This window comes from Devosia sp. UYZn731 (assembly GCF_040546795.1).
Classification (GTDB): domain Bacteria; phylum Pseudomonadota; class Alphaproteobacteria; order Rhizobiales; family Devosiaceae; genus Devosia.
In genome coordinates, this window is record NZ_JBEPOL010000021.1 from 1 (window position 1) to 42,181 (window position 42,181).

Sequence of the window (42,181 nt, forward strand, 5' to 3'; positions counted from 1 at the left end):
TTGTTGCCGGTCGAAAGGCGGTCCTGGGTCTTGGCCATCAGGGTCGCGGTGCCCTGGAGAGCCGACAGGTTTGAACGGACGGCTGCCGTCAAATTGATATTTGCCATTCTTCTTTCCTTCTGGAGCGTTTTATTCGCGACGCCCCTACTGGGACATCCAACGCTTACCTATGAGGTTTTAAGGATTGGTAAAACATTGGCTTGGCATCCGGTGCCAATTTTTGGATTGGAGCCACTTAGGATTTTCTTAGATGATCCTTCTAGTTGGGACCACGGTCGCAGTTGCTCACAGCGAAAAGCCCAACCTGTTCGACACCAGAGGTGACGATGTCGAAGATGGTTTCTCATGGGTATTGGCAGACGTTTCTCACCCTGAATTCGCCCTGTCGCTGGTCTGGTCGAGCTCGTTGCGCTTGCAATAGGCGTCGAATGCGCCGGCGGCGCGGCCAGTCCACTGGAACGACCCCCGGGCCACCCTTGAAGTCCTGGACGGTCGGATTTTTTGCAAGGTCGTGAGGCCTTTGCTTTCATGGCCCGCATAGCCGACCACCTCGAACCCATCACTGGGATCCAAGGGGAAATCGGCTAGCAGCATTGTGACAATAGCAGGCGCTTTGGCGCGGAAGGTCTGTGTAGGGGCATCGCAGTCTCCGTCGATGTGAATGAAAAGGCCCCGCGTGAGCGAGGCCATTGGAACGAAGGCAGCGGCGAGGATTTAAAGCAGTTGCCGTGGACTACCCTCTAGCGGCGGACGAGGCTGCCGACCGCTCTCGGGAGGGGAGTTGGCGGCCTCGCCTATATTTCCAATCTGGGGTTCGAATGACAAAACGATTTCAAGTTGTGGACTGTCGAACCGAACTCAACGCGTTCGCCGAGATCGGTGTGATGGCAGACACTCCGGAACACGCTGCGCGTTTAGTTTTGGGCGAACACCTCGTGCGCGGCAGCCCAAATCCAGCCGAATTACGAGCCAGGGTCTACTTCCAAGGCGGCGGGGGCCTGACCATGGTGCGGCTCTATTGTCGGATTGAGCAACAAGAATCGCGCATTTAATACCAAGTGACGCAGACATGAAGTGTGTTGGAACGAAGGAAGGCGGTGACGATGGGTGGCTAGCCGCTGCGTCACCTTCAGCGGCGGAGGCGCCGCCGAGCCCCCACGGAATGGCGGCCCCAACTTTCAGGAGGTTGGCCATGCGAGTTGCGGTATCCATTACACGCCCGAATGGCGCGCTCCAGACCTCGGTTCTGGTCCTGCCGGAGAGGCAAGAGGCGGCGTTACCGCCTAGTCTGCGGAAAGGCTGGCAGTATTTCACGACCATCGACACCGCAGATGCCATGTTCAGGTCGGTTAAGGTCGATGAGGAACTCGCAACGCAGGGGTTTTGCGTTTTCACCCGTGAGGAAGGGCATGATGGATTGGTTAGGCCGGGATTGGCCCGCGACCGTCACCACGATGAGCCGGCGCCTCGCGCAACGGCGGCGCCTATTCGGAGAGGCAGTCGCCTATGCTATCGCTCATGGACAAGCGACATCGGCTCATCCTCAGATAGGATTACCTTAGTTTCCAGCGGCACGACAAGCTGAAGCGGGAACCCAACTCACGAACGGGCGATAAGTTATTGCAGGTTTGCCCCTGCGCGACATCTCCGAAGCCCTTCAGCCCCGCCTATGCACATGCCGGCGTTTTTCTTTGCAAAAATCAATCACCAATAGAAGGTATTTATTTGTCCGCAGGCGAGCAAGAGGTCGAGGTTGGGCGATATATTCGCTAGGCGCGCCGAGCCAAAGAAGTCTCCGCCTTTGCGCATAACGATCGCGGGTGCTGCGGTCATCCGGCGGACCCGGCCAGGTCGGATCGCGGCCGCGTGACAGGGGCGACCTATTTTCTCCCTCTGAAGGGGAAAGACCGCCCGGCGCGCTCTCCCCTGCTAGGGCTGCGACGGGGTTTCCCTATCTTCACATCCGGCCTCCGGCCAGCGCTGCAGGATCGGTGCAGATCCGCACATGCGGATTTGCACAGGCCCCTCGCTTGGATAATCCCCATCCTCGCCCCCCTCTCGTCGATCCGGTCGCGGACACCTCGGAGGCAGAGGCATGGCCTCTGCTCCCTTTGGGCCAGATTAGGAGAGCGAAAAATGACCACACGGACCAAAACCAAGCGCATCGCCAGCACCAAGACCGCGCGAGCGGGCGACGAAACCGCCCTGCCCCGCGCCGATGTTTACGAGCGCGTGACCACCAAAATCATCGAGCAACTGGAAGCAGGCACCCGCCCATGGTCAAAACCATGGACCGATGGCACCCCGGGTTCAGACCCAGCCCTTATGCGCCAATAGCGTTGCCTATCGCGGCATCAATCCTGTTGTTGTCGATGCAGGCGCAGGCCTGCCGTTATGGATCGAACTACTGCATGACCTATCGGCAGGCCAAAGACCTCGGCGGGCAGGTCCGCAAGGGCGAGAAGGCCGCAGCCGTTGTTTATCTCGGAGCCATCGAGCGCACCGAGACCAACGACAATGGAGAGGACGAGGAAAGCCCCATCCCGTTCCTAAAAAAGGCCCTATGCGTCTTCAATGCCGATCAGGTGGACGGTCTGCCCGACCGCTTCCGCATCGTGGCCATGTCCGCCGATGCGCCGATAACTAAACAGCGCATGGACCATGCCGACGCCTTTTTCGCCAACACGGGGGCGGCGATCCTAAACGGCGGCAACAGGGCGTCCTATCAGCTCGCCAATAACTGCATTGCCATGCCATTGTTTGAGGCGTTCGTCAGCGCCGAAGCGCACGCGGCGCCCCCCTGCTCATTAGATGATCCACTGGACCGCGCATAAAACCCGCCTGTCCCCTGAAATCAAGAATCCCTTTGGCACCAAGGACTATGCCCGGGAGGAACTGATTGCCGAACTCCGAGCCTGTTTCATCGGCGCCGAATTTCGATCCGCGCGACGATCATGCCGCCTATTTCGCGTCGTGGCTAGAAGTGCTGAAAGAGGACAAACGGGCCATATTCCGAGTCGCTGCCCATGCGGAACGCGCCGCCACCTTCCTGCACAAACTGCAACCCCGTGGCCCACAGGCCGACGAGCCAGCAGCCGAGGCTGGCCCCGCCTGATCGGCCAACCACCGATCTGCGGCAACGTGCTGGCACTTCGTTTTTGTGATTTTCTGTGTTTTCTGTACATTACAGAATATGGAGACTAAGCCAAGATTAACAGCAAAACCATTACGTCTGCTGAGTTTGTCCGTCACTTCGGGCGTCATCATGACGAAGCCATGCGCGCCCCCATCACGCTCACAAAACATGGTCGCGCGTCGGTTGTCGTCGTCCCCGCCGATGTGTTCGAGCGCATGATGAACAACGACGATCTGCGCCGAGCTTACGGCGCCGGCGAGATGCCGGCCGATTTTGCTAAAATGTTCAGCGCGCAGCTCGAACAGGATTCCGCCGACTATCAGGCCTCCAAGGATAACTGATCGCTTCAGCCGAGGCGATATTATCAGATCTATCTGTGGCGTTGGCAGGAGGGCAAAGGCCGCGAGCATGGCGAAAAAGATCGCCCGGTCTGCCTGATCCTCAGCATCAGCGATCGCCTGAATGATTAGCAGGTTCTGTCACTTCGATTTCCGAATGTAACTGATCTCGCCGACGCATACGGCGAAGGGCTTTTTATGTTTAGTGTGCCGGCAGCACTTGAACGCGATATCTAGCCCAAGAGCGCCATGTGGAACAAAGGCGGCGGGAAAGGCTTCATCAGTTTCCACCGGTAGTGACCTCTAACGGCGGAAGAGCTGCCGATCCTTGCCCCCAACAAGGATCGGCAGTCTCGCCCATTTGCTAGCGAGAGTGGTCATGACGACAGAATTTCGAGTTATAGACTGCCGTACGGTGGTCGCCGATCCGGCAGAATTTCGACTACTGGCCGACACTGCGGAACACGCAGCTCGACTGGCTCTCGGCGAAGACCTCGTGCGTGGCAATGGTAACCTTGGTCCGAGGCCATTGAGGGCAAGGGTCTACTCCATGGGGGTCAATGGTGCCTTGACGATGGTTCGACTCTATTCCAAACCAGACCCACAGGAGGACGCTAAGCGTGACGGACAACGAACTCGCCCATGGGGCCAATAACAGTTCAAGGCCTTGGCCTGGAAGGCCCGGCCGCAACGCCCGATGCTTCGGAACTCCAATATCTTGGAATTAAAAGCTGGTCGTGGAAAGTCGCGTTGGGACGCACATCCAAGCGCTTGGGTGCGTTCGTCTTTCGCCTTCTAGATGCCGTGAAGACCTCCGCGAGGCCCGGTGGATCGTCCTTCGCTTGAGTGAACCCCATTTCGCATTAGTCTGGATCGTGATGTCTGCTCGGCTAATCCCGCCCGGGGCGGCACGCGGACTCTTCGGCGTTACCAGCACCCGGCAGAGCCCCCAAGACGGAAAGCAGCGAGTACCGGATAGCCCAAGCGACATAGTGTGAATACCAGCACCACTCCATTCGAGGTTAGCAGACTAGACTCGCCTACTAGCCGCCAGGAACGCGCCAAAAACGGGCGCCGCGTAGCACTTCCATTCCCAAGCCGGCCCAAACGCCCGCAGCGCGCGGAGCCCGTTTCCACCGAGGCTGGCCCTGCCCTGAGCTGCTTGCTGACATGCCAGCCCTTTCGGTGGCCACAATGGGAACGCATTTGATGCCCGCACGTTCGACCGTAATCGTGGCGAGCGCATGCTTTCTACATTACGACGCTGGCGGTCGTTGTACGCAGTTTGTTCGCACCCCTCAATGTGGGCTACCCGTGAGGCCTAAATGACCAACTATAACTCCCCTACAGGGGCAGCCGACATGAGGCGGTCGGCAACGTTAAACAGGCTTCCGGTAGGACAAAGGATGCCGTCAAAAAGGCTGCAGACCACGTCAAGCGCTAAACTAACAAAGACGGGCTTTCCAAGCCCGTCTTTTTCGTTTGGTTGGAACGCCGCAGAGTTGGGATCGCGCGGCACCGTGGATCATCTGCGTCATCGCACCTTGCGCGCATGCGGTTGCGGATAGCTGCAACTTTGTGGTTGTGCGTATTTTCTCCTGCGGCCGGTTCCGGTCGGTAAATGGGATGGCATGGACGGCTGCATCGGTCCGGCCGGGTGGATCTGATTTCACCTTGGAGACAGACATATGTCCAACGCTATCTTGAAAGGGCCTTATGCTCCCGATGTCGTTGTCTTGGCTCCTGGGGCAACGCCGCCCCGATATCTGGAGCGACCCTGCACCTGTTCGTGAGGAGTTGTTCGGCGTCGAGCGATTGGAGCAGCACGCCGAGAGCCTCGCCGCGGCCCAGGGGGTGACCAAAAGCCCACTCCGTGTGCCCTCGCTGCGGCGGCGCTTGGAGGATAATGCCAAAACCCTCCTCAGAGCCTATCGCGACAGTGCACAGCAACTGGAAACTGGCGATGCCGTCGAGCCGGCCGCTGAATGGCTACTGGACAACTATCATCTCGTCGAGGAGCAAGTTCGCGAAATCCGCACCGACTTACCGCCGGGCTTTTATCGACAATTGCCCAAATTGGCCGAAGGTCCTTTCGCCGGTTATCCGCGCGTCTTCGGTTTGGCGTGGGCTTTTGTCGCTCACACCGACAGCCATTTCGATCCAGAGACGCTGCGTCGGTACATCACTGCCTATCAGCGGGTGCAGCCTCTTAGCATCGGCGAACTCTGGGCCTTGGCGATCACACTGCGAATCGTGCTGGTCGAAAATCTACGACGGCTGGCAGACCAGATAACCATCGGGCGCCTGGCGCGTGCCGATGCCGACGTCTTGGCCGACCGGCTCCTTTTGCCCGAGCAAAGCCGCATCGCCCTCGAAGCCGACATGGCGTCGCGGCCGGCGGACGCATTGTCGGAACGCTTTGCGGCACAATTGGCCAAACGGATGCGGGATCAGGACCCCAGAACCACCCCGGCCCTGCAATGGTTGGAAGAGCGTCTCGAGCGTCAGGACACCTCGATCGACGAGGTTGTCGCTCACGCACAGCAGCGGCAGGGTGCCTCCAACGTGACGGTGCGTAATGTCATCACCAGTATGCGGCAAATCTCAGACATCGATTGGGCGGAGCTGTTCGAGAGCGTGAGCCTCGTCGACGACCGACTGCGCAGCGGAAGTGCTTTCGCCAAAATGGACTTCTCGACCCGCGACCTTTATCGCAGTGCGATCGAGCAATTGGCGCGCGGCTCGTCGCACAGCGAGATCGAGATCGCCGAACAGGCGCTGAAGGCGTCATGGGACGCCGCGGCTCAGGCGCCGGTTGCGATCGAGGCAGAGCGCCGCGGCGACCCCGGTTACCATCTGGTGGGAGAGGGACGGCAGAAGCTGGAACGCGCCGTCGATTTTCGGCCACCCGCGCGGCTGTGGACGGCACGCTTTGGTATCCGGCTGGGCGTTCGTGGCTATCTCGGCGCAATTCTGGTCCTTGCGGGGCTCATTCTGGGTGTGGCGCTCTGGACGTTGGGCTTGGTGGGGGCAGAGGTAGGCTGGCTCGTAGCGTTCGTCTTTTTTGGTTTCCTGCCGGCCACAGACGCCGCAACGGCCGTTGTCGACCGCGTCGTGACCCGCAGCTTCAGCGCAAGGAGCCTGCCGGGCCTCGAGTTGGCCGATGGGGTTCCCAGTGATTTGAGAACGCTTGTCGCAGTACCGACGCTCCTCGGCCAGGAAGCCGAATTGCTCGATGAGGTGGCGCGGTTGGAAGTGCATTATCTCTCCGGAACAGGTGGTGATCTGACATTCGCGCTCTTGCTCGATGGTGCCGATGCCGATCGGGAGATGCTGGAGACCGATGCGCCCCTGCTCGATGCCGCCGCCAAGGCCATCGACGCCCTCAACCGGCGCCATGGGCCCGGACCTGCCGGTGATCGTTTCCTCGTGCTGCACCGCCGCCGGCTGTTCAACGCTAGCCAGGGCGTCTGGATGGGCTGGGAGCGCAAGCGGGGCAAGCTGGCCGAGTTGAACCGCCTGTTGCGCGGCGCCAACGACACCTCGTACGCGCCCATCGCCGGCCGTGCTCCCGCGGTGCCGCCAGACGTGCGGTACGTCATCACCCTTGACGCCGATACGCGGTTGCCGCGCGATGCGGCACAGCGCCTGATCGGCAAGATGGCGCATCCGCTGAACCGGCCCGGCTTCGACATGGCCACCCAGCGGGTCGTTGGCGGCTACGCCATCCTGCAGCCGCGGGTTACCCCTTCACTTCCGATCGGCAGTCAAGGCTCGTTCTACCAGCGCGTGTTTTCCAGTCCCGGCGGCATCGACCCCTATGCGGCGGCCATCTCGGATGTCTACCAGGATCTGTTCGGCGAGGGCTCGTTTACAGGCAAGGGCATCTACGACGTCGACGCCTTCGAGGCGGCGCTGGCCGGCCGGGTGCCGGACAACACGATGCTGAGCCATGACCTGTTCGAAGGCACCTTCGCGCGGGCCGGACTTGCTTCGGACGTCGAACTGGTCGAGGAATTTCCAGCGCGATACGACGTCGCCACCTTACGCCGACATCGTTGGACGCGGGGCGACTGGCAGCTTTTGCCCTGGCTGCTCGGTGCGCGGACTGGACCCATGGCGCTGTCGCCGATCGGTCGCGCCAAGATGCTGGACAATCTGCGGCGGTCCGTGCTGGCGCCGTGTACCTTGGCGCTATTCGCCTTGTGCTGGTTTTTAACGGCACCGGCGTCGCTGGTCGCGCTCTTGTTCGCGATTCTGACAATCGCCATTCCTGCCTTTCTGCCGGTTGCTTTTTCATTGTCGCCGCAACGCCGCGGCATTCGCATTCGCAATCATCTCGGGCGGGTGTGGGCCGACCTGCAGATTGCTGCCGCACAGATCTGGTTGTCGCTGGCGTTTTTGCCTGACCAAGCCTGGCAAACCGGCGATGCGGTCATCAGGACGGTGTGGCGGGTGTTCGTGACGCGTCGCGATCTGCTGGAATGGACGACCGCCGCCCAGTCCGCCAGACGTCCGCGACCTGACCTGGCTGGCCTGTACCATAGGATGGCCCCCGGCACCGTGACCGGGGTGGCGCTGGGCGCTGCCGCACTGTCCGTCAGCATGGCGTCTTGGCCGGTTGTACTGCCCTTCGCGGCGCTGTGGCTTGCGGCACCCGCCATTGCCTGGAGCGTCAGCCGCTCGCCGAGCGCTGCACGCCGCCTGCAGATTTCCCCAGCCGAGGCAGGCGCGCTGCGCCTGATCGCCCGCCGCACCTGGCGCTTTTTCGAAACCTTCGTGACGGCCGCTGAAAATATGCTGCCACCGGATAACTTTCAGGAGGATCCGAGGCCGGCGGTGGCTCACCGCACATCGCCCACCAATATTGGCCTCTATCTGCTGTCTGCCGTCGCCGCCCGCGACTTCGGCTGGGCTGGCACGACGGAAACCGTCGAACGGCTGGAGGCGAGCTTCGCGACGTTGAACAGGCTGCCGCGGTTCAAGGGCCATCTGTTCAATTGGTACGACACACAGGATCTGCGGGCGCTCGAGCCGGTCTATGTGTCCTCGGTCGACAGCGGCAACCTGGCAGGTCATCTAATCGCGCTCGCCAATGCGTGCGAGGAATGGGCCGAGGCTCCGCTCGCCGTCGATCCGCGCACCGGGCTGGCGGACGGCCTGGCTATGGCGCGAGAGGCCGCCGCGTCCTTGCCCACGGGGAGCGCTGAGTTCGCGGCGTTGATCGAGACGATCGACAGCGAACTGAACGGCGCACAATCGATCGACGCGTTGCTTGCGACACTCAAGCGGCTGACAGAAAAGGCGGCCGGGATTGCCCGAGAACTAACCCTCCCCGACGGCGACCAAAACTCTGACCTCGTGTTTTGGACAGAGGCGATCGGTAAGGCGGTGGCTCAGCACAGCCGCGACCGGTTGCAGGTCGCCGATGCGCCTCGAAGTTTGAAACGACGCCTTAAAAAACTCGCCGGTGCCGCTCGCGACATGGCTCAGGCGATGGACTTCGCTTTCTTGATCGATCCCGAGCGCAAGCTCCTGTCGATCGGCTATTCCGTCGCGGACAACCGGCTTGACCCCAGCTGCTACGATCTCCTCGCCTCGGAAGCCCGATTGGCGAGCCTTTTTGCCATTGCCAAAGGTGATGCTCCCACACGCCACTGGTTCCGTTTGGGACGGACCGCCACGCCGATCGGCAAGGGCTCGGCATTGATTTCCTGGTCCGGATCCATGTTCGAATACTTGATGCCGTCACTGGTGATGCGGGCTCCCGAGGGGAGCCTGCTGGACGAGACCAACCGTCGGGTCGTCGAACGCCAGCAGGCCTATGGCCGGGCGCTCGGTATTCCGTGGGGCATCTCGGAGTCAGCCTACAACGCCCGCGACATGGAATTCACCTATCAATACTCCAACTTCGGCGTACCGGGCCTGGGCCTGAAGCGAGGCCTTGCCGACAACCAGGTCATTGCCCCCTATGCCAGCGGGCTCGCCACGATGGTCGATGCGCAGGGGGCGCTGCGCAACTACGGCCGGTTGGCCGAGATGGGCGGGCGCGGCCGCTACGGCTTCTTCGAAGCGATCGATTTCACCCGTTCCCGGCTTGCCGACAGCGAGGAGTTCGCCGTCGTCCGCAACTTCATGGCCCACCATCAGGGCATGACGATCGTCGCCATCCACAACGCGGTTTCGGGTGGGCGGATGCGCGAGCGCTTTCACCGTGAACCGATGATTCGTGCCAGCGAGCTGCTGCTTCAAGAACGTATGCCCCGCGACATCGCCGCAGCGCATCCGCGCGCCGAAGAGGTCAAGGCGTCGGCGCAGGAGGCCGATCGCGGGATGGCGACGGTACGGCGTTTGACGCCGCCGCTCACCGGTGCGCCGGTGACGCACCTGTTGTCGAACGGGCGCTATGCCTTGATGCTTACAGCCGCCGGCTCCGGGTATAGCCGCTGGCGCGATATCGCGATCACGCGCTGGCAGGAGGATGCGACCCTTGACCAGCAAGGCTCCTTCATTTTCATGCGCGACGTGGCGTCAGGCACCGTCTGGTCATCGAGTCCGCGGCCGTTCGGCGACGATGCGGACAGCCAGTCCGTCATTTTCGGGGAGGACCATGCGGAGTTCATCCGCCACGACGGCTCGCTGACCACCGTAACCCATGTGCTGATTTCGGCGGAGGATGATGGCGAGGTGCGCCAAGTGACCTTGACCAATAGCGGCCGCCAGGCGCGTGAGATCGAACTCACGTCCTATGCTGAGCTTGTTCTGACCACGCCCGCGACCGACAATGCTCATCCTGCGTTCGCCAAGATGTTTGTCGAGACCGAATATCTGGCGGAGTTCGGGGCTCTGATCGCGACCCGCCGGCCGCGGTCAGCCGACGAGCCACGGATCTGGGCGGCCCATATTGCGGTTGTCGAAGGCGAAATAGCCGCCGATCCACAATACGAATCCGACCGCGCCCGCTTTATCGGCCGTGGCCGTAGCCTGGCCTCGGCTGCGGCGATCCTGGACGCGGGCACCCTCTCCAACACGGTGGGGACGGTTCTCGATCCGGTGTTCTCGCTGCGCCAGCGCATCACGGTCGGGCCGGGACAGGTCGCGCGCGTCGCCTTTTGGACCTTGGTGGCTGGCTCGCGCGCCGAGCTTTTGGATCTGGTCGATCGCCATCATGATCGCAGCGCGTTCGATCGGGCCAAGACGCTGGCCTGGACCCAGGGCCAGGTGCAGTTGCGCCATCTCGACGTCAAGCCCGAAGAAGCCGCTGACTTCCAGCGGCTGGCCAGTCCGATCCTTTACGCCGACCGACGCTTTCGAGTGCCTTCGGATGCGATGGTGCGCGGGTCGGGCCCGCAATCGGGCTTGTGGCCGCATTCAATATCGGGCGACCTGCCGATCGTGCTCGTGCGGATCGACGACATCGAGGATATCGATCGGGTCCGCCAGCTGCTGCGGGCGCACGAATACTGGCGCATGAAACGCTTGGCGGTTGACCTCGTCATTATCAACGAGCGGGCCTCGTCCTATGTTCAGGATCTGCAGATCGCGATCGAGACCGCCATCCGCAGTAGCCAGTCACGGCCGCGCTTCGGGGCGGAACTGGCTCAAGGGTCGGCTTACGTCCTGCGTGCCGACTTGATGAGCATGGAAGCCAGATCGTTGCTCCAGGCCGTCGCTCGCATCGTTATCGTGGCGCGTCGCGGATCGATCGCGGAACAATTGGCGCGGCTACCGCTGCTGCCCGAGGCGACGGCGACAACGTCTCCACGCCGGGAACCCACAACCGCGCCGACCGCGCCGGCGACGATTCCCGATCTCGAATTCTTCAATGGCATCGGCGGCTTCGATCAAGACGGGCGCGAGTATGTGAGCGTGCTGCAAGCCGGCGCGACCACACCGGCGCCGTGGATCAACGTCATCGCCAACCCGACCTTCGGCTTCCAGGCTTCGGCCGAAGGGAGCGGTTATACTTGGGCCGAAAACAGCCGAGAGAACCAGCTGACGCCTTGGTCGAACGATGCGGTTACCGACCCCGCTGGCGAGGCAATGTATGTGCGCGACGAGGACAGCCTTGAGCTCTGGAGCCCTACCGCTCGCCCGATCCGCGATGGTGGGACCTATATCGCCCGCCATGGCCGCGGTTACAGCAAGTTCGAGCATGAGGCCGGTGGCCTGGCGCTCGGCCTCCTGCAATACGTGCCTCTGGCCGACTCGATCAAGATATCGCGCCTGACAATCAAAAACCTCTCCGACCGGCCGCGGCGCGTATCTGTCACCGCCTATGCGGAATGGACCCTGGGTACGGCACGGGGCGCCTCAGGACCATTCGTGGCGAGCGAGATTGATGCCGAGACCGGCGCGATGTTCGCCCGCAATCCCTGGAGCATCGCCTTTCCTGGCCGTGTTGCCTTCGCCGACTTGAGTGGCCGGCAGAGCTGTTGGACGGGCGATCGCACCGAGTTCCTCGGCCGCGGCGGCAGCACAGCAGCGCCGGCCGCTTTAAGCCGCAAGGGACCCCTGTTGAACACAACCGGCGCTGGGCTTGACCCGTGCGCGGCGCTCTGCACGGTCTTGGAGATCGCTGCGGGGCAGGAAGTCGAGATCATCTCATTCCTTGGCCAGAGCGCCTCCCCCCAGGAGGCCCGTGCGCTGCTCGCCCGCTATCGCGCTGCCGATCTCGACGCGATCTTCACGCAAGTCGGCGAGCATTGGGACACTATGCTCGGCAGCATCCAAGTCAAGACGCCCGATCGCGCTATGGATATCATGCTGAACGGCTGGTTGCTCTACCAGACGCTGGCCTGCCGCATCTGGGCGCGCTCCGCCTTCTACCAGGCGAGTGGGGCATATGGCTTCCGTGACCAATTGCAGGACGGTATGGCGCTGACCTTCGCGCAGCCGGAAATGACGCGCCATCATCTGCTGCGCGCTGCCGGCCGGCAATTTCGGGAGGGCGATGTTCAGCATTGGTGGCTGCCGCATACCGGCCAGGGGGTGCGCACCCGCATCTCCGACGATCGCGTGTGGCTCGGTTTCGCCACCGCCACCTATATCGCCGCCTCGGGCGATGCGGCGATCCTCGATGAGATGGTGCCATTTCTCGAAGGCGCAGCCTTGGGCCCTGGCGAACACGACGCTTTTTTCCAGCCGATGCCGGCGGACGAAACGGCATCGTTATTCGAGCACTGCGCGCGGGGCCTTGACCAATGCCTCGAACTGACCGGCGAGCACGACCTGCCATTGATGGGAACCGGGGACTGGAATGACGGCATGAATCGGGTCGGTGAAGCGGGTAAGGGCGAGAGCGTGTGGCTCGCCTGGCTACTGCTGCGCACCATCACCTTGTTGGCGCCGTTGGCCGAGACGCGCGATGCCGCACGGGCTAAGCGCTGGCGCATCCATGCTGAGCGCGTTCGCGCAGCAATCGAGCGCGAGGCCTGGGATGGCCAGTGGTATCGCCGCGCGACCTTCGACGACGGCACCTGGCTCGGCTCGAAAGACAGCCTGGAATGCCAGATCGATTCGATCGCTCAGTCCTGGGCTGTATTGTCCGGGGCGGCGGATAACGCCCGGGCAGCGGAAGCGATGACGTCGCTTGAGCGCCGGCTGATCCGCCGCGACGAAGGCCTCGCCCTGCTGTTCACGCCGCCGTTCGACCATACCCCGCATGATCCGGGGTATATCAAGGGCTATCCCCCGGGCCTGCGCGAAAATGGCGGACAATACAGCCATGCCGCCATGTGGGCGATCTTGGCATATGCAAAGCTTGGTGAGGGCGACAAGGCAAGCGAACTCTTCGCCCTGCTTAATCCAATCAACCACGCGCGGACTCGCGAGGAGGCCGAGCGCTACAAGGTCGAGCCCTTTGTGGTCGCCGCTGATGTCTACTCGGTGCCGCCCCATGCCGGACGCGGGGGATGGACCTGGTATACTGGTTCGGCCGGATGGATGTATCGCGCTGGGATCGAAGGCATACTCGGCCTGCGCCGCGAAGGCGGCTTTCTAATCGTTGAGCCGGTGCTACCCGGGGCGTGGCCGGGGTATGAGGCGATCATCAGGATCGGCGCGACACGCTACGATCTCCGGGTTGAGGCGGCCGCGGATAGATCTTCCCCAACCCATGCCCTTCTCGACGGGGCCGAAATGAGTATCGTGGGCGGCGCTCTTCGCGTCGCGCTTGACGGGGGCCATCACGACTTGATCTTGATAATTTGAGACTAGCCGCGAGGAACTTGTCCGTAAGGTGTTGAGCTAATTTGGGGCAAGTCCACCACAGCCTGTGGCGAAAGTTCAACTTTAAATTTCAAGAGGTAATTGACTTGGCCCCGCTTTATGTATGTCGGCACCGCAAAACAGCGCTCGTGAAAAGGCGCAGACTGAAGCCTGCGCCGTAGGTCGTGTCTAGGCGGCCTTGGCGTTGTCACCGCCGGCCTCGGCAAGTTGGGTCAACGCCTGGTCTGTAGCACGCTCCTCCAAAAGTGTCGTCTCGAACAGTTTGGCGGCATCAGCATAGCCGAGACGTGTTGCCCACGTGCGCAAGGTTCCATAGCGGGCCATCTCATAGTGCTCGACGGCCTGGCCCGCAGCGATCAGGCCCGCATCCAAGGCCACTGTGCCTTTGAATTCGTCCATGATCGACTTGCCTTCCTCGAGAATGCCCAAGATTGCGTCGCAGGTCTTACCGCGGGCGGGCTTGCCGATGATGTCGAACACCTGCTCAAGGCGATCGATGTGGCCCTGGGTTTCGTCCATATGCTTTTCGAACCCGGCCTTAAGGGCGGGATCCTGAGCTGCCTTGGCCATCTTTGGCAAAGCTTTCACGATCTGCTTCTCGGCGTAATAAATGTCCTTAAGGGTGTCGAGGAAAAGGTCGTCAAGTGTCATCTCTTTGGAGGTCGCCATGGCGCTATCCTGTGTTGGAGTCGGTCTCATAACGGAGCGATGAATGAATCGTTGCCGCAACCTCTGGAGAAGAGGTGACTTGTACAAATTGGCCGGGCGAAATTATCTCCACGTCACCTGATAGCGCCGGATCTCATCGCATCGGGCACGATCGGTCGGAAAAGCGGGCGCATCGACGATTTTCTGCCGGCACGGAACGTTTATCCTCAGCTTCGATTGATGTTGCGCAGCAAGCATGTGTGGAGGCGATCATGGCCAGACGTTCGAAGTCGACAAGCGGGCAACAGGCTACCTATGGCGACCAGGAAATCCCCTGCGGTCACGGTGGCGAGACCCATCAAACTGCCGAGGACGGCTACGTTGTTCTTACCACTCAACACGGCATACCCGTTGCCGACGATCAGAACTCGCTTAAGCAAGGTGCGCGGGGCCCAACCCTCATTGAGGACGCCCATTTTCGCGAGAAGATATTTCATTTCGACCATGAGCGTATTCCAGAGCGCGTGGTGCATGCGCGGGGCTATGGCGCCCACGGTTTTTTCGAGACTTACAAATCGTTGAGCAAGATTACGCGCGCCGACATTTTCCAGCGGGAGGGCGAGCAAACTCCTGTCTTCGTGCGTTTCTCGACCGTGGCTGGATCCAAAGGATCGTTTGATTTGGCACGCGACGTGCGTGGCTTCGCCGTCAAATTTTACACCCAGGAAGGCAATTGGGATCTGGTGGGCAACAATATCCCGGTATTCTTCATCCAGGACGCTATCAAATTTCCCGACGTGATCCATTCCGTCAAGCCCGAGCCTGACAAGGCCTTTCCGCAGGCACAGAGCGCGCACGACAATTTCTGGGATTTCATTTCGTTGACCCCCGAAGCCATGCACATGATCATGTGGGTGATGTCGGACCGCGCCCTACCACGCTCCTTCCGCTTCATGCAGGGTTTTGGCGTCCACACCTTCCGACTGGTCAACGCCAAGGGCGAGTCGAACTTTGTGAAGTTCATCTGGAAGCCCAAGTTGGGCATGCAATCGGTGGTATGGAACGAGGCGGTCAAGATCAACGGCGCCGATCCCGATTTCCATCGCCGCGATCTGTGGAACACGATCCAGTCGGGCAACTATCCTGAGTGGGAACTGTGCCTGCAGGTGTTCGACCAGGCCTTTGCCGATAGCTTCGATTTCGATGTGCTAGACCCCACGAAACTCATTCCCGAAGAACTCCTGCCAGCCGAACCAGTAGGCCGCCTGGTGCTAAACCGGATGCCGGAAAATTTCTTCGCCGAGACCGAGCAGGTCGCCTTCATGACCCAGAACGTCCCGCCCGGCATTGAGTTCTCCAACGATCCACTGTTGCAGGGCCGCAATTTTTCCTACCTTGATACGCAGCTTAAACGCTTGGGTGGCCCCAACTTCGCGCAACTGCCAATCAACGCGCCGAAATGTCCGTTTCACCACTTTCAGCAGGATGGCCATATGGCGTTCCAGAACCCGCGTGGCCGCGCCAATTACGAGCCCAATTCCTGGGGCCCGGACGTCGGCGGTCCGCGGGAATCGACAGAGCACGGATTCCAGACTTTTCCGCAGGAGGCGGAGGGCCCAAAGGTTCGGCAGCGCCCGGAGAGTTTTTCTGACCACTACAGCCAGGCACGCCAGTTCTTCATCAGCCAGAGCCTGGTCGAGCAACGCCACATTGGCGATGCACTGGTATTCGAATTGAGCAAGTGCGAATTCCCGGCCATCCGCGAGCGGATGGTGGCGCATCTTCTTAATGTCGATAACGATCTGGCGCAGACGGTGGCCGACGGGCTTGGCATGAAATCCCTACCCGCGGCAGCCACGCCGGCGCAGGAACCGCGAACCGACCTGCCACCGTCAGATCTATTGAGCATCCTGAAAAATCCGCCGCCCTCCTTCGCCGGCCGCAAGGTTGGAGTGCTGATCACCGACGGCACGGATGCCCAATTGCTCGCCGATCTGCAGGCTGCGATTGAGGCCGAGGGTGCGACTTTTGAGCTGATCGCGCCGACGATCGGTGGGGCGACGTTGAGCGATGGCACGCTGCAACCCGCGCATCACAAGATCGACGGCGGCCCTTCGGTGTTGTTTGATGCAGTGGCACTTCTGCCGTCAGACGAAGGCATATTGGGGTTGCTGAAACTTCCGCCTGCCCGAGATTTCGCCAGTGATGCGTATGCCCACTACAAGTTTATCGGTTTCACCGAGCCGGCCATGAAGCTATTCGCCAAGGTCGGGTTGCCGGATGATCTCGATGACGGCTTTATCGCCGTTGCGGCGGGCACGGACGCCGGCCGGTTTGTCGAGGCCTGTCGCGCGCTGCGTTTCTGGGACCGCCCCGACGGGGCCTAGCCGCGCCGGGGCGGCTTGATCGCCCCCCACCTACGATCATAGAACCGGCATGTGAGGATTGCCTACGTCCCACGATCAGATCGAGGCGATGACCCTGGCGACCCGGATCGCCGTGATCAACGACGGCCAGATCGAGTAGTTGGGCACGCCCGAAGAAGTCTATCAGCGCCCCGCCAGTACATTCGTGGCAAGCTTTGTTGGCTCGCCGGGCATGAACTTGCTCATCGCGAATTTGAACGCCGGGCAATTGCTGATCGACGGAGCCGATGCTGCGATCAGCCTACCAGGCACAGCGACAAACGGACGTGTCATCGCCGGAATTCGCGCCGAAACCGTGCGGCTTGCAGCAGCGGGCGAACCAGCATTCTCGGCCCTAGTCGAAGTCGTCGAGCTGACTGGCCCTGAAAAGCTGGTTGTCGCCCGTGTCGGGGATCAAAAGGTCCTGGCAGGATTGCCGCCCGATGCACAGGTGGTGTTCGGTCAGACCATTCGGCTGGCTGTTGAGGCCGAGAAGATCGCGCTATTCGATCCCGAAACGGAGCGCGCGATGGTCTAAAACGGCCGGGCAGGCTGGGCCGGAGCGACTGCCACCGATCCACAATTCAATACTAAGTAAGTATTGGATTATATTTGCATTTCATGGGCACGTCGAACCGGCAGCTCTTGATGTTGCGATGGCCGAAGGCAAGAAAATCCGTCAGGCGCGTGGTGTAAACCGAATCGCGTCGTGGCCCTCGCCATCAGCCAGCCGGACGATGTCTATATCAATGAGATCCTGTTCCGGCCAACCAGACAGGTCGGCTAAGCGGCGGTTATGGGGTCTTGCTGGCAAGTCCTGCCTATTGGAGCTCTCTCAGCCGCCTCACAGGGTCGATAGCTGCATCGCGAATGGCGTTTATGAGCGCGAGCAACGTGGCGGCGATGATCAGCGCGGCGGTGATGGCGAGGTAGGGCCACGGCGCGGACATTGCTTCGGGCGGGGGATCGAAGACGCCTTGCAGGACGATGACCAGGATCTGGGCGACCAGCCAGCCGGTGACGGCGCCGAACACCATTCCGCCGGTAATGACCAGGCCGCCTTCGGCAAGGATGAACCCGGCCATTTGCCGGCGACTGGCCCCGACTGCCGACAGGATGGCGAAGCTGCGGCGGCGATCGGCAAGTCCCAGCGATAGGATCAGTGCGGTCGCGCCAATGCCCAGGATAATGGCAAAGCTCAGCTCGAGGCGGGTCAGCCCGGACAGATCGACCGCGGTCAGGCTGGAGCCGATGATGTGCGAGGCGTCGCTCAGGGAATTGACCTGTATGCTGGGAAGGTCGCGCGCCAGCACCATGGCGGCGGCCTTGATCGCCGTCGCGTCGCCGCTGGTGCGCATCAGCACCGTCTCGCTAGCATCGACCCCCGTCACCTTTGCCACATAGGCGGCATTGGCCACGATGAAGCTGTCGCGCGGGGCGGTGGGAAACTCGCGGATCACCCCTGCGAATACGAACGGCACCGGATGGTAAGCGCCATCGGCCGATTGCAGGCGCAGGTTGATGGTGTCGCCCAGCGTGAGCTGGAAGTCGGTGACGGTTTCGTCCGAGACCAGGGCCGCGTTCTCCGTGCTCGAGAGCAGTCCGAGCGCGGCATTGGCGTCGCCATTGCCAAAATAGGCGTTGACGATCGGCGTGGCATTGCGGATCGCCGCGGGATCAATGCCGTAGAGGTCCTGCAGATCGGTGCCGACATAGGCAAAGCGGTGCTGCATGGGTTCGGCGGCGGCGACGCCATCGATGGCCCGCAACTGCGCGATGATCGATGCGGCCGGCGCCGCGGTCGTGCCGGTGACCGTGACATCGGCGCCATTGGTCAGCAGGGCATCGACGCGGGACTGCCCCTGATAGGTGGTGTTGAAGACCGCGGTGGAGACGGCGAAAGCGATGGCGAGCGCCGCAAAGGCGACGCCGACCGATAGCCGCCGGCGCTGGCGGAACAGGGATGCGACCAGCGCCGGCGCGGCGCTGCCACCCAGGGACGTGGCCGGCGCGTTGAGCAGCTTGCGGCCGGGACCCAACAACAGCCGCGTCAACCGCACCGTGAGCAGGCCCGAGCCGATCCAGAGCAGCACCGGGGCCAGGAAGGCGGTGTAGTCGACCGACACCGCCGTCACCCCTTCAGTAGCGAGCACGACCTGATAGCCGGACGCTGCCGTCTGCGCGAACACCAGCGCGGCCAGCACTAAGCACAGCAGGTCGAGATTGATCCGTTCCCAAAGCGAAGCGGTTTGCGCGCCGATGGTCTGCCGAGCCGCGACCACAGAGACGGACCGCGCCGATTGCCAGGCCGGAACCATCACCGCAAGCCCCGCCAGCGCCAGCCCGGCGACCAGAGCGATCACGGACCAGGCCAGTCGGCCCTCGCCCAAGATGGATTGGCCAAACAGCGGCGCCGTTACGAGGGTCAGGGCAATGCCCAGCGCCCCGCCGAGGAGGCCGACGGTCGCGGTTTCGGCGGCGGAGAACGCCGTCAGCATCGCCCTGGATGCGCCACGCAGGCGCAGCAGCGACAGGTCGCGCTTGCGGCGCTCGGCACCAGCGCCCGCGATCGCCGTGGTCAGCAGACCGGCGAGGATAACGCCGGGCGCACCCAGGAACAGGAACAGCACCCGGGCATAGAGCGCATCGCCGCGGGCCGCATCGAGCTGAGCCGCCAGATTGTTGGTCAACAGAGCGCTGCCGGCGACGCGGAGCTCAAGATTGTGACCGGCCTGGGTGACGAAACGATAGGCATCATTGGGATCGGCTGGCAGGTGGGCATGGTCGATACTGGCATGCAGCTGGGTCCGCACATCCTGCGGGCGCAGGCTGGCCTGGGGATCGAACAGCACATGCCAGGCATCACCCGGCATGATGACGGCATTGTCCGGCGGTGCCTGTGGCGCCGCGCCGGCCGGTACGCCGATGGCCTGGAACACGGTATCGGCGGTCTTGAGATCGACAATGCCGGTGATCGTAATGGTGGCGGCTGGTAGGCCGGGGCGGTGCACCATGATGGCGTCGCCGGGCACCGCGTGGAGGTTGGCGGCGGTCTGTTGCAGCAGCAGCGCGCCGCTGGCATCGCCGGCCAGCATGCGGAAGCCGGCGGGAAAATGGGTGATATAGTCCGGGCCGATGCCAATGACCTTGCCGGCTCCGGTGGTTTGCGTGCCGTCGGCCGTGGTAAACTCGAAGCTATCCACGCTGGCATAGCCGACCTGCTCCAGCAACGTCGAGGTGCCTGCCGCATCGATGGCCGCGCTGACACTGGCTAGGTCGGCGCCCGGCACGAGCTCGACCTGCCAATCGACCGGAACGCTGGCAATGGCGCGCATGGTCATCGAGCTGGAGCTTTGCTGGATGAACGTGCCCAAGTCGCACAGCAGCGCCACGGCCAGCGCAATGCCCGCAATGGTCCCAGCAAGCCGGCCCATTCGGGTTCGAAACAGGCCAACCAGCCAAACGATGATCATGCTGAAATGCTTTCTGTCTCGGTGGAGAGGATACCGCCGCGCATATGCCAGACCTGGCCAAAACGCCTGGCAATTGCCAGGTCGTGGGTGGCGATGACGACGGCTGAACGGGTCTGGTCGGCCCATTGCAGCAGCATGTCCATCAGCAGACCCGCCGTCGCATGGTCGACCTGCCCGGTCGGCTCGTCGGCAAGCAGCAGATCCGGATTGGTCATGGTGGCGCGCACCAGAGAAACCCGCTGCGCCTGGCCGCCAGAGATTTCCTCCGGCAATTTGTTGGCGATATGCTGCAGGCCAAAGCGCTCTAGGGCGTCCATGGCCCACTGTCTTGCGTCACCCGCGGTGCCGGCCAGTTGCAGCGGCAGCGCGACATTTTCGGCGACATCGAGCCAACGCACCAGACTTTGCGACTGGAACACCACGCCGACATGGGTGGGCCGTAGCGTCTCCGGCTGACCGAGGGCGGGCCAGGTGACGGTGCCGGATGTGGGGCGATCCAGCCCCGCCATCAGGTGTAGCAGCGTGGACTTGCCACTGCCCGACTGACCGACCAGGGCGATGCGGTCGCGCGGCCTGACCCGGCAGGTGGCGCTGTCCAAGGCGATCGTGTTCGTGCCGCCGTTAGCAAAGGCGCGACCGGCTCGGGCGACGTCGACAAGAATATCGGTCATGGCATGATCTTTCCGTCATCGAGCCGAATGACGGTTCCGGTGGCCTTGGCGAGCAGGTCGCTATGGGTGGCGACCAAGACGGCGACGCCGCGCTCGGACTGCTGCAGCAGCAATCCGATGATGTCCTGTTCGGCATCCGCGTCGACCTCGGCCGTCGGTTCGTCGCAGATCAGCAGCGCCGGCGCCGGTGACAGAGCCACCGCCAGCCCGGCACGGGCAGATTCGCCACCGGACAGTTGCGACGGTAGCGCGTGGGCGCGGTGGCCAAGGCCTAACCGCTCCAGCAGGTCGATACGCGTCTTTTCACTGTCCTTGCCCGCAATCAACTGCTGCAGCCGCATGTTATCGGTGACCGACAGGTGCTCCAGCAGGTTGCCGTTCTGCATCAGCATGCCGATGCTGCGCGCCCGAAGTCGCGCCCTGTGGGGTTCCGGCCGGCGGCTGATGATATCCCCGCAGACGCTGACGCTGCCGCCGTCCGGATCATCGAGACCTGCGAGGCAAGCCAACAGGGTCGACTTGCCGCTGCCGGACGGACCCATCAGAGCGGTGAAGCTTCCCGCCTCTAGGGACAGATCGACACCCCGCAGGGCCGCGGTTTCCTCGTCGCCGCTATGATAGAACTTGTAGAGCCCGCTGGCGGCGAGAACCAAGGTCACTGCAGCGTCACCGAATTGGCCATCAGCAGCCACTGATCGACATTGTCGGCGCCTTTGGGAGCGGCCATGTCGAGGCTCACGACATTGCCCGCCTGGGCATAGAGATAGCGCACGCGATCGAGCCTGATCTGCTTGCCGGTCACGGCATTGGGTTCGGAATTGGATTCGTACTGGATGCGGATAGCCGGTCCGCCATCGAGGGTCACCGCGGTGACATCGGCAACCTTGGCGGCCCGTGGCCCCGCTTCGATGGCCGGCACCTCACCGGCTGTGGCGTTCTTGACGGTCGGGGCGGCGCCCGGTGCGACGCTAGCTTCGAGCAAGTTGTATTTGTCGGTGAAGATGGCGCCGGTCGCAGTGTCGTTGCGCGACCAGCCCTCGGGGACCTTCATGGTGAAGCCCGTGCCGGCATAGTCGATGAACACCTGGCTATCGGGAATGTCGCCCGGTGGATTGTTTTCCGGCGCGACCGCCTGCTCGGCAAGCGCGACGCCTTGCAGCACCGGCGTCGCAACGCCGAGGGCGAGCACGGCGATGAGAAGTAACTTCACGGTCTTTCTGGCGATGGACATGCGTAACTCCCGGTTGCGGCGGTTGTCCGCCTTCGACGAAGAGTGTGGGGGCTGCGCGTTACAGCGCCCTGTCCCGGAACTTACAAATTTGTAACGCGACCGTTTGGCGCGGGTCGGCTAGCCAGCCGGACCGCGCGGCCAGAGCAGGTAGGCCAAGCTAGCAACCGACCCGCCACCGATCGACCAGGGCCACCATCCCTGGCCGAACAGATAGCTTTGCCAGGCCTGCAGCATCAGCTTGAGGAGGTACTGATTGCCGCCGATCATTGAGACCAATGGCGCCATCGATCCGAGGAGCGCGCCGGCGGCAAACAGCAGAACAGCGCCCAAAACGCTGCGCCCGGTCAGCTTGATCATTGCGGGTCGCGTGCCTGTGGACGCCAGGTCAGCAGCCGGAAAACGTAGCCAATCGCGACCGCAACCAGCACGATGATGGTCAACGGGTCGATATAGCTGGCCACCAGTTCGAAGTGCTCCTGAACCAAATAGCCGGCCGACACCATGATGAGGTTCCAGATTGTGGCGCCGATGGCGGTCGCCAACAGAAACTGCGCCAGGTTCATCCGGCCCAGTCCGGCCGGAACCGAGATCAGCGTTCTAATGATCGGCGCCAGCCTGCCCAGCAGCACGATCACTGGGCCGTAGCGATTGAAATATCCGGTTGCCTTATCGATCTCGTCGGCGTTAACCGTTAGCCAGCGGCCGAAACGGTCCGCCAATTTGCGGATACGCTCGAGGCCAAGCAGGCGGCCCGCATAGTACCAGGGTAGTGCCCCGGCGACGGAGCCCAAGCTGGTGGCGACCAGCACGCCGGCCAAGTTCATGTCGCCACGCGCCGCCGCGAAACCGGCGAACGGGACGATCAGCTCCGAGGGGATGGGTGGAAACACACTCTCCAGCAGCATCAGGGCAAACAGGCCCACATAGCCCGACTGGTTGATGATGGCGACGATCCATTCACTCATGTAATTTTCGCTTTGGCTCGACGTGCAGTGCGTTTGACGCAACGCGCTGGTCATGAAGGTTCGGGATGGCGCGGGCGTGAGGAAATATCACTCGTACGCAAAGCCCCGGGCTATTGTCGCTCAGCGCAATGGTAGCGCCATGTAGTTCCGCTATGGCTGTGACCAAGCTCAGGCCCAGCCCGTGCCCGGGCGTGCTCCGGCTCTTGTCGAGGCGGTAGAGCCGTTGAAACACCTTGTCCCACTCGGCGTCGGGAATGCCCGAGCCATTGTCGCTGACGCTGACGGCGAAGGCTTGATCACCCTGCCTGCCCGCCGTAATGGCGATCGTGGTGCCGGCGGAGCAATGGCGGATGGCATTTTCGATCAGGTTGGCGAAGAGCTGGGTCAGCAAGTCCTTGTCGCCCCCCGTTTCGGGTAGCGGCTCGACGGCAATGGTCAGCACCTGGCCGTTCTCCTCCGCGACCTCGGCATAGGCTTCAAACAGGTTTTCCAGAATTTCGGCGACGGCGACAGCCTTAAACCGGGATCGGCGGGCGCCAGCTTCGATTTGGGCGATGCGCAGCAGGGCCTCAAAGGTCGCATTGATCTGGCGAGCTTCGTCTTGTGCCTGTTGCAGCAGGGTGGCGACCGATTGGCCGGTTTCCTCCCTTTCGATGGCGTTTTGCACGGTGAAGCTCAGCCGGTTGAGCGGCGTCTTGAGGTCATGGGCGATATCGACACTGACCTGCCGCATGCTCTCCACGAGACCGCCCAGCCGTTCCAGAGCCTGGTTGATCTGGAGGGAGAGATCATCGAGATCATCTCGGTTGTGGTGCACCGGAATACGGGCCGCCAGTTCCCCCCGACCGATCATCGCCATGGTATCGGCAATCCGGTCCATCCGGCGCTGGGCCCGTGCTGCGATCAGGATGCCGGCGATGATGACGAAGACGCAGAACAGCACGCCCGCCAGACCAAGACTGCTGAGCACGATCGCCCCGACGGCTTCCGTCTCGGCCAAGCTTGCACCGACGAGCAGTGTAGTGTTCCCGACCGGGCCCGAATAGATGCGGTACATCTCTTTATCGGCTGCTAATCCCAGCGCATCGGCGCTGGCGACTGACCAGCCGGTAGACCCCGGCCCCGCAGTGATATTACCAGCGAGGATTTGCCCCGTCGCGCTGCGCAGCAGAAACACCCGCTGCAGTGCGGGATTGGCGGCGGCGTTGCTGCGCACTAGGTCAACCAGATCGCTGAGATCGTTCTCGCCATAGGATTGGCCGATGATGGAGAAGGTCTGCTCCAACTGCTGCTCTAGGCGGGCATCCAATTCCGCTCGGATCAGCCCGAAGGCGATAAATCCCGCCAGGCCCAAGAACGCCAGAAAGGCCATGCTCAGCAGCGTCACCAGCCGGAAGGGCGTGCTGCGATAGAGGGCTCTAAGCATGCAGGCTGTAGCCGGTATTGCGGATGGTATGGATAAGCGGCCTATCGAACGGCTTGTCGATTTTGGAGCGAAGGCGACTGATGTGCGTCTCCACGACGCTGGTCTGGGGATCGAAGTGAAAGTCCCAGACCTGCGCCAGCATCATAGTGCGGGTCAGCACGCGGCTCTCATTCTGCATCAAATAATTGAGCAGCGCGAATTCGCGCGGCAGCAGGTCGATCACGACCGAGCCGCGTCGGCAGCTATGGCGCAGCAGGTCGATTTCGAGATCGGCGACTTGCAGCTTGATCTTTTCAGTCCGAGCCGGCGGCCGACGCGCCAGCGCGTTCAACCGGGCCATCAATTCGGAAAAGGCGAAGGGCTTGACCAGATAGTCATCCCCGCCTGCCTCAAGCCCATCAACCCTGTCATCGACCCCGCCGACCGCGGTCAGGAACAGGACGGGCGTAGTATTGCCGGAAGCGCGCAGCGCCTTGACCAGCGATAGCCCGTCGAGGCCGGGCAGCATGCGGTCGATGACCATGACGTCGAAGCGCTCGTTCATGCCGTGCACCAACGCGTCGCGACCATCGCGGATGACATCGGCCACATGGCCTGCCTGGGCAAAGCCCTGGTTCACATAATCGGCGGTGCGAGCATCGTCTTCGACAAACAGAATGCGCATTGGGAAGTCTCGGTCAGGATGGTTGAAGCGTCAACAAAAGAGGCGACGGTCATGAGATCGCCGCCTCTCACATGATCTGTTGGCTCACGCCGCGTGTGCATCGCGCCGAGGCGCCAACAGACTCATATAGGCTACGAGGCCGGCGATCACGGCTAGGAAGATGGCACTGGTAACGATCGTTCCCAAGCCCAACCCGCCATATTCTATCGGCTGCGAGAGCAGGTCGCCGAACGAAGCGCCAAGAGGCCGGGTCAGGATATAGGCCAGCCAGAAGGTCAGGATGGCATCGGCCTTGAGCACGAAGTGGGCCACAGCGATCAGCGCGATGACGGCGGCGAACACCCCACCGGTTGCGAGGTAACCAAGGCCAAGCGTCTCGGCGATATAGTCGCCGACGGCCGTACCTAGTGCGAACGTGAAGAGGATTGCCAGCCAGTAGAAGATTTCGCGCCGTGTGGTCACAATGGTGTGGATCGATAGCGTCTTCTCGCTGAGGTACCAGGCCCCAAAGGTCAGCGCCAGCAGAATGGTGCAGCCGATGGTCGTGGTTTCCAACGGGATGCCAAAGGTGTCGACCAGATTGTCGGTAATCAGCGTCCCGACGACGCTGACCAGCACCACGGCCAGCCAATAGGTCCATGGCACGTAGCGCTTGCGGCTGAATTGCAGGCCGATGGCGATTGCCAACACCACCATCATGATGAGCGTCGTGGTCTGCAGGCCAATGCCCATATTGAGGGCGAGGAAATCCGCTGCGGTCTCGCCAACGGTGACCGCCATCAGCTTGATCAGCCAGAAATCGACGGTGACGCGGGGCACGCGATTGTAAGCCTGGACCCCATCAATGGTGGCCATTTCCGGCCCGGAACGGGTGTTGCTGGCGATTTCCATCATGAACCTATCAATTGAATGGCCTGGCTGAAGAAATCATCGGCCCGCTTGTCGTCATCGGCATTGCAGCGCTCAAGTCCTTTGGCCTCCAACTCGGCGACCTTGGCCTTGGTGGCGTCGTCGAGGCTGGCGGCCTTGGGCTGCACGGCGCGGTATTTGGCCAGCATGTCCTCGCAGGGCAAGGGCTTGCCGGAGGTGTCGGTGGTTGCGACGCCGGCGGCATCGGCCGCACCGGGATTGTCGAGTTGTGCCAGCAGGGCAGTCAGCGCACTATCGGACGTGGCGGCCGGCGCGTCGGCACGGAGGCCTTCGATCACGACATCGGAGGCGGCGTCGATGGCATCCCATTTTTGCGCGTTCTTGCCGCGCAGGTCACCGGCGGCGTTATCCCAAGCGGTTTCGTATTCGGTAATCTTGGCCTTGGCGCCGGCCAGGTCGTTGGCGGCCACCAGCGCCTGCGTATCGGCGACGATGACGCGCATAGCGGAGAGGTCGCCCAGCTCGCTCACCGTAACGGCGGCAAAGGCAGGCGTAGAGAAGGTGGTGGCCATCGTCACCGGGAAGGCAAATAGGCAAGCAGCCAAGGCGGGATGCGACAGTTTCATCGGAAGCTCCAAGCGGGGTTAGCTTGGCCTCACCCTAGCGAGGGGCGCATCACGCCAGCCTGTCAGCAAATATACATCGCTGTAAGAAACCGACGGCCCGCAAGACACCCGTCCGTAGGCATGGCATAGCAAAGCTATGAAACTGCCAGCTATCAATCAGTCCCGCCGCTTGTTGCTGTTTGCCGCCATTGTGCTGGCCATTCTGCTGGGCGCCTTTAGTTTTGTGGCCGATGAGGTCATCGAGGGCGATACGGTGACGTTCGACCGCGCCGTGACGCTGATCCTGCGGGACAATGGCGACATCATGAACCCAATCGGCCCGGCCTGGCTCGAGGAAGCCGGCCGCGACATCACCTCGCTGGGCAGCTTCTCGATTCTGGGCCTGATCGTCATCCTAGTATTGATCAGCCTGCTGCTGATCAAACGCCCATGGGCGGCCGCCTATGTGGCCCTCGCGGTGATCAGTGGGACCATCCTGTCTTCAGTGTTCAAGCAGATCTACAACCGGCCACGTCCCGAAATGCTGGAGGCGATGCGGGTGTTCACCTCGAGCTTCCCAAGCGGTCATGCCACCGTATCGGCAGTGGTCTACCTGACCCTCGCAGCCCTGTTGGCCCCGCTTTGTACCAATCGTGGCGTGGCGGTCCTCTGCGTGGCGGCGGGCATTTTCATGACGCTGATCGTCGGCGTGTCGCGGGTTTATCTCGGCGTTCATTACCCCACCGACGTGCTGGCGGGTTGGTCGCTTGGTGCTGCATGGGCCCTGCTCTGCTGGGTTGGCGCCAACCTTTTGGGTCTGCATCGGCGCTAATCGCCCCATTCCCGCCTCAAGTCATACGCAGCCGTACGTTTGGCGACAGGTGCCCGCAAGGCGCGCCCGCGAGGTCTCTCCCGGCGAAGATGCACGGCGCATCTTCCGAAATGGAGCGACCCGATCAAGACCAACGCAATGACCGCAATGCTCGTGCTGGCTTTGAGCGCAGCCGTGACGCCACCTTTGCCCAGACCGACATGGTCACCCCCAACGATCCAGAAATGCAGGCTTTGGCGGCCACCAAGGTCATCGCTGCCGACGCCGTCGATTCCGCCGAGACAGCCTCGGGGGCAAGATTGTGGAGCTTTCGCTCGATCTGGAAGGCAACGTTCCGGCCTATCGTTTCACCACGATTTCGAACGATGGCACCAAAACCAACTATCTGGTCGGCGCTCTGACCGGCGCGTCCACCCTCTTCCTCGAAGCCAAATCGTCCGAACATGTGGATGCCGCCGGCGAAACGGTGGCAATGGCGAGGCTAAGGGCGAAAGCAACAACGAAGCCAACGGCGAGGGAATGCCGAGAACAACGGCGAAGGCCAGGAGAACGGCGGCGAGCAAGACGGCGCCAACTAATTCTCGACCTCCAAAGTCAGATTCCATGCTCAGGGCAGCTGGAGTGGCAACACTTCAGCTGCCGCTGTTTTGGCAGGTCCGCTTTGAGTGAGACAGCCTTAGCGCTTGGTCGCTCCGCGATAGACGCTGGCCAGCAGCACCACGACGCAGCCGATCAGCAAAACAGCGCCGACGAACAGGCTCGGCACTTGCAGCAAGAAGGTCATCCCGGCAGCGACCACCACTACCGCCAGGATGGCGACGGCCAGGAACTCGTCGTCGATGAACAGGCCGATGAATTCGGACAAAAGGAGCGATAATGTGTTCATCGGGCAACCTCAGCAGTTGGGCGTCGCAGGACGCGCGCGGCGACCACGCCGACAATCAGGAAAATAGCGCCGAAACCCAGGATCGACAGATCCGCGCCCGGCCATTCGACGTGCAGGCCCTCACCGGTCCAGAACACCCCGAAGGCCGACAGCATGACGCCGACGCAGAATTTCAGCGTGTTTTCCGGCACCTGAGCCAGAGGCCGGCGCAGGATCAGGCCAATCAGCAGGACCAGGACACAAGCGGCCAGCGCACCCATGGCTGCGGGCAAGATCAAGCCGCGTCCGGCGCTGATCGCGATGACGATGAACACCACTTCGAGCCCTTCGAGAAACACGGCCTTAAAGGCCGCAATGCCGGCGACCCAGTCGAGATGGGTGTTCTGGCGTCGCTCGGCCTCGCGCAATTCGGCCTCTTCCTTGGCAAAGGCCTTGGTTTCGTCATGCAGCGCGATGTGGCCGGCAGAGCGCAGGATGGCCTTGCGCAGCCAGCGCAGGCCGAACAGCAGCAGCAGCACGCCGATTACCAGTTGCAGATAGGCCAGTGGGATCTGCTCGAGCAGCGGCCCCAGCAGAACCACCAGCAGCGCCAGCACGACGAGGCCGGCAATTGTGCCGATCACCGCCGGGCGCCAGCCGCGGATGGTGGCGACGGCCAACACGATGGTAAAAGCCTCCACCACCTCGACCAGCGAGGCGAGGAAGGCGGAGATGACGGCGGGACCCGCAATCGTCCAGGTAAGCATAGATCGTCCTTTCACTATGCGCCCCGTTTAGCGAGGCACGGTTTAGTTTGTATCAAGTGGCCAGTATCAGGCATCGTTCCGGGGGAAGCGAGAATTCGATCGCGCTGCCAATGGCCGGCCCCTCCGGCCAGTCCAGTCGCAGCCGTTGCGGGCCGACGGCCACCGAGAGCCGCCAGCAGCGCCCTTGGAAGGCGCGCGCCTGCACGATTCCCTTCAACACATTGGTGGGATGGGTGTCGCGGGGCCGCGCATCCTCCGGTCGTACCACCAGCAGGCCGTTGCCGGAAAGATGGCTGATGGTCCGCAGGGGCGCGCTGTCGTCGCCGCCCGGCTTGAACCAGCCATCGCCGGCCTGGCCTTCGATCAGCGAAAATCCGCCGATGAAATTGGCAACGAACGGATCGGCCGGCGTGTCATAGATTCGCTGGGGCGTGTCGAGCTGGGCGATGCTGCCGGCCCGCATGATGGCGATCCGGTCGGAAACCGCCATCGCGTCGGCTTGATCGTGGGTGACATAGAGTACCGTGGTGCCCTCGTCGCGTACCAGCTCCATCATTTCCATCCGCATGTCTTCGCGCAGCGCGGCATCGAGATTGCTCAGCGGCTCGTCGAACAGCATCAGGCTGGGCCGTCCGGCGAGGCACCGCGCAATCGCCACGCGCTGTTGCTGGCCGCCGGATAGCTCGCTGGGATAGCGCTCGCGCAATGCCGACAGCCGCGCAACCTCGAGCGCATGGCTGACGCGCTTGTCGATTTCTCTGTCATTCAGCCCCTGCGAGCGCAGCCCGAAGCTGAGATTTTTGGCCACGGTCATGTGTGGCCACAGCGCATAGTCCTGAAACACCATGCCGATGCGCCGCTGTTCGGGCGCCACCACCGATCTGGCGTTCCAGACCTCGCGCCCCGCCACCGAGACCACACCGCTATCCGGATTGGCGAGGCCCGCCACGATCCGCAGCAGAGTGGTCTTGCCCGAGCCGCTGGCGCCCAGCAGCGACACCACCTCCCCGGCATTGACCTCAAGGTTGAGGGCAGACAGCACCATGCGCCCACCCAGGCTCTTGGACACGTCCCGGCAAAACAAGGCGGCGGTCATGACGCGGTTCTTTCTACGGGCAGTGCCGAGGTCCGGCGGAAAGCAGCAAAGCGGTTGAGGACCAGCCAGGCCGCGCCACCGATGGTCCCCGTCGCCACCATGGCGGTGAGGGCCAGGGCAGAAGCCAGCCCGTCCCGATCATGGCTGAACAGCTTGAGGATCATCGATGGTGCGGCAGGGCCGCTTTGCGGGATCAGCATTTGCGACATCGGCAATTCGAAGACCGTGCGGATGAAGGTGAGGAGGAACGCCGTGGCGACGCTGAGCAGAACCAGCGGCAGCGTGATCTGAAGGATGCGTCCCAGCCCGCCGACGCCCTGCAAGCGCGCGGCGTCGCCCAGATTGGGCGCCAATTGCCCCACCGCCGACAGGATGACAATGAGGCAATAGGGCAAGGCGGCCGCCACATAGCCGGTCACCAGCAGCGAGGCATCGCCATAGCGCGGAAACACCGAATCGCGGAAACCCGGCACCTGGTTCCACAGCAGGATATAGCCGAAACCGAGCACGATGCCGGGCACCGCCACCGCGCCCAGCGACAGGCCAAGCACGACCGGCCGCAGCACGCCCCCGATCGCCTCGAGCCGGATCGCCAGTAGCAGCGCAGTGCCGCATGCCAGCACCGCGGTGATGGCGGCGTAGACCAAGCTCGACCCCAGCGCCGCATTGGCGGCAGTCCCCAGCGACAGCGCCTGTGCCAGGTTGGCGGTCGTCAGATTGTCCCAGGCCAGCCCATGGCCCAAGGTCTGGCTCGATGCCCGCACGATGATGGCGATTAACGGCCCGTACAGCGCCAGGACAGCGACGATCAACCCCGCGATGGCGACCGGCCAGCGCCAGGCACCGAGATCATAGATGCGGGCCGCCTTGGATCGCCCCGAGATCAGGCGGAAATCCTTTTGCCGCCGCAGCAGGCGATCGGCCAGCACGACGACGACGACAAGCAGCAGCAGCACCAGCGCCTGCGAGCCCGCCAGCGGAAAATCCACCGGATAGTCGCTTGCGGCCGCATAGATGCCGTAGGTCAGCACCCCGAAATTGGAGGAGCGGGCAATGGTCGACGCCATGCCGAAATCGGACAGCACTTCGGCAAAAATGACAATGAGGCTGAGTGCCAGCGCCGGCGCGAGCAACGGACCATTGATCCTGAGCCACACGCCAAGCGGTGAAGCCCCCGACACCCGCGCCGCATCCTCGAATTCGCTGCCGAGGCCCGTCAATGCGCTGCCCAGGATAAAGGACGCCATGGGAAATAGGCCCAGCGTATGCACGAAGACCAGTCCCGGCAGCCCGAAAAACGCCTGGCCCAGCGCAGGCGGCAACAGGCCGAATTGCGCCAGGTACCCGGCCGGCGACATCAGCAGCACCCAGGCCAGCGCCTTGAGATAGGACGGGGTGAGAAACACCAGCCAGGGCAGCGAGACGATGACGCCGCGCCAGGGCAGGCTGCAGCGCTGCACCAGAAAGGCAAAAGCCCCGCCCAACGCGGTCGCTGTAATCGCCACCGCCCCGGCCAGTTGCAGGGAATGGACGATCGACACCGCTACCCGGGACGATGCCAGGGCCTGCAGCAGTGCGGCCGGATTGAGACGAAAATCCATGCCCCGGGGATTGAACAGTCCGGGCACGATCGCCTGCACCAGCACCAGCCCGAGCGGCAGGCCGATCAGCACGAAAAACAACAGATAAACCGGCAGAGCCCCGCGCCAGAACTGTCTGGAGCCGGCTGATGAAGACCGGGTCATGCTGGCCCTGACGGCCCCGCCGGCCAAGGCCAGGGCGCCATCCTTTTGGCTTATCGTCATATCAAGGCGATCAAATCACGGAACGAAATTGTCCCGATACCACTGCTTCCACTCGGTTTCGTGGGCGGAGGCGACGGCGTCATCGAGGAACAGCAGGTCGACATCGGCCGGACGGCCCGGCTTGCCCGTCACGCCATCGATCAGCGGCATGAAGAAGAAGTCGGTGTCGTCGCCTTCCTGCATCGCCGCCTGCCCTGCGGGGCTGGTGACGAAGGCTATGAATTGGCGGGCGGCATCAAGGTGCTTTGTATTGGCGCTGATGCCCAGGCCCTGCGGCAGGGCAACGGAACCTTCAGTCGGATAGACGGCGACGACGGGCTCGCCGCTCGCAATTTTGGCGATGATGGCGCTGTCCTGATTGATGCCGACGGTCGCATCACCAGTCAGGATCGCCTTGTTGACGTTACCGCCGCTGGAGAGGCCCGACAGCGTCTTGTTGGTCAGCACGGTGGCGAGCAGAGCCTTGCCCGCATCCACGCCATTGGTCTGGAAGATGCCGGCCAGCCACTGATAGGCCGGGCCCGACAGGTTCGGGTCCTTGGCGGCGACGAAGCCAGCAAAGGCGGGCAAGTCGCCCCAGCCCTTGGGCATCTGCTCGGCCGGCACCTTGGTGGTGTTCACTTCGATGGCTGTGGTGCTGGCACCGGTCGGAACAAAAGCGTGGCTCTGCGGCACCAGCTTCTTGCCGAGGTCGGTGAAGGCGATGGTATCGTAGACGTCTGCGGGTACCGGCTGCAGCACCTTGTCGAGAGCCATGCGCTCCATCACGGCGGAGCCGTCCAGCCAGACGATATCGAATTGCGGATTGCTGCCCTCGGCGGCGATCTTGCCCAGGGTTTCGCCGGTGCTGCCGGGTTCGACGACATCGACGGTGAGGCCGGTGGCGGCGGTGAAGGCTTCGGCGACGTGGCCGGCGAAATCGAGCGCGTCATACATGACGAGATCGGCGGCCGCGACCTGGGCGGTAATGCCGGCAGCGGCGGCGAAGGCCAGAATGCTGAACGATAGCTTTTTCATCGAATGTTCCATTGATGGGTCGTTGTTTCTCCGAGGGGCCAGTGGGCTGGTCCCTGCTTGAAATGGCGTTCGGCGCCACTTGGTTATTGTTGTTTCTTGGCTTTCTTCCTCGTGCCGCGCTTGGACCAGTCCTTGTCGATCGCCGCCCGCAGCGTGCTAAGACTGTCCAGATGTCCGAGGGAGGCCTCGGGGTTGTGAGAAGCCAGCGCGATGATCATTGCCTCGACCAGCACCATGGTACCGCCATGCATGGCCAGGTGGCCCGCCTTGCCGCGCGGCACCGGCAGGATGTCGGCAATCTTGTCGCCCACCAGCGGGCCCAGCGTGTCGCTGATCAACACCACGGGCACGCCCTTGCCCTGGGCTTGGTCCAGCACCACACTCACCTCGCGGTAGAGCGGGGCATAGGCCATCATCAGGATGGCATCGCCCTCATTGACCCACAGCAGTTGGTCCGCCAGCGTGATGCCGGACTCCGACATCGCCCTGGTCGGCATGCCGATGCGATTGAACTGCAGGCTGGCATAATCGGCCATGGCGCCGGACGGCCCGATGCCGAACACATGCCGGCACTTTGCGGCGCCGAGCAGCGCCACAGCCCGCGCAAAGCTTTGGGCGAAATCGTCCCGCTTGAGAACACTGAGCACATCCTCATGGGCGCCAATGACGTGATTGAGCGCGCGGGTGGTGTCGTCGCCGGTTTCCTCGAGCGTGTGCCGCAGCCGGCCGCCGGGCGATATGACGCCGCTGACGTCCGACAGGAGCGCCTCGCGCAGGGAGGCAAGACCATCAAAGCCGAGGGATTTGACGGTGCGCACGACGGTGGCATCGCTGGTTCCCGCCTTCTCGGCAATCTGCGCCGCCGAGCCGAGCAGCACAGCATGCTTCTGCTCGATGAAGAACCGCGCGATACGCTGTTCGGCCGGTGACAGCGCGCCCATTGACGCGGTGACTCGCGCATCGAATTCAGCGATAGCGTCCGGGTCGTGCTGATCGGTCATGCCTAAATCCGCGTCGAATGTTGTTGGTAGCGTTCACTACGGATTTGCTTATCCGAAATGTTTATTACAGCAACATGACGCCGGACCGGCCGTGGCAGCTGTGAGGACGAAAAGGCCCCGCGGGGCCTTTTCTGGAGCGTGTTCTAAAAACCTCGGACCGCCGGACTACCGGTTGAGACCGGCGGCAGACAGTTCGGCGCGCGCGCTGTCGATCAGCGGCTTGAACGCGGCGTTGTGCAGCAGGAGCGTGGCGACGGTGGTGCCGAGCACGGCACTGGCGCGGATATCCGAGCGCGAATGCACGCCGCAGAACATGCGGCTCTCGGCATAGTCCTCGGCACGAGCCATGATGATTTGGCCCTTGCTCGGCATTAGGCGGGCGAGGAGGATGCCTTGGACATAGGCCAGTGTGCCGTGCCCGCTCGGATAGGAGCGAACCTTAGAGCCACCGCGGCCAGCAGCTTCGCAAACCTGGATATTGTCGTCGAAGGTCCAGGGGCGCGAGCGGCCGAAGTAAACTTTGACAACGTCGGCGGCGGCATCGCGTTCGCTCATCGCCGCATCCAGCATCGCGGCGGTCGCGGGAAGCTTGGTCAGATCGAAACCGATCGGGCCAAGGGTCGGAATCCACAGTTCCGAGCTTTCATGCCGGTCGTCCCATACTGCCTGGTCAAGACGCTCCTTTGAGGCCGTCTGCTGCATGTGCAGCACTTCGGCAACTTCGCCCTTCTGCTGGTCGGAACCATCGGCCGGCGGCGGCGGCAGCAGAGTGATCGGGTCGATATCCTCGGGGGAGAGGTAGTGCAGAACGTGCTTGGGGGCCATCGGCAGTTCGGCTGGAGCCGCAGGCTGCGCGACGGGCTCGGCCGGAAAGGTCACCGGGGCGTTCTGAGCAAAGGCCGGGATCGCAAAGGTTGCGAGCACAACCGTCGCCGCAGCGAGGCGAGCAAATTTAGACATCGAGATTTCTCCTGCCAGGCTGATCGCCTGGCGGTTGGAGGTTACGGTGAGATCGAATGTTGCACCGGAACACTGCGGCCAAGGCCTGCTGAGTAGCGAATGCGACAAGACCGAAAACTAGTTAGCGTTTGCTACAGACTCGTGACGGCGCGGTGTCGAGTGTGTGACGGTGAAGCATTGGTGAGAGGGCAAATCAATCGGGTTCGGGCGACAACAAATCATCCGGCGGAAGCGCGTCCAAAAATGGCAATTCGGGCGGCGGCAACAAGTCGTCTGGAGGCGGTTCGAAGTCCGCTAGCAGTTCTAGCGACGACAACACGTCCTCAGGGACGCAGGGCGGTAGCCGCGAGCAGCACGCTGAGGCTGGCCGTCAGAGCCACAAGCATGACGACAAATAAATAGCGGTAGGCGTTGCCATCGCGCGTTGCCACCCAATGCGTGATCATCGCGATATTCCTAGTTCCAATCCTCCTTAAGCTCGGCGAACACTTCCGGGCATGATCGGCCCCTAGCAGGCCTCAACCTTTTCTCAGGTCACCCTGTCATCGCATGGTCCTCATGGCATCTACGATAGGCGCCTGCAGTGCCCGCTGGATGGTGTCCCGCGCGATCTTCATCACCCGCTCGCTAAACCGAAACTGCGGCTGGGTAGTCGCTTTGCTTTGCCATCTCCGAGGTATGGCCTATGACTGTATGGCGATCGGAGCATGACTATGATGGCGCCTGCCAACCAGCCTGAAACACCAATAAACCCGGTTAGGTTACAACTCCTGGTGGTAGGATTTCACGGTGCCACCATGGTGCTCACTGCCGCAATATTCGTGACCATTTCCCGGCTGGGCCTACATGGCAAAGGCATCGAGTGGGTGGCCATGCTGGCTCTCTTTGCCCCTGCTACGCTCTCTGGCTTCATCTACAGAACGCTGTCACCAAGCACCGCCTTCCGGCTTAACTTGGTGGCTCGCGGTCCTCTTCACATTGTCCACTTTTTGCATCGCAGCAGTGGCCAGCGCATCGGACCCGCAGGCGCCAGCGCCAGAATGGGGACTCGACCGGATGCAGACTGGTGGGCTGATTTTCGGAATAGGCGGCCTCAGCGTCCTCGTGTCCGCAGTCTTGTTTCGGCTAGGCGCGAGCTCGGAGCAGATGGACCGCGACACCATAAGGCGTGTCTTGACCCGTAGCGGGGGGACGGGACCAATAGTAGAACGTTAGTTAACAGTGTCGGCAGTGCCGGTTCCGCTCCCGCCATCAGTAGCCGGCCTGGTGCCGTGGAAAACCATCTCCCCCACGACAACAATCACGACGCCAAACACAATTCCGATGATAAGATTCCGGTTCACGTTGTTCGCTCCGGAGATCGGTATGGTGGAGACAACGCCTTCCCCTCCCAATAGCTCCGTACCAATGACGCCGCCTACGCGGGCCCAGAAGCCCCGCCTCGGTGGGGCTTTTTGTTGCCATGATTGAACCATGATCCAGCCCGATCGCTCGGGCAATACCGGAGCGCTGCGAGGGATCCCATCAGAGCCCCCACGCTACGGGCTCCCTTGCAGCACAAATGACCCCCAGAGCGCCTTCACATCCGCGGTCGATGCCCAACTCGGCCTTCCAAAAGTTCGCAATTCAGCACCCGACCTGTGTTCGAATTCGGACTAAGACTTGCATTCCCCTTACTTCCGGCGCGCAAGTGTGGCCCGCTGGGGAGGTTCGAAATGAGGGAAATCACTGTCGAAAGCCTAAAAATGCGAGACCACGGCCACACCTATAAGGCCTTCTATTATGTCGAGGACGGTGTGATCCACGCCGACTTGGCAGGAAAACTCCAAGCTACCGTCTGCATGGGGTCGCCGGCGGCGGACATTGTTCGGGCGTTGCTCACCGAACGCATCTTACAAATGAGCATCACGCGCGCTCACTGAAACGGCGATGTGCCAGAACTGGGATCCCCTGAAGTCGGTCGTTCGCCAGTATTGCAAGCGGACGAAAGTTTACGGCCCTGCGCCTTTGCTGGCATCTCACATTCAGGTGCGCAGATGCTCGCCATTTCCTGCGGTTTTGTCGCCGCACTCGCCTTCGCCATAAGCATTGACATAAAGCGCCGCAAGAGCTGGTAGGTGAGCGTGCAGAGCTGGAACGGGCGGAAGGTCGGGAGGAGATGTGTAGGGGTAGTTCTGGGTCCCCTGCGGGGTGACCGCTTTTTGCCAGCTGGGGCCTCTACAGCCTCCATGGCTCACTCGTGTAGATCGGAGTCGAGAATGCCTGAGTTTGGATCGGTTGCGAACCGGAGGTAGGGTATCGTCTCCAACGTAAACCACTCGCGTCGATGCCTATGACCAAGCCCCTATATCTGCTAACCGTTGAAGGGCCCGGGGAGCTGACGACCGTGCTCGTCGTCCGAACCGGCCATGACGGCGTCACGCGCGCGACGATCAAGTTGCCTGATTGGCAGGAGCTGCCGGCGGGGTGGGACGGTCCGCACGAGATGTCCATCGCGATCCCGCTCGCTGACGACTACGCCGACTGGTACGGCTATACAGCAATCGCCATCGATATCGAGAGCAGCCAGCTCTGGGACCCGGCTTGGGGCTCGTTTCAGAACTCCCGCACCGCGTTGTGACGGAACCGGAATTTGCCGATCGCGGTTGTCAAAAAAACATGGACCAGTGCGATGCCCAAATTCTTCTTCGATATCGTCGAGAACGACAAAGTGTCGATCGACCATGACGGCATAGAATTCGATGACCGCCAGCAAGCTCACCGCGAGGCCGTCAAGACCATCGCCGCCATCGCAGCCGAGGAAATCCCCAAGGACGGCAAGCTGGAGCTGACGGTCGCGGTCGCCGACGAAAGCCACCATGTACTGTTCAAGACTCATGTGCGCTTCGAGCCAGGCGACCCCAACAAAGGGGAATAGAGGACTGGGGTATGTGCGGAATATTCACTGCGGAATACCTGGGCCGAGCTGCGTCCGCTCTACCGGCTTTGCGACGACCTGTTTCCGACCGGGCCGCGGTCCAACATGCAGCCGCGCTACAACATCGCGCCAACCCAAGACGGTGATTTCGTCGTCAGTAACAAGGGCGGCAACAGGGAGTTGCTGAGGGGCCGCTGGTGGCCGGTTCCGGTCTGGACGAAGGAGCTGCCCAAGGCTACTCTATTCAATGCCCGGATCGAGGCCGTCGACAGTACGCCCGCTTTCCGCGACGCATTCAAGAGCCGCCGGTGCCCGATCCCTGCGGACGGGTACTTCGAATGGACCACTAGCCTTTTAGATGGCGAGAAAGATCGCTGGCTCCTGCAATTGCCCGAAGGCAAACTGTTCAGTTTCGCCGGTCTGTGGACGCAAAACGACAACCTGGGCGTCACCAGTTGTACCATCATCACCGCTCCGGCGGTCGAGTACATCGCCTAAATCCATGGCCGGATGCCGGTCATCCTCGAGGAAAGCGCCTACGAAGCCTGGGTTGTCAGTCGAGCCCGAGCGTCACGACGCCAAAGGCATTGCTGCTCGATGGCCGGCTCCAGTTCCACCGCGTCGGCTCGAGGTGAACAACAGCCGATACGAAGGCACCGATACCAAGAAGCCGATCGTCAACGCACGGTAGGGGGAGCGAGACAGTAACGCGCTGTTGAAAGACCGGAAAGACAAAGGGAACTGACATGCGAAAGACGCTCTGGACTGTCCGGTTGAAGCTCGGCACGCTAGCGGAAGTCATGCAGGCAGGACAGGTCCACATTGCTGCCAGTCGGGCGGAGCCTGGCTGCATCTCGTTCGACTTTTTCGTCAACGCGGATGGAAGCGATAGCTTCATGTCCATTGAGCAATACGTTGACGAGGCCGCGCATCAGGCCCACAAGGCCACCCCGCATTTCCAGACATTCATCCCATATCTAGTCGAGCGAGTAGAATCTGTGGAGATGGACTGGTGTGAGCCACCCGACGAAGCCCACCCGGCTCCCTGATTACCAGCACTCCGGCGGCTCGTGCCATCGCATGGGGGCGGGCTAAGACCTGCTGCAAGACTTATATAACCATCCTACCTGCCCCCGCCCCAGGCAGCTTTGCCTTATCGCCGCTCCTGACGCGGTCGAATGGTAACAAGTTATGTGCCATCTACGGCACTTACGGACACAGACTGCTCGGGCCCGACCGCGCCTTACCGATTTGCGCCTCTTTCGGCCGTTGCGGCGGGGATACCGATAACCAAAAGCTGCCAATTTGGTTTGGCCCAGTCCAATGAGAAACGAGCATCTGGCCTTCTGCCTCTTCGGGATTATGTTGGTCGCACATTATGTGGTGGCTGGCCCTGCCATGGTCGTCGCCTACGGCAAGTTACACCACCCCTTTGCCGAGCTAGGGGTGGTGTAGCGTTGAGAGGTTCGGGGATCAGGTGGCGGTCTGCCGTGCCAGCCAGCTTATGATCGCTTGGTTGGTTTCCTTGGGCATTTCCTCCTGGATCCAGTGACCGCAATCGAGGCTAACAACGTCCACGTTGGGCACGAAGTCTGCCAGTTTTCCGGATTTCGGGATCACATCCTGTTCTCCATAGATCATGAGCGTGGGTTGATGGATGATTGGGTCCACTTTACCTAGGAGATGCCAGTTTCGGTCAAGGTTTCGGTACCAGTTGATGCCGCCGGTGAACCCGGATTTTTTGAAGGCCGAGACATAAACTGCTAGGTCGCTATCGCTCATCACGGGCTCACCGAGCGACGTTTCGGCTCTGGCCAGATTAATCATAGCCATGCCCGGCTCGGGCGGCAGCAGAGGCACATTTTTTCGGTAGAGGTTTCGCAGAAAGCGGGATGCGTTGTCGTCCAACACAGCGTCTGCCACGCCCGGGTGCCGATTGAAGTGTACGAAGTAGTAGTCGCTCCCCAGGATCAACTCGAGGAACTCGATCCACGGCATATCGCCGCGCTCCTGATACGGCAGACTCAGATTGATCACCTTGTTGACCCGGCCGGGATGCAGCAGGGTCAGCCCCCAGACGACCGAGGCGCCCCAGTCGTGGCCGACAAAGGTCGCATTCTGATATCCGTAGTGATCGAGAAGGGCGACGAGATCGCCCGCAAGATGTCCAATGTCATAGTCTGTTACGTTATCCGGGCGGGACGAGCTGCCGTAGCCGCGCTGGTTCGGGACGATGACATGATAGCCTGCGGCGACAAGGGCGGGCACCTGATGGCGCCAGGAATAGGCATGCTCGGGCCAACCGTGACAGAGCACGATTGGGTTTCCAGCATTTTCTCGTCCTGCTTCAAAAACTTCTAGTTCAATGCGGTTGACAGGAATGAGTGTCGGCTGGGGAAATTCAGTTGCGCTCAACACGGCTTGTCCTTCTATGGTTTCGGCAATCATTTGTGCGTTCAGCGTAGGTCCGCCTATTGCGGCCGGGTGCTGCACGGTGATCGACTAGAAACAAATGGTGCCAAAACCCGGCACTGAAGCGCGGTAGCTTGCGGCATGAACGTTCGCTTTCGACATGACGCCATCGTGCGCAGCCTTCGCCGTAACGGCACGTCCACAATTTCGGACCTCGCTGCGGAAGTTGGCGCATCCCGGCGCACGGTACTGCGTGACATCAGCGCCCTGCGCGACGAGGGCTTTGTCATTCATTCCGAACCGGGACGCGGCGGCGGCTTGCAACTTGATCCGCAATCGGTCCAGACCACGCCTAAGCTCTCTGTCGCCGAGATCTTTGCGCTGCTCATCAGCGTTGCATCAATGCGGGCCGCCGGAAACCTGCCCTTTGCGGGCCTAGCAGATGCCGGGCTTGCCAAGATCGAGAAGGCCTTGCCTCGGGACAAGGTCCGCGACCTGCGCCGGTTTCTCGATTGCCTCTATGTCGGACAGCTTTCACCGCTGGTGGATATATCGGATTTGGCGGCGATGGATCCCGAATTGCTGCCCGTGTTCGAGACGGCGTTTCTTCAGCGGCAGTACCTGGGCTTCCGGTACCTCGACGCAAAAGGGGCCGTAACCGATCGTGTTGTCGAACCGCATGCCATGCTGATCCTACCACCGGTCTGGTATCTGGTGGCCTGGGACCCTGTGCGCGACGATTTCCGGTATTTTCGCATGGACCGGATCAGCAGGCCGGGTGTCCACGAAGGCGCGACTTTTCAAAGGCGACACGTGCCGTTCGCGGATCACGTTCGCCCGGTTCGTGATTAATCCCGATAGGCTGCCTTTTACAGACGCCGGACGCCAGGAAGCAGTTCGGGAACGGCACGGCAGCGACGCGCGCCCCATTCCGGCCGCTGGTCGGCCTTCGGCGGATTCCTAAAAGCGGACCTTCAGCTATGTGAACAGCTAGGTCTGCAACGGGGTCGAGTGCGGTCAGGCCCCTTGGGTATTGCAAGAGGTAATTCGACGTTCTAGCGCGTTGGTCGGGTGCAGTCTTCTGTCCGGCCAGTTGATGCTGCCGTTGAAGACTGCTGGCCTTGATGGGGTCGGCGAACAAGGTCCCAATCTGCTTTGCAGGCTATGATGCCTCAGACTGTCCATGGGTTGTCCCTGTTTCCGGCCTGACCGGTTTCGCCATCACATCGCGTCGCTCTCACAACCTCATGGAGTCCGGATCGGCTCGAACTGTTTCCTGCTTCAGGATTTCATCTATTTGCGACTTTAAGCTGCCAGGTGTGGGGCACGACGAGCTTAGTAGACCTCACCGCGGGCCATGACCGCCCAGACTACTCGGGCCATCTTGTTGGCCATGGCGACACTGGCCACGCGGGCTGGTTTGCGCGCGAGAAATGCGAGGAGGCGCGGAATGGTCGATAGACGCCGTGCCACCGCGACAGTTTTCTGCAGGGTAACGATTGAACGATCGATCACTTGCAAACGGAGATGGGTGCCGAGAACCTGTACGCTCAGTAGGCCAAGGATCTGCATGGCCATCGGCTGCGGATCGGCAGACTGCTCGCGCACCCATTTGCGCAACACGTTCACATGCAGGCCCAGATCATGGGCAGCCTGTGCAACTGCAACGCCCCGTTCCCTGACCAGCCTGACAGCCTCGAGCTTGAACTCCCGGCTGAACTTGCGTCTCTCCATCAAAACTCTCCAGTTCCAAAAACTGGACTGCCCCCGGTTTGGCAGACATTTCCCAGCCTCACGCCGCGGCGCTTTCAAACGCCTCGGGACTGACGCCGCCAATATGGCTGTGG

Annotated in this window: 37 protein-coding genes and 2 pseudogenes; 17 read left to right on the forward strand and 22 right to left on the reverse strand. The window is 62.0% G+C overall.

What is annotated here, in order from left to right; all coding sequences use genetic code 11:
- Positions 1-250: 250 nt before the first annotated feature.
- The 8 genes and pseudogenes from ABIB57_RS26440 (at position 251) to ABIB57_RS26475 (ending at position 13,686) form a co-directional block, all read left to right on the forward strand.
- Entirely contained in the window at positions 251-421 is a 171-nt protein-coding gene (locus tag ABIB57_RS26440) for a hypothetical protein (protein ID WP_354044427.1), read from the forward strand.
- A gap of 397 nt (positions 422-818) precedes the next feature.
- The gene (locus tag ABIB57_RS26445) at positions 819-1,052 is read left to right on the forward strand and encodes a hypothetical protein (RefSeq protein WP_354044428.1); all 234 of its coding nucleotides are present in this window, start codon (positions 819-821) and stop codon (positions 1,050-1,052) included.
- A 1,084-nt stretch (positions 1,053-2,136) separates the two neighbouring features.
- Positions 2,137-2,337 carry an ArdC-like ssDNA-binding domain-containing protein gene (locus ABIB57_RS26450; protein WP_354044429.1) on the forward strand — a complete coding sequence of 67 codons (201 nt, stop codon included), beginning with the start codon at positions 2,137-2,139 and terminating at the stop codon, positions 2,335-2,337.
- Positions 2,338-2,411: 74 nt separating this feature from the next.
- Positions 2,412-2,834 carry an ArdC-like ssDNA-binding domain-containing protein gene (locus ABIB57_RS26455; protein ID WP_354044431.1) on the forward strand — a complete coding sequence of 141 codons (423 nt, stop codon included), beginning with the start codon at positions 2,412-2,414 and terminating at the stop codon, positions 2,832-2,834.
- Positions 2,812-2,880, forward strand: a pseudogene (locus tag ABIB57_RS26460) (hypothetical protein); the annotation flags it as partial. The gene ABIB57_RS26455 and the pseudogene ABIB57_RS26460, both read left to right, overlap by 23 nt.
- Positions 2,881-2,899: 19 nt before the next feature.
- Positions 2,900-3,115 (forward strand): zincin-like metallopeptidase domain-containing protein, encoded by a 216-nt coding sequence (locus tag ABIB57_RS26465; RefSeq protein WP_354044432.1) that lies wholly within the window; start codon positions 2,900-2,902, stop codon positions 3,113-3,115.
- Positions 3,116-3,225: 110 nt separating this feature from the next.
- Complete coding sequence (locus ABIB57_RS26470) at positions 3,226-3,477, forward strand: type II toxin-antitoxin system prevent-host-death family antitoxin (protein ID WP_354044472.1); 252 nt, start codon at positions 3,226-3,228, stop codon at positions 3,475-3,477.
- Positions 3,478-5,190: 1,713 nt separating this feature from the next.
- A complete protein-coding gene (locus ABIB57_RS26475) occupies positions 5,191-13,686 on the forward strand; it encodes a glycoside hydrolase family 94 protein (RefSeq protein ID WP_354044434.1) in 8,496 nt (2,831 codons plus the stop codon).
- Between the two features lie 186 nt (positions 13,687-13,872).
- On the opposite strand, the gene ABIB57_RS26480 is transcribed toward ABIB57_RS26475, so the two are convergent.
- Positions 13,873-14,373, reverse strand: coding sequence for a YciE/YciF ferroxidase family protein (locus tag ABIB57_RS26480; RefSeq protein ID WP_354044435.1), 501 nt, complete (start codon positions 14,371-14,373; stop codon positions 13,873-13,875).
- 251 nt (positions 14,374-14,624) lie between these two features.
- Between ABIB57_RS26480 and ABIB57_RS26485 the strand changes: the two genes are divergently transcribed.
- Entirely contained in the window at positions 14,625-16,739 is a 2,115-nt protein-coding gene (locus ABIB57_RS26485) for a catalase (RefSeq protein ID WP_354044474.1), read from the forward strand.
- A 139-nt stretch (positions 16,740-16,878) separates the two neighbouring features.
- The gene (locus tag ABIB57_RS26490) at positions 16,879-17,295 is read left to right on the forward strand and encodes a TOBE domain-containing protein (protein WP_354044437.1); all 417 of its coding nucleotides are present in this window, start codon (positions 16,879-16,881) and stop codon (positions 17,293-17,295) included.
- A gap of 283 nt (positions 17,296-17,578) precedes the next feature.
- Here the strand turns inward: ABIB57_RS26490 and ABIB57_RS26495 are convergent, their stop codons facing one another.
- The 10 genes from ABIB57_RS26495 to ABIB57_RS26540 form a co-directional block, all read right to left on the reverse strand.
- Positions 17,579-20,230 (reverse strand): FtsX-like permease family protein, encoded by a 2,652-nt coding sequence (locus ABIB57_RS26495; protein WP_354044438.1) that lies wholly within the window; start codon positions 20,228-20,230, stop codon positions 17,579-17,581.
- Positions 20,227-20,901 (reverse strand): ABC transporter ATP-binding protein, encoded by a 675-nt coding sequence (locus ABIB57_RS26500; RefSeq protein ID WP_354044439.1) that lies wholly within the window; start codon positions 20,899-20,901, stop codon positions 20,227-20,229. The genes ABIB57_RS26495 and ABIB57_RS26500 overlap by 4 nt, the downstream gene beginning before the upstream one ends.
- Complete coding sequence (locus ABIB57_RS26505; RefSeq protein WP_354044441.1) at positions 20,898-21,560, reverse strand: ABC transporter ATP-binding protein; 663 nt, start codon at positions 21,558-21,560, stop codon at positions 20,898-20,900. The genes ABIB57_RS26500 and ABIB57_RS26505 overlap by 4 nt, the downstream gene beginning before the upstream one ends.
- Positions 21,557-22,132 carry a hypothetical protein gene (locus ABIB57_RS26510; protein WP_354044442.1) on the reverse strand — a complete coding sequence of 192 codons (576 nt, stop codon included), beginning with the start codon at positions 22,130-22,132 and terminating at the stop codon, positions 21,557-21,559. Before ABIB57_RS26510 ends, ABIB57_RS26505 begins: the two co-directional genes overlap by 4 nt.
- Positions 22,133-22,249: 117 nt before the next feature.
- Positions 22,250-22,489, reverse strand: coding sequence for a hypothetical protein (locus ABIB57_RS26515; protein WP_354044444.1), 240 nt, complete (start codon positions 22,487-22,489; stop codon positions 22,250-22,252).
- Positions 22,486-23,097 carry a DedA family protein gene (locus tag ABIB57_RS26520; RefSeq protein ID WP_354044445.1) on the reverse strand — a complete coding sequence of 204 codons (612 nt, stop codon included), beginning with the start codon at positions 23,095-23,097 and terminating at the stop codon, positions 22,486-22,488. The genes ABIB57_RS26515 and ABIB57_RS26520 overlap by 4 nt, the downstream gene beginning before the upstream one ends.
- Entirely contained in the window at positions 23,090-24,523 is a 1,434-nt protein-coding gene (locus ABIB57_RS26525; protein ID WP_354044446.1) for a HAMP domain-containing sensor histidine kinase, read from the reverse strand. The genes ABIB57_RS26520 and ABIB57_RS26525 overlap by 8 nt, the downstream gene beginning before the upstream one ends.
- Positions 24,516-25,187, reverse strand: a complete 672-nt coding sequence (locus ABIB57_RS26530) for a response regulator (RefSeq protein ID WP_354044447.1) — start codon at positions 25,185-25,187, stop codon at positions 24,516-24,518. Before ABIB57_RS26530 ends, ABIB57_RS26525 begins: the two co-directional genes overlap by 8 nt.
- A gap of 84 nt (positions 25,188-25,271) precedes the next feature.
- A complete protein-coding gene (locus tag ABIB57_RS26535) occupies positions 25,272-26,042 on the reverse strand; it encodes a COG4705 family protein (protein ID WP_354044475.1) in 771 nt (256 codons plus the stop codon).
- A gap of 35 nt (positions 26,043-26,077) precedes the next feature.
- Positions 26,078-26,683: a hypothetical protein gene (locus tag ABIB57_RS26540; protein ID WP_354044449.1), complete on the reverse strand. Its 606-nt coding sequence runs from the start codon at positions 26,681-26,683 to the stop codon at positions 26,078-26,080.
- A gap of 136 nt (positions 26,684-26,819) precedes the next feature.
- On the opposite strand from ABIB57_RS26540, the gene ABIB57_RS26545 reads away from it, so the two are divergent.
- Positions 26,820-27,494, forward strand: coding sequence for a phosphatase PAP2 family protein (locus ABIB57_RS26545; RefSeq protein ID WP_354044450.1), 675 nt, complete (start codon positions 26,820-26,822; stop codon positions 27,492-27,494).
- Between the two features lie 124 nt (positions 27,495-27,618).
- On the opposite strand, the gene ABIB57_RS26550 is transcribed toward ABIB57_RS26545, so the two are convergent.
- From ABIB57_RS26550 to ABIB57_RS26590, 9 genes are all read right to left on the reverse strand, one after another.
- Positions 27,619-27,939, reverse strand: coding sequence for a hypothetical protein (locus tag ABIB57_RS26550; protein WP_354044451.1), 321 nt, complete (start codon positions 27,937-27,939; stop codon positions 27,619-27,621).
- 231 nt (positions 27,940-28,170) lie between these two features.
- Positions 28,171-28,380, reverse strand: coding sequence for a hypothetical protein (locus ABIB57_RS26555; protein ID WP_354044453.1), 210 nt, complete (start codon positions 28,378-28,380; stop codon positions 28,171-28,173).
- Positions 28,377-29,126 carry a COG4280 domain-containing protein gene (locus ABIB57_RS26560; protein ID WP_354044454.1) on the reverse strand — a complete coding sequence of 250 codons (750 nt, stop codon included), beginning with the start codon at positions 29,124-29,126 and terminating at the stop codon, positions 28,377-28,379. The genes ABIB57_RS26555 and ABIB57_RS26560 overlap by 4 nt, the downstream gene beginning before the upstream one ends.
- A gap of 52 nt (positions 29,127-29,178) precedes the next feature.
- On the reverse strand, positions 29,179-30,222 hold the full coding sequence (locus tag ABIB57_RS26565) for an ABC transporter ATP-binding protein (protein WP_354044456.1): 1,044 nt from the start codon (positions 30,220-30,222) through the stop codon (positions 29,179-29,181).
- Positions 30,219-31,967, reverse strand: coding sequence for an ABC transporter permease (locus tag ABIB57_RS26570; RefSeq protein WP_354044457.1), 1,749 nt, complete (start codon positions 31,965-31,967; stop codon positions 30,219-30,221). The genes ABIB57_RS26565 and ABIB57_RS26570 overlap by 4 nt, the downstream gene beginning before the upstream one ends.
- A gap of 75 nt (positions 31,968-32,042) precedes the next feature.
- Positions 32,043-33,044 carry an ABC transporter substrate-binding protein gene (locus ABIB57_RS26575; protein WP_354044459.1) on the reverse strand — a complete coding sequence of 334 codons (1,002 nt, stop codon included), beginning with the start codon at positions 33,042-33,044 and terminating at the stop codon, positions 32,043-32,045.
- 83 nt (positions 33,045-33,127) lie between these two features.
- The gene (locus ABIB57_RS26580; RefSeq protein WP_354044460.1) at positions 33,128-34,045 is read right to left on the reverse strand and encodes a MurR/RpiR family transcriptional regulator; all 918 of its coding nucleotides are present in this window, start codon (positions 34,043-34,045) and stop codon (positions 33,128-33,130) included.
- 165 nt (positions 34,046-34,210) lie between these two features.
- The gene (locus tag ABIB57_RS26585) at positions 34,211-35,005 is read right to left on the reverse strand and encodes a phosphatase PAP2 family protein (RefSeq protein ID WP_354044461.1); all 795 of its coding nucleotides are present in this window, start codon (positions 35,003-35,005) and stop codon (positions 34,211-34,213) included.
- Between the two features lie 323 nt (positions 35,006-35,328).
- Positions 35,329-35,451, reverse strand: a complete 123-nt coding sequence (locus ABIB57_RS26590; protein ID WP_354044463.1) for a hypothetical protein — start codon at positions 35,449-35,451, stop codon at positions 35,329-35,331.
- 1,269 nt (positions 35,452-36,720) lie between these two features.
- Here ABIB57_RS26590 and ABIB57_RS26595 point away from each other — a divergent pair.
- The 5 genes from ABIB57_RS26595 to ABIB57_RS26615 all read left to right on the forward strand — a co-directional run bounded on the left by ABIB57_RS26595 (position 36,721) and on the right by ABIB57_RS26615 (position 38,971).
- Complete coding sequence (locus ABIB57_RS26595) at positions 36,721-36,927, forward strand: hypothetical protein (RefSeq protein WP_354044464.1); 207 nt, start codon at positions 36,721-36,723, stop codon at positions 36,925-36,927.
- Positions 36,928-37,337: 410 nt separating this feature from the next.
- Entirely contained in the window at positions 37,338-37,625 is a 288-nt protein-coding gene (locus ABIB57_RS26600; RefSeq protein WP_354044466.1) for a hypothetical protein, read from the forward strand.
- A 51-nt stretch (positions 37,626-37,676) separates the two neighbouring features.
- Complete coding sequence (locus tag ABIB57_RS26605; RefSeq protein WP_354044467.1) at positions 37,677-37,922, forward strand: DUF6894 family protein; 246 nt, start codon at positions 37,677-37,679, stop codon at positions 37,920-37,922.
- Between the two features lie 48 nt (positions 37,923-37,970).
- Positions 37,971-38,420 (forward strand): SOS response-associated peptidase, encoded by a 450-nt coding sequence (locus ABIB57_RS26610; RefSeq protein ID WP_502914493.1) that lies wholly within the window; start codon positions 37,971-37,973, stop codon positions 38,418-38,420.
- A gap of 248 nt (positions 38,421-38,668) precedes the next feature.
- Positions 38,669-38,971, forward strand: coding sequence for a putative quinol monooxygenase (locus ABIB57_RS26615; RefSeq protein ID WP_354044468.1), 303 nt, complete (start codon positions 38,669-38,671; stop codon positions 38,969-38,971).
- Positions 38,972-39,395: 424 nt separating this feature from the next.
- Here ABIB57_RS26615 and ABIB57_RS26620 read toward each other — a convergent pair whose 3' ends face one another.
- Positions 39,396-40,370, reverse strand: a complete 975-nt coding sequence (locus tag ABIB57_RS26620; RefSeq protein ID WP_354044469.1) for an alpha/beta fold hydrolase — start codon at positions 40,368-40,370, stop codon at positions 39,396-39,398.
- A gap of 105 nt (positions 40,371-40,475) precedes the next feature.
- Here ABIB57_RS26620 and ABIB57_RS26625 point away from each other — a divergent pair, with 105 nt between their 5' ends.
- On the forward strand, positions 40,476-41,186 hold the full coding sequence (locus tag ABIB57_RS26625; RefSeq protein ID WP_354044471.1) for a helix-turn-helix transcriptional regulator: 711 nt from the start codon (positions 40,476-40,478) through the stop codon (positions 41,184-41,186).
- Between the two features lie 729 nt (positions 41,187-41,915).
- On the opposite strand, the pseudogene ABIB57_RS26630 reads toward ABIB57_RS26625, so the two are convergent.
- Positions 41,916-42,068, reverse strand: a pseudogene (locus ABIB57_RS26630) (transposase); the annotation flags it as partial.
- Between the last annotated feature and the right edge of the window lie 113 nt (positions 42,069-42,181).

Bases quoted from the DNA above. Each gene is read 5' to 3' on its own strand.
- ABIB57_RS26440 (WP_354044427.1), top strand. From the start codon at position 251: ATGATCCTTCTAGTTGGGACCACGGTCGCAGTTGCTCACAGCGAAAAG.
- ABIB57_RS26445 (WP_354044428.1), top strand. From the start codon at position 819: ATGACAAAACGATTTCAAGTTGTGGACTGTCGAACCGAACTCAACGCG.
- ABIB57_RS26450 (WP_354044429.1), top strand. From the start codon at position 2,137: ATGACCACACGGACCAAAACCAAGCGCATCGCCAGCACCAAGACCGCG.
- ABIB57_RS26455 (WP_354044431.1), top strand. From the start codon at position 2,412: ATGACCTATCGGCAGGCCAAAGACCTCGGCGGGCAGGTCCGCAAGGGC.
- ABIB57_RS26475 (WP_354044434.1), top strand. From the start codon at position 5,191: ATGCTCCCGATGTCGTTGTCTTGGCTCCTGGGGCAACGCCGCCCCGAT.
- ABIB57_RS26480 (WP_354044435.1), bottom strand. From the start codon at position 14,373: ATGGCGACCTCCAAAGAGATGACACTTGACGACCTTTTCCTCGACACC.
- ABIB57_RS26485 (WP_354044474.1), top strand. From the start codon at position 14,625: ATGGCCAGACGTTCGAAGTCGACAAGCGGGCAACAGGCTACCTATGGC.
- ABIB57_RS26495 (WP_354044438.1), bottom strand. From the start codon at position 20,230: ATGATCATCGTTTGGCTGGTTGGCCTGTTTCGAACCCGAATGGGCCGG.
- ABIB57_RS26500 (WP_354044439.1), bottom strand. From the start codon at position 20,901: ATGACCGATATTCTTGTCGACGTCGCCCGAGCCGGTCGCGCCTTTGCT.
- ABIB57_RS26510 (WP_354044442.1), bottom strand. From the start codon at position 22,132: ATGTCCATCGCCAGAAAGACCGTGAAGTTACTTCTCATCGCCGTGCTC.
- ABIB57_RS26515 (WP_354044444.1), bottom strand. From the start codon at position 22,489: ATGATCAAGCTGACCGGGCGCAGCGTTTTGGGCGCTGTTCTGCTGTTT.
- ABIB57_RS26520 (WP_354044445.1), bottom strand. From the start codon at position 23,097: ATGAGTGAATGGATCGTCGCCATCATCAACCAGTCGGGCTATGTGGGC.
- ABIB57_RS26525 (WP_354044446.1), bottom strand. From the start codon at position 24,523: ATGCTTAGAGCCCTCTATCGCAGCACGCCCTTCCGGCTGGTGACGCTG.
- ABIB57_RS26530 (WP_354044447.1), bottom strand. From the start codon at position 25,187: ATGCGCATTCTGTTTGTCGAAGACGATGCTCGCACCGCCGATTATGTG.
- ABIB57_RS26535 (WP_354044475.1), bottom strand. From the start codon at position 26,042: ATGGCCACCATTGATGGGGTCCAGGCTTACAATCGCGTGCCCCGCGTC.
- ABIB57_RS26540 (WP_354044449.1), bottom strand. From the start codon at position 26,683: ATGAAACTGTCGCATCCCGCCTTGGCTGCTTGCCTATTTGCCTTCCCG.
- ABIB57_RS26545 (WP_354044450.1), top strand. From the start codon at position 26,820: ATGAAACTGCCAGCTATCAATCAGTCCCGCCGCTTGTTGCTGTTTGCC.
- ABIB57_RS26550 (WP_354044451.1), bottom strand. From the start codon at position 27,939: ATGTTCGGACGATTTGGCTTCGAGGAAGAGGGTGGACGCGCCGGTCAG.
- ABIB57_RS26555 (WP_354044453.1), bottom strand. From the start codon at position 28,380: ATGAACACATTATCGCTCCTTTTGTCCGAATTCATCGGCCTGTTCATC.
- ABIB57_RS26560 (WP_354044454.1), bottom strand. From the start codon at position 29,126: ATGCTTACCTGGACGATTGCGGGTCCCGCCGTCATCTCCGCCTTCCTC.
- ABIB57_RS26565 (WP_354044456.1), bottom strand. From the start codon at position 30,222: ATGACCGCCGCCTTGTTTTGCCGGGACGTGTCCAAGAGCCTGGGTGGG.
- ABIB57_RS26570 (WP_354044457.1), bottom strand. From the start codon at position 31,967: ATGACCCGGTCTTCATCAGCCGGCTCCAGACAGTTCTGGCGCGGGGCT.
- ABIB57_RS26575 (WP_354044459.1), bottom strand. From the start codon at position 33,044: ATGAAAAAGCTATCGTTCAGCATTCTGGCCTTCGCCGCCGCTGCCGGC.
- ABIB57_RS26580 (WP_354044460.1), bottom strand. From the start codon at position 34,045: ATGACCGATCAGCACGACCCGGACGCTATCGCTGAATTCGATGCGCGA.
- ABIB57_RS26585 (WP_354044461.1), bottom strand. From the start codon at position 35,005: ATGTCTAAATTTGCTCGCCTCGCTGCGGCGACGGTTGTGCTCGCAACC.
- ABIB57_RS26590 (WP_354044463.1), bottom strand. From the start codon at position 35,451: ATGATCACGCATTGGGTGGCAACGCGCGATGGCAACGCCTACCGCTAT.
- ABIB57_RS26595 (WP_354044464.1), top strand. From the start codon at position 36,721: ATGAGGGAAATCACTGTCGAAAGCCTAAAAATGCGAGACCACGGCCAC.
- ABIB57_RS26600 (WP_354044466.1), top strand. From the start codon at position 37,338: ATGACCAAGCCCCTATATCTGCTAACCGTTGAAGGGCCCGGGGAGCTG.
- ABIB57_RS26605 (WP_354044467.1), top strand. From the start codon at position 37,677: ATGCCCAAATTCTTCTTCGATATCGTCGAGAACGACAAAGTGTCGATC.
- ABIB57_RS26615 (WP_354044468.1), top strand. From the start codon at position 38,669: ATGCGAAAGACGCTCTGGACTGTCCGGTTGAAGCTCGGCACGCTAGCG.
- ABIB57_RS26620 (WP_354044469.1), bottom strand. From the start codon at position 40,370: ATGATTGCCGAAACCATAGAAGGACAAGCCGTGTTGAGCGCAACTGAA.
- ABIB57_RS26625 (WP_354044471.1), top strand. From the start codon at position 40,476: ATGAACGTTCGCTTTCGACATGACGCCATCGTGCGCAGCCTTCGCCGT.